The organism is Vicinamibacterales bacterium (genome assembly GCA_036504215.1).
In the GTDB taxonomy this organism is placed as follows: domain Bacteria; phylum Acidobacteriota; class Vicinamibacteria; order Vicinamibacterales; family Fen-181; genus FEN-299.
Genome location: DASXVO010000021.1, coordinates 173,015 through 230,685 on the forward strand (window position 1 = coordinate 173,015; position 57,671 = coordinate 230,685).

General features: G+C 67.2%; 35 protein-coding genes (2 of these 35 running past the window's edge). 17 read left to right on the forward strand and 18 right to left on the reverse strand.

Going from position 1 to position 57,671, the window contains the following annotated elements; all coding sequences use genetic code 11:
• Both VGK32_05420 and VGK32_05425 read left to right on the forward strand, forming a co-directional pair.
• A protein-coding gene (locus VGK32_05420) for a multicopper oxidase domain-containing protein (protein ID HEY3381187.1) crosses the window boundary here: on the forward strand, nt 1-1,672 show its 3' portion. The gene continues 539 nt to the left of window position 1, outside the view; only the last 1,672 of its 2,211 coding nucleotides appear in the window; the start codon falls outside the window, past its left edge; its stop codon occupies nt 1,670-1,672.
• Between the two features lie 130 nt (nt 1,673-1,802).
• Entirely contained in the window at nt 1,803-3,179 is a 1,377-nt protein-coding gene (locus tag VGK32_05425; protein ID HEY3381188.1) for an SCO family protein, read from the forward strand.
• A gap of 181 nt (nt 3,180-3,360) precedes the next feature.
• Here VGK32_05425 and VGK32_05430 read toward each other — a convergent pair whose 3' ends face one another.
• The 10 genes from VGK32_05430 to VGK32_05475 form a co-directional block, all read right to left on the reverse strand.
• Complete coding sequence (locus VGK32_05430; GenBank protein HEY3381189.1) at nt 3,361-5,577, reverse strand: cytochrome c peroxidase; 2,217 nt, start codon at nt 5,575-5,577, stop codon at nt 3,361-3,363.
• Between the two features lie 222 nt (nt 5,578-5,799).
• A complete protein-coding gene (locus tag VGK32_05435) occupies nt 5,800-8,313 on the reverse strand; it encodes a hypothetical protein (GenBank protein ID HEY3381190.1) in 2,514 nt (837 codons plus the stop codon).
• A 594-nt stretch (nt 8,314-8,907) separates the two neighbouring features.
• Nucleotides 8,908-11,442 carry a hypothetical protein gene (locus tag VGK32_05440; protein HEY3381191.1) on the reverse strand — a complete coding sequence of 845 codons (2,535 nt, stop codon included), beginning with the start codon at nt 11,440-11,442 and terminating at the stop codon, nt 8,908-8,910.
• Between the two features lie 468 nt (nt 11,443-11,910).
• Complete coding sequence (locus tag VGK32_05445) at nt 11,911-13,251, reverse strand: S8 family serine peptidase (GenBank protein ID HEY3381192.1); 1,341 nt, start codon at nt 13,249-13,251, stop codon at nt 11,911-11,913.
• Nucleotides 13,252-13,273: 22 nt separating this feature from the next.
• Nucleotides 13,274-13,957, reverse strand: a complete 684-nt coding sequence (locus VGK32_05450; GenBank protein HEY3381193.1) for a hypothetical protein — start codon at nt 13,955-13,957, stop codon at nt 13,274-13,276.
• Nucleotides 13,958-14,066: 109 nt separating this feature from the next.
• Entirely contained in the window at nt 14,067-16,916 is a 2,850-nt protein-coding gene (locus VGK32_05455) for a CHAT domain-containing tetratricopeptide repeat protein (protein HEY3381194.1), read from the reverse strand.
• On the reverse strand, nt 16,913-17,509 hold the full coding sequence (locus tag VGK32_05460; GenBank protein ID HEY3381195.1) for a sigma-70 family RNA polymerase sigma factor: 597 nt from the start codon (nt 17,507-17,509) through the stop codon (nt 16,913-16,915). Before VGK32_05460 ends, VGK32_05455 begins: the two co-directional genes overlap by 4 nt.
• 2 nt (nt 17,510-17,511) lie before the next feature.
• A complete protein-coding gene (locus VGK32_05465) occupies nt 17,512-19,287 on the reverse strand; it encodes an ABC transporter substrate-binding protein (protein ID HEY3381196.1) in 1,776 nt (591 codons plus the stop codon).
• Between the two features lies 1 nt (nt 19,288).
• Nucleotides 19,289-20,335 carry an ABC transporter permease gene (locus tag VGK32_05470; GenBank protein ID HEY3381197.1) on the reverse strand — a complete coding sequence of 349 codons (1,047 nt, stop codon included), beginning with the start codon at nt 20,333-20,335 and terminating at the stop codon, nt 19,289-19,291.
• A gap of 68 nt (nt 20,336-20,403) precedes the next feature.
• Nucleotides 20,404-21,405 carry an ABC transporter permease gene (locus VGK32_05475; protein HEY3381198.1) on the reverse strand — a complete coding sequence of 334 codons (1,002 nt, stop codon included), beginning with the start codon at nt 21,403-21,405 and terminating at the stop codon, nt 20,404-20,406.
• Between the two features lie 549 nt (nt 21,406-21,954).
• Here VGK32_05475 and VGK32_05480 point away from each other — a divergent pair.
• On the forward strand, nt 21,955-23,373 hold the full coding sequence (locus VGK32_05480; protein HEY3381199.1) for a sigma-54 dependent transcriptional regulator: 1,419 nt from the start codon (nt 21,955-21,957) through the stop codon (nt 23,371-23,373).
• A gap of 40 nt (nt 23,374-23,413) precedes the next feature.
• Here VGK32_05480 and VGK32_05485 read toward each other — a convergent pair whose 3' ends face one another.
• Genes VGK32_05485 through VGK32_05500 form a run of 4 tightly spaced genes read right to left on the reverse strand, consistent with a single transcriptional unit; the run spans nt 23,414 to nt 30,109 of the window.
• Nucleotides 23,414-26,473 (reverse strand): hypothetical protein, encoded by a 3,060-nt coding sequence (locus tag VGK32_05485; GenBank protein HEY3381200.1) that lies wholly within the window; start codon nt 26,471-26,473, stop codon nt 23,414-23,416.
• 23 nt (nt 26,474-26,496) lie between these two features.
• Nucleotides 26,497-28,152 (reverse strand): tetratricopeptide repeat protein, encoded by a 1,656-nt coding sequence (locus VGK32_05490; GenBank protein ID HEY3381201.1) that lies wholly within the window; start codon nt 28,150-28,152, stop codon nt 26,497-26,499.
• 10 nt (nt 28,153-28,162) lie between these two features.
• Nucleotides 28,163-29,311, reverse strand: a complete 1,149-nt coding sequence (locus tag VGK32_05495) for a VWA domain-containing protein (protein ID HEY3381202.1) — start codon at nt 29,309-29,311, stop codon at nt 28,163-28,165.
• A 24-nt stretch (nt 29,312-29,335) separates the two neighbouring features.
• Nucleotides 29,336-30,109, reverse strand: a complete 774-nt coding sequence (locus tag VGK32_05500; protein ID HEY3381203.1) for a hypothetical protein — start codon at nt 30,107-30,109, stop codon at nt 29,336-29,338.
• A 204-nt stretch (nt 30,110-30,313) separates the two neighbouring features.
• On the opposite strand from VGK32_05500, the gene VGK32_05505 reads away from it, so the two are divergent.
• From VGK32_05505 to VGK32_05540, 8 genes are all read left to right on the forward strand, one after another.
• Nucleotides 30,314-30,664 (forward strand): metalloregulator ArsR/SmtB family transcription factor, encoded by a 351-nt coding sequence (locus VGK32_05505; protein ID HEY3381204.1) that lies wholly within the window; start codon nt 30,314-30,316, stop codon nt 30,662-30,664.
• An 11-nt stretch (nt 30,665-30,675) separates the two neighbouring features.
• Complete coding sequence (locus tag VGK32_05510) at nt 30,676-31,569, forward strand: arsenite methyltransferase (protein ID HEY3381205.1); 894 nt, start codon at nt 30,676-30,678, stop codon at nt 31,567-31,569.
• A gap of 195 nt (nt 31,570-31,764) precedes the next feature.
• Nucleotides 31,765-32,400 carry an MEDS domain-containing protein gene (locus VGK32_05515; GenBank protein HEY3381206.1) on the forward strand — a complete coding sequence of 212 codons (636 nt, stop codon included), beginning with the start codon at nt 31,765-31,767 and terminating at the stop codon, nt 32,398-32,400.
• Nucleotides 32,375-34,054, forward strand: coding sequence for an ATP-binding protein (locus tag VGK32_05520; GenBank protein HEY3381207.1), 1,680 nt, complete (start codon nt 32,375-32,377; stop codon nt 34,052-34,054). Before VGK32_05515 ends, VGK32_05520 begins: the two co-directional genes overlap by 26 nt.
• A 142-nt stretch (nt 34,055-34,196) precedes the next feature.
• Nucleotides 34,197-35,771, forward strand: coding sequence for a TolC family protein (locus VGK32_05525; protein ID HEY3381208.1), 1,575 nt, complete (start codon nt 34,197-34,199; stop codon nt 35,769-35,771).
• Complete coding sequence (locus tag VGK32_05530; protein HEY3381209.1) at nt 35,768-36,748, forward strand: PhnD/SsuA/transferrin family substrate-binding protein; 981 nt, start codon at nt 35,768-35,770, stop codon at nt 36,746-36,748. The genes VGK32_05525 and VGK32_05530 overlap by 4 nt, the downstream gene beginning before the upstream one ends.
• Nucleotides 36,749-36,761: 13 nt before the next feature.
• Nucleotides 36,762-40,016: a response regulator gene (locus tag VGK32_05535; GenBank protein ID HEY3381210.1), complete on the forward strand. Its 3,255-nt coding sequence runs from the start codon at nt 36,762-36,764 to the stop codon at nt 40,014-40,016.
• Nucleotides 40,013-41,974, forward strand: a complete 1,962-nt coding sequence (locus VGK32_05540) for a response regulator (protein HEY3381211.1) — start codon at nt 40,013-40,015, stop codon at nt 41,972-41,974. Before VGK32_05535 ends, VGK32_05540 begins: the two co-directional genes overlap by 4 nt.
• 867 nt (nt 41,975-42,841) lie before the next feature.
• Here VGK32_05540 and VGK32_05545 read toward each other — a convergent pair.
• Both VGK32_05545 and VGK32_05550 read right to left on the reverse strand, forming a co-directional pair.
• Nucleotides 42,842-43,522 (reverse strand): response regulator transcription factor, encoded by a 681-nt coding sequence (locus tag VGK32_05545; protein HEY3381212.1) that lies wholly within the window; start codon nt 43,520-43,522, stop codon nt 42,842-42,844.
• On the reverse strand, nt 43,519-45,492 hold the full coding sequence (locus VGK32_05550) for a HAMP domain-containing sensor histidine kinase (protein ID HEY3381213.1): 1,974 nt from the start codon (nt 45,490-45,492) through the stop codon (nt 43,519-43,521). Before VGK32_05550 ends, VGK32_05545 begins: the two co-directional genes overlap by 4 nt.
• A 181-nt stretch (nt 45,493-45,673) precedes the next feature.
• Here VGK32_05550 and VGK32_05555 point away from each other — a divergent pair, with 181 nt between their 5' ends.
• Nucleotides 45,674-46,693, forward strand: a complete 1,020-nt coding sequence (locus tag VGK32_05555; GenBank protein ID HEY3381214.1) for a hypothetical protein — start codon at nt 45,674-45,676, stop codon at nt 46,691-46,693.
• Nucleotides 46,694-46,721: 28 nt separating this feature from the next.
• Complete coding sequence (locus VGK32_05560) at nt 46,722-49,361, forward strand: carboxypeptidase regulatory-like domain-containing protein (protein HEY3381215.1); 2,640 nt, start codon at nt 46,722-46,724, stop codon at nt 49,359-49,361.
• A gap of 14 nt (nt 49,362-49,375) precedes the next feature.
• On the opposite strand, the gene VGK32_05565 is transcribed toward VGK32_05560, so the two are convergent.
• The gene (locus VGK32_05565; GenBank protein ID HEY3381216.1) at nt 49,376-51,772 is read right to left on the reverse strand and encodes a winged helix-turn-helix domain-containing protein; all 2,397 of its coding nucleotides are present in this window, start codon (nt 51,770-51,772) and stop codon (nt 49,376-49,378) included.
• A gap of 572 nt (nt 51,773-52,344) precedes the next feature.
• Between VGK32_05565 and VGK32_05570 the strand changes: the two genes are divergently transcribed.
• From VGK32_05570 to VGK32_05580, 3 genes are all read left to right on the forward strand, one after another.
• A complete protein-coding gene (locus tag VGK32_05570; GenBank protein ID HEY3381217.1) occupies nt 52,345-53,757 on the forward strand; it encodes a hypothetical protein in 1,413 nt (470 codons plus the stop codon).
• Between the two features lie 64 nt (nt 53,758-53,821).
• Complete coding sequence (locus VGK32_05575; GenBank protein ID HEY3381218.1) at nt 53,822-54,055, forward strand: hypothetical protein; 234 nt, start codon at nt 53,822-53,824, stop codon at nt 54,053-54,055.
• Between the two features lie 58 nt (nt 54,056-54,113).
• Entirely contained in the window at nt 54,114-55,529 is a 1,416-nt protein-coding gene (locus VGK32_05580; GenBank protein ID HEY3381219.1) for a Gfo/Idh/MocA family oxidoreductase, read from the forward strand.
• Nucleotides 55,530-55,676: 147 nt separating this feature from the next.
• Here VGK32_05580 and VGK32_05585 read toward each other — a convergent pair whose 3' ends face one another.
• The gene (locus tag VGK32_05585) at nt 55,677-56,468 is read right to left on the reverse strand and encodes a DUF4097 family beta strand repeat-containing protein (protein HEY3381220.1); all 792 of its coding nucleotides are present in this window, start codon (nt 56,466-56,468) and stop codon (nt 55,677-55,679) included.
• Nucleotides 56,469-56,598: 130 nt separating this feature from the next.
• On the opposite strand from VGK32_05585, the gene VGK32_05590 reads away from it, so the two are divergent.
• Nucleotides 56,599-57,671, forward strand: the beginning of a protein-coding gene (locus VGK32_05590) for a winged helix-turn-helix domain-containing protein (protein ID HEY3381221.1). 1,309 nt of this gene lie beyond the right edge of the window; 1,073 of the gene's 2,382 nt are visible here — the first part of the coding sequence; it begins with the start codon at nt 56,599-56,601; its stop codon lies beyond the right edge, outside the window.

The window sequence follows — 57,671 nt, forward strand, 5'->3', positions numbered from 1 at the left end:
CGGCATGGCGGCGAATCAGTCGCTCCCGGTGAAATTCCACCCGAACTGGCCGACGCAGAACGAGAACTCGGTCTGGACCTTCAACGGCACGATTCCGCCGAAGCTCGTGCAAGGCCGCTACGCCGAGCCGATCCTCTTCCGCCACTACAACCGGCTGCCCGCCGATGTCACGAAGAACAACGGCTTCGGCCGACACACGATCTCGACCCACGAACACAACGGCCACCACGGAGCCGAGAACGACGGCTTCACCGGCGCCTACTTCTTCCCTGGCCAGTTCTACGACTACCACTGGCCGATCGTCCTGGCGGGCCACTTCAGCATGAACACCGCGGCCACCGATCGGATGGCCAGCACGCCCGACGGAAGCGGCGGGCTGATCCGGATCCCGGGCGACTGGCACGAGACGATGAGCACCCACTGGTTCCACGATCACATGTTCAGCTTCACCTCGCAGAACGTGTACAAGGGCAACGCGGCGATGTTCAACATCTACAGCGGCCTGGATCGCGGCAACGAGGCGATCGACGACGGCGTGAACCTGCGGCTTCCGAGCGGCACGGCGAAGGACTGGGGCAACCTGGACTACGACGTGAACCTCATGCTGGCCGACAAGGCGTTCGACCAGTCGGGACAGCTGTATTTCGACATCTTCAACTTCGACGGGTTCCTGGGCGATGTCATGACCGTGAACCTCGCCTATCGCCCGTACTTCGAGGTGGAACGCCGGAAGTACCGCTTCCGGATCCTGAATGCGAGCGTCTCGCGCTTCTTCAAGGTGGCGCTTGCCAACGCCTCCGGGACCGCGCAGCCGATCGTCCAGATCGCCAACGACGGCAACCTGCTGCCGTCGCCGGTCACGCTCACCTCGCTCGACGAGCAGGGCATTGCCGAGCGCTACGACATCGTCATCGACTTCTCGAAGTACAACATCGGGGACAAGCTCCACCTGGTGAACCTCTGCGAGCACCAGGACGGCAAGAAGCCGGCGAACGATCTGTCGATGTCAAATGCGCTTTCGGGTAAGTCGGCGGACCCGTGCGTCGGTCGGTTCCTGGAGTTCCGCATCGTGCGCAATCCCGCCAATCCCGACCTGAGCCGTGTTCCGAGCACGATGATTCCGAACCCGGATCTCTCGAGGATCCCCGTCGCGCGGGTGCGTAACTTCGTGTTTGGTGACGGGGCGTCGCAACCCAGCACCTCGGACCCGATCGCGGCGTTCATCGGCCCATGGGGCATTGCCACGGATGGCGGGAAGGTGTTGGCCGCGGACTACAACCGGATCTCCGCCGCTCCGCAGTACGGCACGCGTGAAATCTGGAACCTGATCAACGGCGGCGGTGGTTGGGACCACCCGATACACATCCACTTCGAGGAGGGTCAGATCCTGGCTCGCAACGGCAGCCTGAGCAACGTGCCGGCCTGGGAACGCGGTCGGAAGGACGTGTACAGGCTCCGCCCAAGTGGGAGCGTCACGCTCACCATGCAGTTCCGGGACTGGGGCGGCATGTACATGGAGCACTGCCACAATACCGTGCACGAGGACAACGCGATGCTGCTGCGCTGGGAGGTCGATCAGTACGGATCGACGACCCTGCAGCCGCTGCCGACGCCGTGTCCGACGCCGCAAGGTGTGTTCTGGGAATCACCGGAGGGCCTGCCCGCCAAGTAGGCGAATCCACGTGAGACCGCGGTCGAACCGGCGGGCTGGCAGCGGACAGTTCGCCGGTTTGCGTTTCACCGGCGCTCTTCGACGTTCGTGGATTCAGTACGCGGCGTAGCCGTCGCGAGGAGGTCCCACCATGCGGTCGATGTTCTGGTTGCGAATCGCCCCGGTGCTCGTGGTCGCGTGCGCCGTCGTGGCCGCGGTTGCGTTCGAATCCGTGCCTGCCGCCGCCGACAATTCCCATTGGGGCGCGAACTACTTCCCCAACGTCACGCTCACGACGCACGAGGGCCGGCAGGTGCACTTCTACGACGACCTCGTCAGGGGCAAGATCGTCGCGATCGATCTCATCTATACGACCTGCAAGTACGCGTGCCCGCTCGAGACCGCGCGGCTCGCGCAGGTGCAGACGCTGCTCGGCGATCGCATGGGGCGGGACGTGTTCTTCTACTCCATCACGATCGACCCGGACCATGACACGCCTCCAGTCCTGAAGGCCTACGCCGAGAAGTACCATGCCGGACCCGGCTGGCTGTTCCTCACGGGGAAGGCGTCGGACATCGAGCTGATCAGCAGGAAGCTCGGGCTGTACACCGAGCCTAATCCCGCCAACAAGGACGGTCACACGCCCAGCCTGCTCGTCGGCAACGAGACAACCGGCCAGTGGATGCGAAACTCCGCGCTCGACAATCCGAAGTTCCTGGCGAGGACGATTGGCGACTGGTTGAACAGCTGGAAGACGTCGAAGCCGGGCGTCAGCTACGCGGAGGCGCCGAAGCTGACGCTCGACAACGGCCAGTACGCCTTCTCCACCCACTGCGCGCCGTGCCACTCGATCGGCGGAGGAGTGAAGATCGGACCGGACCTCGCCGGCGTCACGGGCATTCGCGACCGCGCGTGGCTCTCGCGGTTCATCGTCGCGCCGGCCACGATGCTGGCCGAGCGCGACCCTCTCGCGGTGTCCCTGTACGAGAAGTACAAGCCGGTGCAGATGCCAAACCTGGATCTGAAACAGGAGGACGCGGCCGACATCCTGATGTACCTCGAGAAGCAGGGATCGGCGATCCGAGGTACTGCAGCTCAGGGCGCGATTGCCGCTGTGCCGCTTCCGGCGGGCACAGATCTCCAGCCCATCGTCGCCCCCTATCTTCACGTGCAACAGGAATTGAGCAGCGATGTGCTCGTCAGTGTCAGCGAGAACGCCCGGGTGATCGCGTCCGAGGCTGGGCGCTTCGGACCCGGCGGGGAGCCGATTCGACTGGCGGCCGAGAGCCTCGAGCACGCCGTCGATCTCGTTACCGCACGAGCGGCGTTCGGACACCTTGGCGACGCACTGATGACGTCAGCGCGAGCGTCGAACGTCCGTCTGGTTGGACCCGATGTGCGCGTCGCGTACTGCCCGATGGCGAAGAAGTACTGGCTGCAGATTGGCGAGGAGATCCGGAATCCGTTCTACGGCAAGTCGATGCTCGACTGCGGCCGCATTGTCGCGGAGTTGCCTGAGCTGCGCTAGCCTGTCGCGACTGTACGCGGAGCCCGCAGAGGACGCACAGCAGCAGCCACGTATCCGCCCGGTGAAGACGGCCCGGCTGCCGGACGGCAGCCGCACGGTGCCTGAGGAGACCGCAACCGCGGTCTCCCCTTTCTCACCTGTCACTTCTCGCTTCTTCTCTCGGCATCCCTTCGGGGACCTGCTACTGCAGGAACGGCTTGACCGGCGGCAGCCCCTTTGCCGATCGGCCGAGCGCGCCGACCACCGGCAGGAACAGATATTCGTCCTTCGCCTTGCCATCCGGACGCCTGGCGACCTTCACGTTGTCTCCGACGTGGCCGTTGGTGACCCTGAGCGACGGGTGGTCGAACGGCGCCGACTCGTTGACCACCCGCGAATCGGTGAGAGTCTTCAGGAACGCGACCAACGCTGCCCGATCCTCGACCGTCATGCCGATGAACTCGATGTCAGGATCGGCGTTGGACGGGTTGCTGGCGAATCCGCTGGTGTCAGCGAAGAAAGGACCCTGCCGGTCGCCGCCACGGTTGTAGAACGCGACGACCTGCTCGAGCGTGGCCTGCCCGCCATTGTGAAAGTACGGCCCCGTCAGTTCGACGTTCCGAAGCGTGGGGACCTTCACCGCACCGTCAATCGCGCTGCGAAACGTCGAATCCACCAACCCCGGCTCGACGAAGCTGTCGCACGCCACGGTAAAGGGGTCTGGCCCCACCCGGAACGAATTCGCCAGGTTCGAGCAGTCCAGCGTCGTCCCGGCGTTCGCAAGCGCGGCCTTGAACTCCATCGCGAGCGACAAGGAATTGCCGAACGGATCCTGCGCACCAATTCCGAGGTCGCGTGAGGTCGGCGTGACGCCGATGTTGTAGAAGCCTGAGTCGTAGAGCGCGATCGAGAAATCGCCCATCGTCATCCGCTCGACCAGGCCACCGATCTGCGCAAGGTCGAGCATGTGAGTTCCGGCACCTGTGAACTCCGGGCCTTTGTGGCAGCGGCTGCACCTGCCGTCCGGCGCAAACGCCCGCGTGGCGTCGATACCATCGCCCTCGAAGATGGCCAGGCCGTGGAGTTCCTGATCGGTCAGGCCGCACGGTGCCGTGACGGTTGTGATGCTCCCGGTCGTGGTTGTCGTGTTCGTGCACGCCGACAGGTCGAGCGGCGTAAAGGTCGCTTGGGCCGCGGCAATCGCCTGCCGGACCAGCGGGTTTTCGACGAAGTCATCCCACCGGGTGCGATCCGGGATCAGCGTCTTCTCGTATTCCTGGACCGCGAGGCCGAAGAACAGCGAGAAGTTCGCCTCCATCAGCGTATAGGTGGTGGTCGTCGGGTTCGCAGGATCTAGCGTCACGTTCTGCGCCGATTTCCAGAATGCCGGTTTGAACGCCAACTTGACGTAGTCTGCGTAGATCCTCACCAAACCCCGGCTCGAGGCGTGCCGGAACGGCCCGAGCACGCTGTCGGTCGCATCAACCGTCTGATTGACCAGCGGTCGCATCGGCAGCACCTTGTGACCGATCTCCGCGAAGTTGCGCCCGCCGCACGACATCTCGAAGTCGCTTCCGGGCGGCCCGACCGCCTGCGACGCCAGCGACGAGTTGGAGAGGTCCACTGGAACCATGGCCAGCGCGCCGTCGGCCTGCACCTTCCAGACGCCCGCCGACTGGTCCCGTCGCCCGAACGGGTTGACGCCGTTGAACCGGTTGTTGGCGCGGCCGTCCCAGAAGTTCCGGAAATTGAACGCGGCGCCGATGACGGTCGGTGTATTCCGCGGCTCGACCCGGCGGGTCTGGACGCCACCGACCATGAAGTTCGGATCGGCAACCGCGATGCAGCGGTCGAGCGGGCGACGCGGCCTGTCTGTCACGAAGTGGGTCGCGAACACACCTTGAGAGGACACGACGTCGCTGCTGTCGAAGGTCACCGTCGAATCGCGGAGATCGGGGTCGGACAGCCGGTGGAACGGAAAGTCCGCCGCCGTCAGGGTGTAGTTCGGTCCGCCTTTCGCGCCAGACCCGGTAGGGCTCGACGGGTTGAACTGTCCGGGTGGCACGCCCCGGAGGTCCGGGTCGAGTGAGTTCTTCACTCGGTTGTCGGCGCCCGCGTGGAAATGGCAACTGGCGCATGCGATGCGATCGCTGCCGATTGCTTCTTCCCAGAAGAACGCCTTGCCGAGGACGATCGCCGCCTGCTCGTTCGCGATGTAGTCCGCGAGGAAGTCACCACCGGTACCGCCGTCCCGAGGCTGCGCCACGTGGATCGCCCGCATCGAACCGAGGCCGCCATTCACGAGAGACGGAGGCGGACCGAGCTCGAATTGCCGGCCTGGCCCCTGCGCCCTGACGTGTGGGTTCGGCATGGACAGCACGATCGCAATGACGACGCCGAACACGACGGCCGAGAGCATCACGACGGTCCTGAGTACCCCGATTCGCAGGACTCCTGCTCGATGCCCGGGTATCCTCGACATTCTGGTCTGCATGGTGCTCTGCCCTGCCTTCCTGCCGGCCCTGAGCCGGGTCGAACGGTGCCAATCGCCAGCGCGCCGGGTTGAAGCCACCGATGATCCCGAACGCCTGCCAGCCGCCGCATCAACCGCGGTCGCGGCGGCGTTCAGGGATGATGCGCGTCATCGAAACGTCAAGATGGGCGACGTCGCCGTGCCGCCGAAGCTGGATGTGACCGTCACGGATGCCGGCGGGCTGAACCCGATTACGGTGATCGTCGGAACTCCGTTCACCATGAACCAGGCACTCGATGAAACCGTCTTCCCCGACGCGGCGTCGAAGAAGGACAGCGTGAGGATCGGTGATACCAGCGCACCGGTCTTCGCGTTGATCCTGATCGGAGCGCTCGTCGTCGCGGTCACGTCGAGACGCGACTTCGCGAACCGATAGACCACCGTCGTGATCGTCACGATGTCGGGCGGCGGATTGACGGTGACGCTGGTCGTCGCCGTCGCACTCCCGCCTGAGTTGGTGGCCGTCACCTGGAAGCCGAGCGAGATTGACGCGGCGCCCAGCGTCAGCACTGGTGCCTGGAACGTCGGAGCTCTCGAGGTCGCGCTCGACAAGGTGACCGACGGCGATCCCGACATCTGCGTCCACTTGTAGGTCACGCCGGGAGACGAACTGGTTGCGGTGAGCGTAACGGTCGCGCCCGCGGCCGCTGGATTAGGTGCCGAGGCGGCGGTGACGGTCGGTGCCGCCAACGGACTGACGGCCACCGACACAGAGGCCGTCGTCGTCCCTGCCACGTTGGTGACCGCGACGTTGAACGACAGCGTCGTCTGCTGCGTGACCGACGGCGCGACGAAGGTCACCACCGCCGGGTTCGCCGTCGGCGCGAGGGTGACGGGCGCGGTTCCATTCGGCGTTCCCGATTCGGACCAGGCAAAACTGAGCGCGGCCGGCGTGTTTGGATCGCTGCTGCCGCTGGCATCGAGCGTCACCACGTCGCCGGAGTTCGCCGCCGTCGGCGACGCAAACGCCGTCGCGACCGGCAACTGCACTTGCCCGCTGGGACCGCAGATCACGGGTGAAGGCGCCGGCGAGCCCGGCCACGGCGACAACTGGCCGACGATGCCGAGCGAGGTCGGGGGACTGGCCGGCACCGCGCCGAAGTAAGGCCCCGACCCGTTGGCGAGAAATGGGAAGTCCACCAGGTTCATCGGCACTGGAGGATTCCCCACGCCCAGGTTCTCCGGAAAGATGAACTGGAAGATCGGCGCGTTGTACTGGCCCGTCTCGAGCCCCATCCCGTTGATAATCTGGGTGACCTTCCTCGGCGCAAATCCGCGGCCGTCGCCCATCGTGGCGCGGAGGTTGCGGGCGGGTGGCAGGAACAACCCGCCGGTCGGCCGGAAACGCCAGCGACCTTTCACCGCGCCGGTCGGCGGACCGATGTCCACCGCCACACCGCTCACCCACAGACGATCGGTTGTGGCCCCGGTGCACGGGTCCACGTCGATCGCGTAGATGTTGACGGTCGAGCGGCCACTGGCGCCATAAGGATCGGTCGTGAACCCCTCGACCCGCGTGCGCAGCGTCGCCTCCTGCGGAAACCCGGACGTGTTGAGTCCACCGGTGCCCATCAACATCACGTCGATTCCCACGTAGACCGGCGAGGTGTTGGAGGTGGTGAAGAAGCCGAGGTTCGCGATGACCGTGTTCGCCGAAACGTACGTGTCGTTGGGGCCGAGCGGCGCCGAGGGACTGTTCGCACTGGGTGGATACGGCCCAACAGTCGGGAACCCGCTCACCGACGGGTCCGCGGCCAGCGTCCCCGAGTAGTTGACGTAGTCGCCAATTTCGAAGGGTGCCGGCAGTCGCGGGTCCGGCAGGACGCCAGGCGCCGGCGGCGGGTACGTCAGGATGCTCACGAACTGGTTGTTCACATCGCGCGGGCGGTTCCCCTGCGGACACGCCGCGTCGTCCGCCGCTGCCGGATCGGTGCGCGGGATGCACAGCGGAAAGCCGGTCTGCGCACGAACCGTCGGGTTGTCCTCGTCGATCGTGAATCGCCGGTCCGGTGAATCGCCCTTGCTGAACTTCGCGAGCGGGTCGTTGATCCGCACGCGCGCCCCGGAATTCCGATCGTTCAACGTCCCGCCGATCCGCAGCTCGCCCTTCGCGTAGTCGATGTAGTTGATGAAGCCCTGGCCCACGTTGAGCGACTGTTGCGCGAGAAAGATCAGGCCGGCGATGTACTGGTCGCCAACCCGGTTGCCCTGCACGCGGACCTCGTAGGTGGCGAGCGGCGGCGGGCTGTCGGTCAGCGCCAGGCCCGACTGGCCGTTGCGATTCGGGCCAAGCGGTATTCCGTACGGCGACGGTGCCAGCGCGAAGACCTCCTGCCAGGTGAGAGCACTCGCCGGCATCTGGAGGATCGTGTGCGTCGGAACCGTAACGACGTGGCCGTTGATCGTCATCGAACCGCCGGAGAAGACGTCGGCCGGGTTGTCCAGCGTCGCCTTCTGGATGAAGCCCACCATGTCGAACGGCGAGACGAGTTGCAGCGGCGGTTGCGGCGGCGGTGGGGCTTGACCGATCAGGCGTGTCGTCGTCACCAACGTGGCGGCGACGGTCACCGTGAGCCATGTCGCGCGAAGCAAGTGACGGGGCGGTCGCAGGCCAGACAGCATGTGCGGACTCCTTCATTCCCTCGCGCCTCGGCCACCGTGGCGCGACCTCAGCCGTTCGTCACACAGACCACCACCCGTGCGACCCGCTGCGAGAGTGCGCACAACAGCCGAGTCGGAAGGCGAGAGCCGCCCGGCGAACTGGCTCTTATCCAACGAGTCAGTACGCACCGGACGGCTCATCGATGAGCGTGTCGTCGGGAGCTGGAACACGCTGCTGTGGGGTGTGTGCCGGGGAAATTCGAGCACGATCCCTGCCCAGGATGACCGCGTCGATGAATTGTCGGTTGGATCAGGGATTACTGCCGATGGGAGAAGGTTTTAGAGCGGACGAGCGACATCCGGTGAAATTGGACGTGCCGCAGGCAGGGGTACGAAACGCGTAAGTCGTCTTTCGACTCGCGTTCGGGCACACACCCCCGGAGAAGAAGAGGCCTGCGGCACGTCGCGGAAGTCTTGCCGGCCTCACTTGTATAGGGACTCGCGGGGCGTGTTGAAATATAGGGGGGAGATTCTGCTGGAACGCCGGGAGAACGAAAGCGGTCGAAGAGCAGAACACCTGCTCTTCGACCGCCACGGACTCCGACGTCTATCGAGTTACTGACGAATGGTGGTCAGCGCCGACGTCGCCGTGCCGTTCAAGTTCGACTTGACGGTCAGCGACGCAATCGGGCATGGCGTCTGGTAGCCGGCGAGGTTTCCGCAAGCCGGCCGAGGCGCCCCAACCAACGTCAGGATGTAGCCACCGCCGCCGTTGTTCGTGAACGTGTTCCCGAGGGTCGACGGGTCGAATACCGAGCCCGACGTCGTCACGTAGGGCTGCAGTTTCAGCACGACGTTCGTGCTGATCACCGACGAATTGGCCGTGATGTCCAGTCTCTGCTTCGAGGTCCTGTACACGGCCGTCGTGATGTTGAGCGCATCAGGCCGCGGGTTGATCGTCACCGTCGTCGAGTCGACGGCGGAAGCCACATTGGCCGCGTTGGTTGCCTGGGTATTGAGCGTAATCACCGCTGACGTCACCTGGCCGAGCGGCAGGGCCGGTGCAGTGAAGGTCAGCGTTGCGCCGGTTCCTGGCGGGTTCGCGCCCTGCGTCACCGTCAGGTTGAGCAGCGCGGGGGCACCGCTCTGCGTGGCCGAGAAGATGAGCGGCAGCAGCGCCGGCACGTTCGGATCGCTCCCGCTGAGGGCGATGTTCCCGCTCGGGCTGCCCGCGAGCATGGAGATCGGTGCCAGGTGATTGACGGTCGGCGCCTGAGCCGCATTGACCGTCACCGATGACGCGGACGACGCGGTGCCGCACGCATTCGACACGGTCATCGTGACAGCGACCGGCGAGACCGCCCCAACCGCCGAGAAGGTCGGGTTCTGCGCCGAACTCGTCGCCAGGCCGCTATCGACGAAGGTCCCGCTGGACGCCGTCCAGGCGAACGTCAGGGGTGCGGTTCCGCTGCTCGATCCAGTCAGGAGCACCTGCCCACCGAAGGCTACGGTGTACGGGCCACCAGCGCTGGCGGTCGGCGCCGCGCAAAGCGGCGTCGGAGCCGTCGCACTCGGCCAGGGGTCGAGCGGTCCCTTGATCAGGGTGCCGGCGGCCGACGTGTAACCGCCTTTGGCCAGGAAGTCGATCGTGTTGAAGTTGTTCTCCACGATGGGCGAGCCCGGGATGTTCTCCGGGAAGATGTAGTCCAGGATGGGCGCGTGATACTGGCCGTACACGATCCCGTTGGCTGCAGTCGGTGACGCCGCGGTAATCGGCGCGACGAAGCCGGCGGGTGGCACATTCAACGGGCCAGCGTCGATGACCGCCCTCATCTCGCGCGTCGGCGGAATGAACACGCCGGATGGCGGAGGTGTGCACTTCTTGTCGGTGGCGAGCGTCGCCGTGCATGGCGGACGGAAGCGCCACCGGCCCTTCACGGCGCCGTTCGGCGGGCCGGGATCCACGCCAATCGTCCCCCAATCACGATCCGAGGTGCTCCCATCAACGGGACTCAGGTCGATTCCGTAGAGATGGACGTTGCGCGTCGGGTCCGTGCTCATCCCTTCGAACCGCGTGCGAATGACCGCCTCGCCGGCACCGAGCACGGTGAGACCGCCGGTGCCGATGAGCGTCACGTCCGTCCGGATGTACGCTGGATTGGTGCCGGGCCACGTGAAGACGGCGAGGTTGGCCACAATGGTGTGCGCCGCGATGTACGTGCCGGCGGCACCGTTCAGGGGCCAGGGTCCCGCGGTCGGCGTTGCCGTGTCGTTGACCAGCGTCCCGGCGTAGGTGATGTAGTCACCGACTTCGAACGGCACCTGGAAGTATGGGCTCGGCATGGCCGTATTGGCGGGAATCAGCGCTGGGGCGTTGGTCGTGAAGTTGGTGGTCCCCACGGGCCGCATGGCTTGCGGGCAGGCCGCATCGTCGAGGACGGCCGGATTCGTGCGCGGGAAGCACATGGGGTAGCCGGTCCCGGCGGAAATCGTCGGGTTGTCCGGATCCACGGTGAACCGCACGTCGGGCGATATCGAGCGCCCGTACCGGCCCACCGGATCGTTCAGGCGCACACGAGTGCCGCTGCACAGCACGCCGCCGGCAGCCGGGCTCGCGTCGGCCACGCAATTGGCGTCCGGGAACAAGCCACCGACGCGCATCTCACCCTTCGCGTAGTCGATGTAGTTGATGTACCCCTGGCCCGAATTCAGACCCTGCTGCGAGACGTAGATCAACCCGGCGATATAGCGATCCCCGTTGGCGTCGATGACGCGGTTGCCCACGACGTGCACCTCGTAGGTCGTCATCGGCTGCGGAATGTCGGCGATCGCCATGCCCGTCGCGACGCCGGTATACGGCGCCGGAGCATGGGCGAACACCTCCGCCCAGGTCAGGGCGTTCGCCGGGAAGATCACGATGGTCTCCGACGGGACGATGACCGCGTGGCCGTTGACTTTCAGCGTGCCGCCTGCATGCGCGCCAATTCCTGCGCCGGTTCCAGCTCCGCCGAGTGTCGCCTCTTGCAGAAAGCCCGTCAGGTCGAACTGCGTCGAGGTCGGAATTGGGAACTGCGCCCGCAGGGGGCCTGACACGTACGACAGGCCGAGTCCCAGGAGCACAGCGACGAGTGTTGCCCACTTGAATCTCATGGTCCTTCTCCTTCGCAAACAGACAACCCAACGCGGGATCCGCGTGGAGGGTCACTGAACCGTTCCCGCTGTGCGCCAGACGGGGTTCGTGGGCCACCGACGCCCTTGGATGGCGCTACGCCGTGTCGACGACGCCCCTCTCCGCGTTGCGGCCACATCTGCGGCGGCGGAGAGGAACTCACCCGCATGTTGTCGGAAGCCACACGCCCGTTGTGCAGACGGCGTGCCGCGGGCGTTGTCGGGGGTCGATCGCGGACGCGGCGAGGGAGACGAACGAGATCGCCGTGAATTCCGGCGAATATGTCGGGAATCTGGAAAGCCGCGGCGCGCGCGTGGCTGTCCCGGGGTGCGCCGCGCGACGAGATCGGAAAGCGCAATTACGAAGAACCGTCAGGAGCGGCGAAAGAGGGCAGGGGGAAACGGCGCCCGCGGGGACAAGGACCCGCGGACTCTGGGGTTGAGGTGAAGTCAGTTCAGCTCGTGAAACAGGTACACGAGCGCTCTGTGCAGATCCAGCCGCGCCTTGCCGAGCGAACTCGGAACGCTCGCGCCCTGCTCGAGCACCTTCAGGGCGTTTGCTTCGGTCAATCCGGGCCGCCACTGCTGCAGCAGCGCGGCCGCGCCGGAGACCAATGCGGTCGAAAACGACGTGCCCCACACCGCGGCGTAGTGGTTGCCGGGATAGGCGGTGATCAGCGCCTCGCCGGGCGCGCTGAGGTCCACCCTGCCGTAGTTGGAGAACACGCTCCGTTGATCCGCCAGGGTCGTCGAGGCGACCGCGATCACGCCGGGCCAGGAAGCGGGATAGGTTGTCATCTGGGATCCGCCGTTCCCGACGGCGGCGACGAGCAGCGTGCGCTGGCTGGCCGCGTAGGTGATGGCGTCCAGCAGCGACTGGGAGGGGCCAGCCAGTGTGAAGCTCATGTTGATGACCGTGGCACCGTGATCCACCGCGTAGTAGATGGCGCTGACGAGGTCCGACATGGACGCGTTCCCATCGGCCCGAAAGGCCTTCAACGGCATGATGCTCGCCGTCGGCGCCACCAGATGCACGAGTCCCGCGACCATCGTGCCGTGCCCGAACGCCGCGGGAAGCTGAGCCGCATTGAGCATGTTCGACGTGGCTTGCTCGAGGATGGCCGCGGTGGATTGATTGAGGATGGCCACGCTGTTCGGCGCCGCGCCGGACAGTTGCTCGAGGATCGCGGCAGTCGATTGGGCGAGGTCGGCGAAATCCGTGGGAACGCCGCCGACGTCGTTCACAAAGTCGTAACCGGGAACGACCACGTCCGCGAGGGCTGGATGGCCAGGGTCGATGCCGGTATCGATGATCGCGACCACACCTCCCCCAGTGGCCAGTTGTTGGGCATCTGCGAGGCGAATCACACCGGCCGCCGGCTGACTCACGTATCCGCCGGGCATCTGGCGGCCGAAGTACGCGACCGGCGCCTGGCGGCTGAACGCCTCGAGGATCGCGGCCGTGGACTGCGCCAAGGCCGGTCCGGCCGACGTTGATTCCGCCAGCGCCAGACTCGTGTCGGTCTCGATGCTGACAGTCAGCGGATCGGCCGCCACGAGAGCCCTCAGGGCGCTGTCCTCCGCGGCCGACTGCGTGTTGGCGAGAACGAGACAGACTTCTTCCGGGCCCTGCTGGTGAACCAGGCGAACATCGATCAGACCGTACCGTCGACACAGCGTGTCGGCGTCGGCCGTGGTCCGCGCGCGGAGAATGAACTGTCCGGCACTTGCCGCGGTGCTGGCAGCCAACAGCAGTACCAGCGCCATCCATGGCGGAACGAACCGTCTCATGATCATCTCCATTCCAACGGCCTCAATCCGTCAGCGGCCTTGGGCTGCGCGGGACCCGCTTCGCGGCTCGCTTCCGCGACATGATCGGAGCCATCAGCGGATTCAGCGCGATCTCGATCCGGCGGGCGCCTTCCTCGACCGGTATGTGCAGTCGCATGCGTCCCGCCGGGATGTACTCGAGGTGAAACTCTCCGTGTTCGTTGCTCGAGGTCGCGGTCAGCACCTCCCGGCCCGACGTCAGGACGATGGGACGGCGCGCGACCGAGAGGGCGACGTCTGCGGGGCAGAGCAACTGGCCCACGAGCGCGATCTCCGGCTGCCCGGGCCGCTGTTCGAGGCGCAGGTCGACGTACACGTCTCCGGCTTCGTAGAGCGCCTGCCGGCTCGTCCGCTCGCTTCCGCGAATGCCGGCCGGGAGCGGGCGCAGCAGGCTGTCTTGCACGAGCCGGGCCATGATCCGTGACAGTCCCCACACGCGCTCGGGCCGAAAGCCCACGAACACGGCGCGCGCACGGCGAATGACATCCACCGGCGGCTCGACCGTCTCGTCGGCCCTCAATTGCGCCATGAGCGCCGCGAGGCGGACGATCATCGCTCGACAGACCTCGCAGCCTGCCATCAGGTGCCCCTCGATGGCCCCCTGGCGGCCTGGACCGCCCAAGCCGCGGAGGTAGTCGATCCCATCCGTCAGGTCGTAGTGCTTCATCGACGCCTCACACGCCACGGCGCGGGAACCGCGCCTCCAGCTCTGACAGTGAGGGGTGGCGATCCGGCCTCCTGATATAGGCCTCCCACTTCATGACGTCTCGTCTCCCTCACGCGGCAGCGGCATCGCCGATGAGCACGAAGGGTGCCCAGAAATACGGATGTGGGTACTCCGCCCGAAGTGACTGCATCGCAGCGGTCAGCGCCTGCGCCTTGTCAGGATGCTCTCGCAGCCGAGCGTAGAACGAGCCCATGAACGCCGCGGTACTCCGGTCGTTCACATCCCACAACGTCACGAGCAATGCCCGCGCACCCGCGTACAGGAGTCCGCGGACCAGACCGATGAGCTCGTCGCCTCCCACCACCGCGCTCAAACCGGTCCCACAGCCGCTCAGCGTGACCAGCTCGGCCGACAGGTGGAGTTGGTACAGGTCGAGGAGGCTGATTTCGCCACTGCCGAGTCGGACGGCGGAGAGCAGTGGGTTGTCCTGACGAAAGAGCCCATGGGTCGCCAGGTGGATATGGCGGGCGCCGGGACCCTGCTCACGCAGATGGTCGAAGGTGGCTTCGCTCCCGACGAGCACCGTCGGATTCGGCAGCACCTTGCTGACGGCGGCCACTTCGTCGAGGATGTGCGGGGCGCCCGGATCGGGCACGCCGAGCACCAGCGAACGAGGCTCCGACGACGCCCGGCGGGTGCGACACAGATAGTAGACCGTCGCACTCGGCGCGTACGACACCGATACGCGGTCCAGCAGGAACTGGCGCCCGTCGAACAGCGCGTGGAACGGCAGGTAGTGCAGGAACCGGTGGGGCACGATGACCAGGTGCCGAGCGCCGTCGACGAGCGAGAGCAGTGGCTGGAGGAGCGCCGTGTGGCACTCGTGGAGATGGTCCAGCGTCGCGGACAGCAGCGCCGGCGCGAACCGGGAGGCGTACCGCTCGCCGAACGTGAACTTCGACAGCTGGAACTGAACGAGACGCAGCAGCGTTCGCATGCGGCCCGAGTCGCAGAGCGGCCGGACCTCAATCCGATCGCGCGTCACCACACAGCCGAGGATGCGTCCGCGGGCTTCGAAATACTCGACGAGCGCTGTGTCGGACGGGATGGTGGCCCGGATCGCGTCGAGCGGCACGGCCTGTCCACCACCGAGCGCGTTCAGCTCGGCGTCCGCTTGCCCGACTTCCGCCTGCGCGCGTGCGAGCCTTGCCTCGCAGTCGCGGGCGCGCTGCCGCATGTCCGCCACACCGCCCTCCCGGGTGCCCGGCGCACCTTCCGTTTCGCGGGCCTCGATCTTCCGGTACCACCAGATCAGTTCCCGACGCTGCGCGGCAATCGCACCGGACGACGATTCGGCGATTGGCCCCGTCGCCGACGGGTCGAACGCCATCAGGTCGACAAGGCTGCGCGATTTCGCCTGCTCGATGTAGCGGAAGGCTACGCGAGAGCGGAACACCTCCGGCTCGCGCTGAAGGGCGAGCGACACGAGCCCTTCGTAGACGGCGCGCTTGTCCTCGAGAAACGCAACCTTCAACGGCTCACTGGCCAGCTGGCTGCGCAGCGTCTCGAGGCCGGCGTGTGCCTGGCGGAATGCCGCGTATGCGGCCTCGCCATCTCCGAGAGCTTCGTGGATCTCACCGAGCGCGTAATAGCCTTCGGCAGAGAGCGCGGTGGCTTCTCCGCGTTCGGCGCGCGCGATGGCGTGCTCGACGGTCGAGCGGGCATCGACCAGGGCCCCGGTCCTGGCGGCAATCCGGCCGAGCAGCAGTTCACAGAGCACGGCCTTTCCAGGCGGTCCCTTGTCGTGGAAATAGGCGAGCGCCGAACGACACAAGCGCCGGGCCGCACGCAGGTCCTCCTCGCGCAGGAACACCATGGCGCGGTACAAGTCGGTGATCATCAGCCAGTGCCGGTTCCGCTCGCGGCCGAACACCTCACGCGCCCGCCCGAACAACGCGAGGGCCCGTCGACCTTCGCCGGCGCGCGACGCAGCGGCTCCCATGTTCACCAGCGCCTTCCCCATCTCGTACCGCATGTGCAACGCACGAAATGCGCGCCACGCACTGGTCGCCAGGCGCTCCCCCTCGTCGTTCAGGTTGAGTTCGAGATAGATCTCGGACTGGTCGAGATCGCAAAGAGCCTGATGATACGGGTCACCAACCCGCCGGCAGTATGCGCGGGTGCCGCGGTACAGCTCGATCGCACGGGCGTATTCGCCGCGCAAGTAGTGCAGGTAGGCGATGTTGTAGTCTGTTTCCGCCGCCACGCGTGGCATCCCGTGCTGCTCGCACCAGGTACGGGCCCTGCGGCACGCGTCGAGCGCCTGCGGGAAGTCGTTGAGGCTGATCAAGCACACGGCCATGTTGCGGAGGACGATCCCAACGTCCTCCGGCGTGCCGTGCTCGGTCAGCACACGGTGCGCCCGGCGATAGCACGCCAGCGCCTCGTTGAACCGGTCCTGTCTGTAGAGCACGTTGCCGACATTGGAATCGAGCCGCCCCAGCCGAAGCGTATCGTCGAGTGCGGTGAACACGCCTCGTGCTTCGGCCGCCCACGCGTGGGCACGTTCGTAATCGCCGAGATAGATCAGCGTCTGGAGGGCGCCGCTCAGGGTGATCGCGCGCTCCAGCGCCGCTTCCGGCGAGACGAGCCGGTCGAGGGCCGCCCGGTAATTCGCCAGCGCGGCCCGATGCCGGCCCCGCATCGAGAGGATGTGGCCAGCCGTGCGCTGGCTTCTCGCCTGTTCCGATGCGTCTCCCAGGCGTCTGGCCACCAACCGGGTGGCGCACACCAGGCGGTCCGCCCTGGCAAGGTTGACGCGTGCGGCGCGCATGGTCGCGGTGTGCAGCCGTCGGACGAGATCGCTGTCCGAGGCCCTGGGCGCGTGGGCGAGCAGCGTCCGGCGGACGTCGTGGGCGGCCGCCCGGCCCAGCGCACGCACGAGAGCGTCCGGGCTCATCGTTCGACCGCCTTCTTGAGTTTGTCGAGACATCGCCCGCGGATGAATCCGATCGACCCGGTCGCGAGCCCCAGGCTGGCCGCCACCTCGGCGTATGGCCGCGGCGGATCCTCGAAGAACAGCATGTGGACCATTGCCTGGCACCGGGGCGGAAGGCTGGCAATGGCCTCACGCAGGTCCTGGGCCCGATCGAGGGCCGACCGGTCGTCATCTGTCACCACGTGCGGGTCACCGATCATCGAGACATCGACATCCGATCGTTCCACCTGCTCGCGGCGCACCGACTGTTTCCGCCACCGCAGGGCCGCGTGCATCGTCACGGTGATCAGCCAACCGCGCAGCGCCGCCGCCTGACGCAGGCGGCCGAGCTCCGAATAGAGCTCCAGACAGACTGACTGGAAGATGTCCGCCGCGTCATCCGGGGTCGCATGGTAGCGGAGCGCGATCGAGTAGATGAGGCGCTTGTACTTGTCCACCAGGGCATGCCAGGCCCGCTCGTCACCCACCAGGCAGGCCCGGACCAGCGCGTCGTCCGCCCACGCGGGCGTCGGCTCGTCGTTCATCGCGATCGGCAGCCTCAGTCCGGCGCCCATGATCAGTGCGCGCCTCCACGCTGGTTGTTCTTCCAGTAGAGCTCCTCGACATTCGACAGCACGTAATGATCGAGGATCGCCGGACGGAAATTGCCCATGTCCTTCCTGGCGCCGACGAGGATGGAGGGACTCGCGATGGCAATGAGCGGCAACTCGTCCGCCACGATGTCCTGCACGCGGTCGTAGAGCCGCTTCCGCTCGATGGCGTCTGTCGTGACCGATTGACGCCGCATGAGATCGTCGATTTCCGCCTCCCACCTGGTTGCCGGCGTGCGCTGGCCAGGGTTCCACAGATGCGTCGGACCGTTCGACAGCCAGACGTTCATCTCGGCGGACGGATCCGCGTCGCCGCTCGCCAGCCCCAGCACGCATGCGTCGTAGTCGCGCGATTCGAGCACGCGGTTCAGCAGCGCACGGAATTCGAGTGTCACGACCGTCGCACGCATGCCGAGCTGCGACAGATCGTCCTGGACGATCGTGGCCATCTGCGTACGCGGCTGGTTGCCCGCGGCGACGAGAATCGTGAACTCGACGGGTGCGCCCTGCCCATCGTGCAGCCGGCCATCGGCACTCCACGTGAAACCGTCGCTTCGCAGGAGCTGCCGCGCGCGGTCGAGAGAACGTGGCGGCCGCGGAATCCCCTGGTCGATCCACCGCGCGTTCGCCGGCGTCACGTGAGTCCACAGCGGCGCGCCGTGCCCGCGGTAGACGAGCCGTACTACGGCGTCCCGGTCGATCGCCGCTGACACTGCCTGCCTGAAGGCGCGGCCACGAAACCACGCCTGCTTGCGTGCCACCGCCGGGAGACCGCGGCCCGCGAGGTCGTTCTGGTTGAAAAACAGGAAGTTGTACTCGAGGCCGGGCCCGAGATCGATCACCCGGTACCCGCCGTCCCGCTGGCCCGCCCGGAGCGACTCGTAGTCGTCGGCGGTGAGCCGCGTCACCAGGTCGGTCTCGGACGCCTGAAAGCGCAGCGCCTGCGCGCTCTCATCGGGCACCTGGATGAACGTGAGCCGCTGGAGATACGGCAGGGCCTGGCCACGGGCGTCCACCTTCCAGTAGTACGGATTCCGCTCGAGCACAATCCGTTCGCCGGGGACGTAGCGCGCCAGGCGGAAGGGACCGAGCCCCGCGATGGCCGACGGCGCGGTCGTCAGGTTCCATGCCTGAGAGAGCGTGCCCTCGGCGTATGCGCGTCCCAGCAGGTGCCGCGGCAGGATGGCCACGCTGTCGAACAGGCGTTCGCCGGCCGCCAGGGGGCTGGGAAGATCGACGGCCACGGTGAGCCCGTCGACCTTGCGGACGGTCATTGGTTTCCCGTCCGCCATGAGCAGTTCGCGCTGCGGCGAGTGCACGCGCTCATCCAGATAGACGCCAAAGCTGAAGATGACGTCGTCTGCATCGCAGGGGTGACCGTCGGAGAAACGAAGGCCGCGCCGAAGCGTCAGCGTGTAGTGACGACCGTCGGAGGTGACCGACCACGCCCGGGCGAGAGCGGGTTCGGTTCCAAGAGTCCCTCGGTTGATGTGGACGAGATCGGCCATCAGACGCCCGAGCACCTCGCGCGAAGGCGCGTCGATTGCCATCACCGGGTTGAATGTCTTCGGCTCGGCTCGCTGCGCGATGACCAGCTGGCCGCCGGGAATACCGGCGGACGCCGTGGTCGTCATCGGCTCTGCCATCCTGCCGCCGGGCGAACGCTCGAAGGCGCCCCCGCCCAACGCGCCGGTGGCCATCAGTATCGTCAGCAGACACACCGCGGAGTGTCGGCGCGTCATGTCAGCATGCCTCCGCCGTTGGGCGCGGGGCGCGGCCGAATCGCGGCATCTTCTCGATGTCCCGCGCCGCACGGTCGTACAGCGCGACCACCGCGACGATGGCGCCGAGCGGCGCGGCCAGCCACCAGTGGGACAGCACCAAGCCTGGAGGGATCATGCCTGCGGTCAACGTGCCCCAACTCGCCGTGGGCTCGGCAACACCGAGGCCCAGAAACGAGAGCGTGATCTCCGCGAGCACGTAGCGCGGGGCCAGCAACGCGGCCTGCGTCACTGCGACACCGATGGCCTGGGGCATCACGTGGCGCGCGAGCACGCGGAACGCCGTCGCGCCACAACTCCGGGCAGCGAGCACGTGGTCGCCGTCCCGCTCGGAGAGCACGACCGCACGAATCAGGCGCGCCGGTCGGGCCCAGCCAACCGCGCCGACGAGTCCCGCGGTGAGCAGAAACGTGCGAACGGGCGACAGGTCGAGCGGCAGAAGGCTGCGCAGCGCGAGCAGCAGGTAGAACCATGGCAGGGACAGGCAGGCGTCGGTCAGCCACATGAGGACGCCGTCCAACCACCCGCCGTGATAGCCGGCCACCGTGCCAATGACGATGCCGAGGCCGAGAGCGATTACCGTGGCCATCAGACCCGCATACAGCGTCGGCCGGGCCCCAATCACCAGACGGGACAGCAGGTCGCGCCCGTACCGATCCGTACCGAGCAGGAACAGACGCGCGGGCTCGTCCACGCCAAGCAGATGACGGTCCCAACCCACGAGACCTCCGAGTCGGTACGGCGCGCCTCTCGACCACAGCTGCAGCGGCATCGCCCTGCTCGGGTCCTCGCGCGGCGCACGGCTGGCCGGATCCATCCAAAACGGATAGACCAGCGGCCTCAGGTGCCAGCGACCGGCGGTGTCGACGAAGTGCAGCCGCGTCGGAGGCGCGAGCGCCAAGTCGCGGTGCTGACGGTCCGGCGCATCCGGCGCGAGCGGGTCCGCGAACAGCACCAGGGCGTGGAGCGCCAGCAGTGCCATCACGGCGTTGGGCGTCCGTATCCACATTGGCCCCATCCATGACTTCTCCAGCGCGTTCGTTCCGGCAAGCGGAAGGCCCGACGAACGTCCAGGTGTTACCGGTTCACGTATCGAGTTCGGAATGCGTGGTTCGGCATCCTGCCCAGCCGTGGGTCCACGAGCCGCGCAATCAGGTCCGACGCGGTGGTCGCCGTCCCGAGCATCACCATCGAGCAGACGCTCGCGCCGATCACCACGGGTATGTCCCGCGACCGGGTCGCCTCGACGAGCAGGGGGCCGAGGCCCGGCCAGCCCGTCACAACCTCAACCAGCAGCGACGCGCTGAAGAGTCCGGCTGCCGAGAGGCCGCCGAGCGAGATCAGCGGTGGCGCGGCCACCTTCAATGCCGATCGGAACAGCAGACGCCGGCGGGGGACGCCGCGCGCGCGTGCCGTGACGATGAACGGCGCTGCGAGAACTCCCACGACGCTGCTTCGCACATGGCGAACGAGCGTCGGCAGAAGACCGATCACGAGAACCAACGCCGGCAGCGCCAGGTGTGCCAATACATCGGCGGCCCACGCCGAGGCAGACGCGTCGTCGATCCGCGCCGACGCCAGTCCGCCAACCGGTGTGACACCGATCTGAATTGAAACCACGATGAACCCAAGGGCCAGAACCGGATCGGGGAGCGCGAGCGCGACGGCCAGGCACGAACCGATCGCGCGATCGAACCACGAACCCGCGCGCGCCGCCATCGCCACGCCGATTGGAATGGCGAGCAGCCATGCGAACGCCATGGCGACCAGGCCCAGCAGCAACGTTCTCCCGGCGCGGACCATCACGAGGGGCGCGACCGGAGTGTTGTATTCCAGCGAGATGCCGAGGTCACCACGCGCTGCCGACGCGATCCAGGAACCGACACGCATGAGGACTGGCCGATCGAGCCCGTGCCGCGCGCGGAGATCGCTCACGGCGCCCTGCGAGTAATGGGGTTCGAGGCGTAGCGGCTGATCGTAGCTGCCCGGCGCCCAGACGCTCGCGCCAACCGTGAGCAGCGCGATTGCCGCGATCAGCGTCGCAATATGAGCGAGGCGGTGAATCAGCAGGGAGATCATGGCTCACACGTGCAGAGGCACGTCCGCTGCCAGATAGGACGGGTGTCGTACAGTCCCCCGCAAGTGGCTGGTCCAGCGCGAGTTCGTTGATCGCGTGCACTTCCGCCGGTCCGCGTCACAGGGCGACCGAATTCCCGGCCGCGTAAGCCGTTTACGTAAAACGGTCAGTCGCCGCCGGTCGAATGCCCGGGCAGCGGGGCGCGTCACGCGCTGTGGCTTCGTCGAACGACGACTGCATTCCATACACGGCTGTCGGGTGGATGGACAACCACGCGGGTGTGCATCGGGACACCGCGCGGCGCCGCGGCGGCTCCAGCGCCCGGCAGGGCGCTGCGGTGCCGTGACAAATCCGGCGGATTCATGGAGATTCTGGTGTTCGCAGCCGTCGCTAACGGCGGCCGTTCAGCTCTGGTACAACCCGTGCAGGCTGGAGAGGCCGTTCCGCGGAGATCGAGCGACGCAGGCGCGCTCTGTCGAGACCCCATCTCACACCCAACGATCGTAGGTGTTCCGGCAGGTTTGCGAATCGGCGTACGGAGGCGAACTGACATGACTGCTCGCGGCTCAATTCTCGTCACCGACGATGAGGAGAAGATCGTCCGGGTATTGGGGAGCGCGCTACGCGAAGAAGGCCACGAGGTCGTCGAGACGACGAGCCCGCACGAGGCGAAACGGCTGCTCGCCACGCGCCCATTCGACCTGTTCGTCGTCGACAACGTGATGCCCGAGTTGTCGGGCATGGACCTGATTCGTGAGCTCATGGGCACATCCCCGGAGGTCGAGCGGCCGCACATTCTGCTCATGACCGGTCACGCGACCATTGACGGCGCGATCGAGGCGATGAAACTCGGCGCGCTGGACTACCTCCGCAAGCCGTTCGAGATCGATCACGTGATCGCCACGGCAGCTCGCGTGGTCGAGACGCGCCGCGCGCGCCTGGGCAACGCGACACCCCCGACCGATGACGGAGACCACGTCGAGTCGGGCGTCGTCGGACAGAGCCCCGCGATCCGCGAAGTGCTGCGGCAGGCGAAGGTGGTGGCGGCGTGCAACAGCACCGTGCTGCTCACCGGTGAGACCGGGACTGGAAAGGAACTGGTTGCGCGCGCCATTCACATGCACAGCCCGCGACGCGCGCGACCGTTCATCAAGGTCAATTGCGCCGCCATCCCGGACAATCTGCTCGAGTCCGAGTTGTTCGGCTACGTGCGGGGCGCATTCACCGGCGCGATGGGCAACCGCCGTGGCAAGTTTGCGCTGGCCGAGCGCGGCAGCATCTTCCTCGACGAGATCGGCACGCTCAGCCCGGTTCTCCAGCCGAAGATCCTGCGGGTCATCCAGGAGCGCGAGTTCGAGCCGCTCGGCGCCGAGCGCACCGAACGTGCGGACGTGCGGATCATCGCCGCCACCAATCGCGACCTCTCGACCATGGTTTCCGAGGGGCGGTTCCTCGAGGACCTCTACTACCGGTTGAACGTGATCCCGATTCACATCCCGCCGCTTCGCAACCGGCCGGAAGACATCCCGCTGCTGGTCGAGTACTTCGTCAGGAAGCACCAGAGGCAGGTGGGCAAGCACATCGAAGGCCTCGAACCATCGGCCATGTTGATGCTGCAGCGATACTCGTGGCCTGGCAATGTCCGGGAACTGGAGAACACCATCGAGCGGGCCGTCGTGCTCGCCTGCGGCACGGTGATCCGTCCGCAGTGCGTGGCCGTCGCCCGGGCCATGCCCCAGGAGTCGGTACCGCTCCCCTCGATGACGCTTCGCACCAACGTGGAGTGGGTGGAGCGGGAGACCGTGCGCCGGGCCGTCGAGGCGGCGCATGGCGTGAAGCGAGACGCTGCCGACCTGATCGGGATCAGCCAACGCGCCTTGAGCTACTACCTCGCCAAGCACAACCTCGAACCGGGGAACCGGCCCGCTTCTTCCACGCAGTCTGGCGGTTCTCAGGACGGACAGGCGTGACGAGAGACGTAAGGGTTCTTTCCTGTTTCGAAGGTTCGGACTACGGCAACCGGATCGCAGCGCCGTTGGCCACTGGCACCAGCGGCCCGATCGCGGTCAGCGCCGACACGTAGTCGAGGAACCGGTCATCCGGGAGCGCAGCCGCGGCCCTCGCGACGGCCCACCAGTCGTCCGGATGTGCCATGTCGGCCGACGTGATGGCATCCCAGACCGCGTACGCCGCGACGTCGGGCGAAAGAGCGGCTGGCAGTCCGAGGGCCGCAAGCGCCTCGGCGACACGCAGGTGGACATCGGCCAATTGCGTCGGCAGCACACCCGCGCCGCGCGGCCCCTGGACGTCCTCCCAGGCGTGGCCGTCGGGCAACCGGACCGACAGGCTCCCGTCGAGCGTCCTGGTTGCGACTCCCCACCCGTCCAGTTCCGCACGCGGCAAATCGGGCTCGCCGATCCGCAGCAGGTCGGTCAGCGAGAAGAGAGTGACGGCCCGCACCTGATCGGTACGGACCAGCCACAACGCGGCGCGGCACCGCCATTCGCTCAGCCCAACCGAGACAGCCCGTTGCCACAGGGCCGGCGGAGTTGTCAGGAGTTCCGCCGCACGGGTGCGTCCACGTCGGATCGCCGCAACGATCCCGTCACGGGTGGCATCGCTCAGTCGAAACGGGCTGAACGCGGTCACGGTCTCACCAAACGCCCTGACGTCCTGCGGATCGGGACGCGGCCGTGTCCCGGGATCCTGCACCGACAGTCGTCGCACCCAGGATTGCGAGTACACCGTGCGGAGTGCCAGCACCGAGCCCTGGATCACCCAGCTCTTGTCCGGCATGCGCACTTCCTCTGGGAGGTGCCATGCATCGAGCGCAGGTCCCGCCGTCGCGTCGAAGAGATGGCGACGCGACGGGTCTCCGCCCATCAGGATCGAATCGTCGGGATCGCCAATCGCCCCGGCGTAGGCGAACGACACCAGCGCATCGGCGAGCAGGACGTCGCTCATGGTCAACAGCCTCGTCGCCTTCTCGCCGCGCGTGCGCGCATCCGCGTGTGCGAGGCTCTGCCTGGCGTCGTCGAGGGTGGCCCGGAGCGCGGGTATGGGGTGACCGAACAGACCGTCGAACTCCAGGCGAAGACCGGGCGCGAGTGCGTTGAGCGTTGCGACCTGGCGTTGGATCTCGTCGGCGCCGGCGCGCGGATCGGCCAGCGCGACGGCCACATCCTGAAGCGTCAGGGCATCGTCGATACGCGTGCTCTTCTGGATGACCCGGATGCGTTCGAGACGGACGGCCGTCGCGGCGCCAAGATCGACACGGTATCGCTGGTCTTCCCAGCTGAGAACGATGGCCGGGGCCGCCGGCAACCCTTGCCCCGAGACCGCCCGCACGAGGCAAGCCTCAGCAGGAGTCTTGTCGCTGCACAACTGAGGCAGCAGGGTGGAGCGCATCCACCGACCCACTGCTCCGACCGCGAGCCCACCTGTCGCCGGATCGGACGCGGACGCTCCGGCTGGCCCGCGGGACGGCAGCGCGAACAGGGACATGGCGCTGGCGTGGGCGCGCGACTTCTCGAGGACGCCGGTCGTGACGGCTCGTTCGAGGATTGCCAGCACGCCTTGCACCTGTGCGGTGTCCACGACCGCTGCTCCTCTGTCGAAACCCGCCCACGAACGCGAGGCAAATCGGAGCGCGGTCGCGTAGTCAGCCGGGCGATCGAGGCCAATGCGTTCGAGCGTCAGCAGCAATCCGTTGTTTCGGGGAAATGACGTGACGGCTTCGCAGACGGCGGGCAGATCGGCCAGACCTGCTGTCGGGAACATGCGCTGAGCGAACGTCACGGCACCGAGCCATTCCGCGCGCCGCTCTGGCCGTTCGCGTTCGATCCGATCCACGAGCCAGGCCGCATCGATCGGTGCGGCGTTGACTCTGGCTGAGGCGCACGCCTGGGGTAGTCCGCCGAACACGGTCTCCCACAGCGAGCGCCACGACGGCCCGGCCATCCGGCCGGTATCATCCACCCGGATCTGGATGAGCACGGCCGCAGGGTTCACAGGATGCCGCACCACCTGCCATCCGTTGAGCGACTCGACGGACCGCGAGCGCGCGAAGCTGCCGTAGAGCGCGCGGGCCCGGTTGATCTGGTCGGCGTCAGCGCCCGTGCCCAGGGCGAACGCCTGTCGCGGGGTCTCCAGATGAGCGACGGTATCGTAGAAGAACGCCGCGCGCCCGCCGTCGCGGGCGAGCAGGTCGCGGATGAATCCGTCCACGTCGGTCGGCTCACGTCCGATGAGGGCCTGCCAGACGGGTGCGGCGTTGTCTCCACCGGGGACGACGAGGTGTTCGTTCCTGAGCCGGATCGATCGCCCCCATTCGGCGAACACGGCGGCGCTCTTGTCGGCCACGGCCGACAGGAGCGACGGGTGATTCCCGAAGAACGCAAGCGTCTCGTCATCGAGCGCCATGAGCCCGTGGTACATGAACGCAGCCCGTCGGTCGCCGAGAATCGCGGCCGCCAACTGCTCGGGTGGCACCGGGCGGTGCACGATCGCCGAGGCCCAGATCTCCGGCGACAGGGGAAGCGGAACCCTCTCACTGGGGATCTCCACGCGAACCGTCTCACCAGCGTTCAGCCGCTTGATCCAGTCGGCGAGCGGAACTCCGGCCCATTCGAGCGCCTGGCGCCGTCCCGCCGCATCGGGACCCGGCGCCGCCTGCAGGGATCCGCCGACGACCACCAGGCCGCTGGACGAGGCCCACGTGTGAACGACCTCGGCCACTGTTCCCGATGGCGTCAGCGCGACCCCATGTGGCGGCAGTGCCGCGGCGGCCGACTGCGCCAGAGCGACCGCATCGAGATAGGCCAGGGCTTGGAACGGCGGCTTGGCGCGGAGCACGTGCGCCACGCGCACGAACGCCAGCAGCGCGGTTGTGGGGTCGGAGGCCCCTGGCATGTCGGCTGCGCGGAACAGACCGGCCACGCCCCCCGGCACGAGGAGATCGGAAACGACTGAAGCGGTGCCCGGGGTTGCCGCGCCTGCGGTCAGCGCTCCAATCAGCACGAGCACCAGCGGGAGTGCGCCGAGAGCACACCACCAGGAAGAGCCTGCCATGTCACCTCGACGACTCACACCATTCACCTCTCCGCCCGCGCCTTCTTCTCGACAGCGATCACCCATTCGGCGACGAGCGACTGGCGTGAACCGCCGGACTCGACATACGCGTCGCGGTAGCGCCGAAGGCGCGCGAGCGAATCGCTCGCCCGTGCAGGGTCGCGTTGGGTGACGCGCTCGAATATCGCTTGCATGCCGACAAAGAGCAGATCGGTGTCGGCGGGTGGGCGCGCAATCCCGGCGTCGACGTATTCGAGGACGCGGTCGTAGTACCGGCCCTCCAGCGCTGCGACCGCCAGGCGCAGCCGAATTGGCCGATTGTCGGGCCACTTCGAGAGCGCCTCCTCGAGCGTGTCGAGGACGCGGTTTGTCTGCCCGAGTCGAGTCATCGCTTCTGCGAGTAGACGGTACACCACCGGATACTGATCGAGGCCGACCAGCGAGGTCTGCCACGCGTTGATCGCCTGAGGATCGCGCCCGCCCGCGGCGTAGCAGGCCCCGATGAAGAACGCGCCCACGAAGAACTCGGGGGATGCCCGCAGCGCCAGGCGGAAGTCCTCGGACGCCGGCTGCAATTGCTTCTGCGAGAACAGTGACAGGCCGTGCAGGAACGGCCCCGCCGGATCCTTCGGATCGCGTGCCGTGAGCATCGCAGCCGCCTCGACGAATCGTCCGGCCTTCGCCTGTTCGATGGCCGGCCGCACGTGTCCGGGCGCTCGCATCGCGAGGTCGTCGAGGAACGGTCCAAGCACGGCCGGGTCGAGCACTTCGTCGGGACGAAAGGCCGGAGCCGCCGCCGCTGCGCCGGATGCGGGCCCTGGCCGCGGCCCTGGCGACAGCGCGCCATCGGCCCGCTCGAGCGAGAACGGCGCGACCAGTTGCGCAGCCTCCCTGCCCCCGACCGAGACTCCAACCCTGGCCGTGTACTCACCTGCCGGCAGCAGGCGGGCGTCGAGCACCGCTTGCGCCAACCTGGAGTTCCCTGCTCCGAAGGCCAGCGGCATCGGCATCGATACAATGGCTGCGCCGGATCTGTCCTTCGCAATTTCGACGCCGATCGCGACGTCGGACGGAGGCTCGCCATCGAAGCCGATGGGCAGCGACGCGACCAACGTCCCGCCACGCACTCTTTGGTCGGTCGTCATCGCGATCGGCGCGTCGGCGCCAGCCGTCTCGCCGATCAAGACGTCGCCGAATCGACACGATGCCGCCGTCTGCAGCCTCGCCGCCACCTTCGCATCAGCCGTACCGACGCGGCTGTTCCGCAGCATCGCCAGTCGGAGCCGATACGCGCCAGGCGGGACGGTGACGACATCCGCGAACGCGAGCGTCCCTGAGGCGGTTTGGCGAAGTTCCAGGCGTCGCAGCGCGTGTGCGCGGCGCTGACCCCGCTCGTCATCGAGCGCGAAGGCCACGGATGCCAGTCTGGATCCGGTCGCCTGCGACGCGTCCAGTTCCGCGAGGATGAGCAGACGAACGGCCGCGGAATCGTCGGCAGGCAGCGTGAACGCCGCAATCCTGATTGGCACGTCTCGCGGCGGCATGCGGGACGTCAGCGCGGCATCCAACTCGGTGGTGTCGTCGACGAGGACGATCCGTGGCGGTTGCTGAGTGGCGGCTTGCGACTGCGGCGGCGGGACGGCCGACAAGCAGGCAATCCACAGGAACGGCAGCATCATGGCGAGACCCTCACGGTCGGCTGGGCATCCGACGGTAGCCCTGTCGGGCGCGGACGCTGTAGCGGCCGTCACCCACCTCGACGCGAATCTGGTGCCACCTGCCGTCTCGAGATGAGGACGGCGGCGCGTAGGTGAGGAGGTACTGACTCGACAGTTCGTCGACGATCGTGTCGAACGTCTCCTGCAGCTCCGCCATATCGCGCGGGAAGAAGGCGCGACCGCCGCTGTGCCCGGCCAGCCATTCGCAGAGACTCCTCAGACCCGGTGCATCCGTCGCTCGGCCTTGGCCGATCATGAACAGCACGGCGTCGCTCCCCTCGGCCCGGCGCTGCACGGCGTCGCGCGCCACACGGCTCGATGTGTCCTCGCCGTCGGAAAACACCACGAGCCCTCGTCGTCCCGCCTCGGTGCCGAGCAGATCGAACGATCGGATGAGGGTCTCGTGCAGGGCGGTCATCCCCCACGGCGCGAGGCGATCGACGGCTTTCAGGCGCGCGGCCAGGCCCGCGGTAGGACGTGAGAGTACGAAGAAGTTCTCGTTGAACGCCGCCAGGGTCACGCGATCGGTTGGCTTCAATGCCGACAGAAAGCGTTTCACGTTCGCCTTCACACCTTCGGCGGCGTCGGTCATGCTGCCGCTGACATCCACCGCCACCGCAAGCTCGAGCGGGATGTTCTCCGCGCCGAAATGACTGATCGGCTGCGCCACGTTGTCCTCGAATACGCGAAACCCCTCACGCGTGAGGCCCCGGACGAACCGGCCACCATCGAGCACCGTGACGGTGACATGGACCATGTCCACGTCCACGGCCTCGACGTATTCGCTGCCCTTCGAGCGAATGCTCGATGTCAGACGCAGGCCGCCCGACAGCGTCGCCACGACCCGGAACAGGTGCTCGCGGACCGAGGTCCCGGCGTTCCACTCGCACTGGAAGGGCGGTTCTTCAACCGTGCAGACTTGCCGGCCATCGACGAAGAAGGTCATCCGGCCGACGACCTGGGATGGAGGTTCCACCGCGGCGCGCACGATCACGCTGCCGCTGACGTACGTCCCCACCCCGGGCGCCAGGATGCGCAGAACCGGGGCGGGGGCCTGCCCGGCGCCGAGCGATGTCATCAATAGCGCGGTGACTGCCAGCGCTGCGAGAAGTGGCCTCATGACGGTTGAGTGGGCCGGCCTCGACTACCGGACGTCGGCGATCATCAGAAGGTAGAGCTTCTGATTCTTCTTTTGGAGATAGACGATCTGCAAGCCGTCCTGCGACCAGGCGGGCAGCGTGGCGTTGACCGTTCCGCCGACCGGGGCTTTGTGTCCCTCACGATCGAGCAACGCCAGACGCCCGTCCGCATCGACGTACGCGAGGACACCCATGGGCGCCGGAGCCCAGCCAAACCGGACGCCGGGCAGAGGTGCCTCGTTGACCCACTCGCCGACGACGTGGCCCTTCAAGCGCATCGTGATGACGTCGGACGTCGTGGTGTTGTTGGAAGCCATGATGGCTGTAGCCTGGGACATGCTTTCTCCCCCGGCTCCACCCGCCGCGGCCGATCCCATCCCCGCCAGTTCGCCGCCCGACGATGTGTTGGTGAGCTTGGCGTTCGTCTTTCGCTGTTCCACGTCGATCTTCAGGGCCGGATCCCCGGGGGCGACGACGGCAGACTTCCAGACCCAGTAGGTGGCGGCCCACTCGGGCGTCCCATCGGTCTGACCGATGGAGAGGGTGGGCGACGTGGAGATCTGGTAGTGCCGGACCTTGTCCTTTCCCTGCGCCACACGCAGGTAGATCGCGCCGTCGCTGCGCCAGGCCAGGCCGATTGGATCGCCCTGAGCTTTCGTCGTATCGAGTTCGGCGAGAATTCTCGGCGCGCTCACTGTGAGGAGCCGCACGTCGGCCACCGCCGACTTCTGAGCAGTGGATGCCTGGCTGAACAGGATGGCGAGTGCGATGGCGAGCATGTTGGTCCTCGGACCCCGGCTCGAAGCCGGTCGTGACAGGGCGCCGCGAGTGTGCCACATCGAGGGACGCCCGGCAAATCGAAATGTCACCACGAACCGCGATCGACCCGCAGCCGCCGAGCGCCCCCCCCACTGCGTGCGGGCCGGCGCAGGACGCCCGAAAGGGACTTGACTCTATAATTCGATTGTTGTAGAAATATAGATATGACAAGCACCGACGTCGATCAGATTGCCCGATACGCCGACATGATGTCGGCCATGGGAACCGAGCCGCGCCTGCGAATCATGCGGCTGCTGCTCTCCGCCCATCCCGTCGGGATGGTGGTCGGTGAAATCCAGGACGAGCTGGCCATCGCCGGCTCGACGCTGTCGCATCACCTCGACAAGTTGAAGAACGAGGATCTGGTCCGCGTGCAGCGCGAGGGCACGTTCCTCAGGTATTCGGCCAACGCGGACGCGCTGAAGGAACTGCTCGCGTTCCTCTATGCCGAGTGCTGCTCCCGGAACAAGGCGGTCGCCCCGGAGTCGATTACCCGGCTCTGCAAGCGGTGCTGACGGACGGCGTCGTGAACCACGCGCGGAAGAACACGGTCACATTCGGGAAGGAGCGTTACATGTCGGACATCAAGGATGTTGTGAAGGAGCGATACGGAAAAGCGGCCCTCCGCGTGACGGCCGGCCAGGGCGACGCGAGCTGCGGCTGTGGTTCCAGTTGCTGCTCGTCCGTGCCGGGCGCGGTTGACCCGATCACGGTGAACCTCTACGACCAGAAGCAGACCGAGGGCCTCCCGGCCGAGGCGGTGCTGGCGTCGCTTGGCTGCGGTAATCCTACCGCGCTCGCCAGGCTGAATCCCGGCGAGGTCGTGCTCGACCTTGGCTCCGGCGGCGGGATCGACGTGCTGCTCTCCGCCAAGAGGGTCGGATCGGCCGGCAAGGCCTACGGCCTCGACATGACCGACGAAATGCTCGCGCTCGCTCGCGAGAACCAGAAGAAGGCGGGCATCGACAACGTCGAGTTCCTGAAAGGCGAAATCGAGAACATCCCGCTGCCGGACAACAGCGTGGACGTCATCATCTCGAACTGTGTCATCAACCTGTCGGCCGACAAGGATCGCGTGCTGGCCGAGGCGTTCCGCGTGCTGAGGCCAGGCGGCCGCGTCGCGGTCTCCGACATCGTCGTGCGCGGCGAGATCCCGGCGGAGATTCGCCGGGACGTCGAACTGTGGGTCGGATGCCTGTCCGGCGCCCTGGACGAATCCGACTACGTCGCCCGGCTGACGCGGGCCGGATTCGAGGACGTCTCGATCGAACCCACCCGCGTCTACAAGGTGGGCGACGCCAGGGAGTTCCTGTCCGGCCACGGGTTCGACGTGGACGCGCTCGCTCCGTTGGTGGACGGCCGTTTCTTCAGTGGCTTCATCCGCGGGCGAAAGCCGGCAGAGGTTCCGAAGCCCGCGTAGCGGCGTGCGGCCCCACGCATCCCGAGACGAGGACGTGAAGCGGAGGACGTTGCAGGCGGCAGAACGGGTATCCTGCTCGAAGGCTGCCCGTTCCACGCCATCTTCTAGACAATTCCCGCAACTATGGTATTGTCGTCTGCAACCCCACGACAGGCCGGTGAAGAGGGTCGGCCTGCAGCTTCCACCGAGGTGCACATGCCGCGCTCGCAACGCGATGTCTCGCTTGGTGTCACCGATGAGCGGTTCCCGGAAGGACTCCACCTCTGTCACATCTTCAACGATGATGAGGAGCGGGGGCGAACGATCGCGCGCTACTTCCAGCAGGGACTGAAGGAGGGCGAGCGGGCGCTGTGCCTCATGGACTCGATTTCGCCCGTCGAGGTCCGCGCCCACCTCGCAGAACTCGGCATCGACGTGTCCGCGCTCGACCGCCAGTTCTCGATCGCGGACTCCCAGCAGATGTACTGCCCGACCGGCACCTTCTTTCCCGATCAACTGCTCGACAACTTCGGCGCCTTCTGTCGCCAGGCGCACGACGAGGGGTTCTCGGGAACGCGGATCAGCGGCGACATGGGTTGGGCGCTTCGGACCGGGACGCGAGTCGAGGAACTGCTGGTCTACGAAGCCAAGGTGAAGACCTACCTGGAGACCTGTCCGGCAACGGCAGTCTGCGAGTACGACGCGCGCAAGTTCGACGGGTCGGTCATCCTCGACGTCCTGAGTGTGCACCCGGCCATGATCGTTCGCGGCCAGATCGTCAAGAACCCGTACTACGTCGAACCAGCCGACTACCTGGCACGGTATCGTGCGAGACACACGCCTTCCGCCTGATCTGGGCGCCGACGCGGAGATTCTGGGCCGGCTGCTCCTCGTGCAGACCACGCTGCACGTGATGCCGAAGCTGGACGGCATGGGCGAGTTCCTGTGCCAGGGTCTCTGTGACGTTCCGGGTGTTCGTGGGGCCGCCGTCTGCATCGGCGGGCGAATGGTCGGCCGCTCTGAAACGGTGCCGGAGTGTGAGCATCTTGCGAGCGCCGGTTCCTGCGATGCGCTCGTCGGGCAGACCTCGGACTCACCCTGTCGATCGTGTCCTCTCGCCGGACTTCCGGGCGTTATCCGCCTGCCATTCACCACCATCATTGCGTCGTACGGCTGGCTCGTGGTCTTCATCGATGATGCCGGCCGGTTCGCTCCGTACGCGCCTCACGTGCAGAACCTGGTCAGCCTTTTCGCGACGATCGTCGAGAATCGGCACCAGCACGGACAACTTGTCGAAGGGCGCCGCCTTCTCGAGCAGAAGGTCCAGGAGCGTACGCTGGAGCTGATCCGCGTGAACGAGGACCTCGCGCAATCGAGGAAACTCGAGAGCATCGGACGCCTCGCCGGCGGGATCGCTCACGATTTCAACAACCTTCTCACGGCGATCCTCGGCTACACGGAACTCGCCGAGGATCTCGCCCCGTCCGCCGCCACCGCCGACTGCCTGCGGGAGATTCGTGGCGCCGGCGAGCGGGCCGCCGCCCTCACGAGGCAGCTCCTCGCCTTCGCCCGACGGCAGGTGGTTGCCCCCAAGCCGGTGTCGCCCAATGCGCTGATCGACGACCTCGCCGCCATGCTCCGTCGCCTGATCGGGGAGCACATCCAACTGGTCGTCCGCCTCGACCCGTGCGGCTGGCGCGTGCTTCTGGATCCGGGCCAGTTCAGCCAGTTGCTCACCAACCTCGCCGTCAATGCCCGTGACGCGATGCCACGCGGAGGCAGCCTGACGGTGCAAACGGAGGGCGTGTCCCTCGACGAGGAGGGTGCGCGCCGGCTCGGGCTCTCGGAGGCGGGGGACTATCTCGTGATGACGGTGGCGGACACCGGCAGCGGCATGGCCGATGAGGTCAAGGTCCGGGCGTTCGAACCGTTCTTCACGACCAAGGCCGTGGGCCACGGCACCGGCCTCGGCCTCTCGACCTGCTACGGCATTGTCAAGCAGAACGGGGGACACATTCGGCTGGAGAGCGAGCCCGGCCAGGGCACGGTGTTCACGATCTACCTCCCTCGCACGGGGGACGAGGACCGGCCTGTGGTCGAGTGCCGCCCGCAGGACGACCGACTGCGCGGACACGAGACGGTGCTGGTCGCCGAGGACGAGAGCGCCATTCGAAGGCTGGCTGCCGCGACGCTCCGCGCGCACGGATACCACGTGCTCGAGGCGGCGAACGGGCAGGAGGCGCTCGACGTTCTCGCGAGCCACCGCGGGCACGTGGACGTGCTCATCACCGACGTCGTGATGCCCGAGATGGGAGCGCAGGAACTGGTCGCACGACTGCAGACGCTCGGCCATCAGCCGCTCGTCCTCTTTGTCTCCGGCTACCCGGATGCCGGTGGCGGAGACACCCATGGATCCGGAGCGGCCTTCCTCGCGAAGCCATTCGTGCCGATGGCACTTCTTCGCAAGGTGCGCGACCTGCTCGCCCGCCCGCCGCAATCCTCCTGATCGGCGCGGAGGATCGCGGGGATTCTCGAGCTCAACCCGGCCGGCCCGTGCGCCGATTACCGGATGGAGGACCGCGGGGGGTGTACAGGCAGCACCCTCCCGTTGGAGCGGGGTGGGGGGGGCTGTGTCCGGAGCTGCACCAATGATGTGTCGTATTCGCTCTCGGATCGTGGCCGGGCCAACGGCCTCTTGCTCAGCCCTGGCCCTGTGGGTGCTCCTCTTCGCCCCTGGCGTGGCGATCGCCCAACCGGCTGGCGTGGCGCGGCCCGCGGCGGCCGGCGTGGGCTCGGTCCCGGAGATGTCGCTCGAAGAATGCCTGCGCGTGGCCTTCGAGAGGAATCGGCAGCGGCCGGCTTCTCGCGACTCGATTGCAGTGGCCGAAGCACAGCATCGGCAGGCGCTGGCAGCGTACTGGCCGCAGGTGACCTTCAGCGGCGGGTTTCAGCGGCTCGACCGGGCGCCGAACTTCGTATTCCCGCCGAGCGCCTTCTACCTGCCCGCCCAGTCGGTCACGATCCCCGGGGGTACGGCGCTCGTCACGGTGCCGCCGGGCGTCTTCGGCCCGGCCCCCGTGAACCTGCCGGTCAGCGTGCCCGCGCAGACGATCAACACGCCGGCTCAGGCCTACCCGGTGCCCGCGCAGGACGTCAAGTTGATGGACGAGGACTCGTGGCTCGCCAACGTCGGCGCGAAATGGCTGCTCGTCGATGGTGGGCTGCGCAAGGGCTATCGGCAGCAGGCCGGGGCCGCGGTGGACATCGCCAAGGAGGACGCGCGGCTGACGGATCTCGAGATTCGCGACACCGTGACACGCTTCTACTACGGAGCGGTGCTCGCGCGCCTGCTTCGCCAACTCGGCGAGGATACGCTCGCGCGTCTGGAGGCCACGCTCGGCATGACCGAAGCGGTCTACAAGGAGGGCGCCGGAACCGTCACGAAAGCGGACTACCTCGACAACAAGATGATGGTCGAGACGGTCCGATCGATGGTGGCAATCCTCGAAAAGAACCACCTCATGAGCCAGGCGGCCCTCGCGAACGCGATCGGGAAGCCTTGGAACGAGAGCGTCGCGCCGTCGGACCGCGCTCTGCCGCCACCCCCGCCTGCCGTTGATCTCGACGACGCGGTCGGCACGGCATTCCGCTTCAATCCGGATTGGGAGAAGCTCGAGGCGGCCTTGCGGGCGGCCGAGGGCGGCTTGACGACGGCCAAGAGCGGATTCATGCCCAAGCTCGCCCTGACCGGTACCCTCCGCCGATGGTGGAACGACTACAGCTACGGACTCGCCACGGACCAGAACCGGACGGGGTGGACGCTCGGCGCGGGCGTCGAAATCCCGCTGTTCGACGGGTTCCTCACAAAGAACAAGGTGGCCGAGGCGAGGGCGCAGATTCACCGGCTCGAGCAGCAGCAGTTCCTCCTGAAGGATGGTCTCGGCCTGCAGGTCAAGGACATCGTGCTCGGCCTGTCAGCCGCCTCGAAGGGCGCCCGCGCAACCTACGACGCCATGACGGCGGCATCGGAGAACCGCGAGCTCAATCTGCGCGCCTACCAGAACCAGTTGGTCGAGACCGACAAGGTCATCCGCGCGCAGTTGGCCGAGGCGATGACCTCGGCGCAGTACTACATGACGCTGTTCACCTGCGTGGACCTGCAGTCGAGGCTCCAGTTGCTGGTCGGTTCGGCCGTCCAGACCCAGATCGGACAGGCACGATGAGCACGACGCGGGCTCGGACGCGTCTCGTCGTCGAGTGTGCGGCCGTCGTCCTCGCGTGTGCGTGCGTGCTGTCGGCCAACGTTCGCGAACAGGACCGCGGCCCGCTCACGGATCGGCCGACGACATCCTTCCTCCGGGTCGGCTTCGTCGATGCCGTGTTCGGCGAGGTCAACCACAACGACGCGCGGGCAGCCCTCAAGGCGTGGTCTCAGCGGGTCATCGCGGCGGCCGGGCTCGCCTTCGAGGGCGATGTCAAGCTGTTCGGCGACTCGGCCGCGCTCAAGGCGGCCGTGGATGCGGGCGCGATCGACATCATCGTCATCGAGACTGCCGAATACCTGCGCGTATTCACGCAGACCTCACGGCGGGACTGGATCCTGGCCGCCGAACGTCGAGGAACGCCGTTCGAGAGCTTCGTCCTGCTCACCAGAGTGGACAGCGGCATCCGACAGTTCAAGGACCTGCGGGGACGCGACGTGCTGGTCGTGGGGAACGCCCTCGGGGGCCTCGTCGGTTCGTGGCTCGATGTGTTGACCGGGAAGGAAGGCGACCGGATCGCCGCCGAGTTCTTCGGCGTCATCAACAAGAGGACGCAGGTGTCGAAGGCGGTGCTGCCGGTGTTCTTCCGGCAGGCGGCGGCGTGTGTCGTCACGCGCGCGGCGTACCAGACCATGTGCGAGCTGAACCCGCAGTTGGGACATCAACTCCGCATCGTCGCGGAGTCGGCGCCGGTCGTGACGGGAATCGCCTGCCTGGTCCGCCACTATGACCCGAAGGTGCAGGACAGGATCGAGCAGGCTGTGCTCAACCTCAATGTCTCGCCGGGTGGCCAGCAGGTGATGACGCTGTTCCAATTCGACAAGCTGGTGCGCCAGCCGCCGACGTGCCTGGATAGTGCCCGCAGCCTGCTGGAAGAGCAGTCTCGGCAGTACGTCCGCCTGAAACGCGCCGCGCCCGGCGCCGGCGTTGCGAAGTAGGAACCGAACGGCAATGCAGAGCCCGACCCCGCCGCCTCGACGACGCCGTCTCGGCATTCTCGCACGCACGGCATTGGTGTCGTGGCTCGGGACACTCGTCAGCCTCGTGCTGTTCATCGCCGTCATCATCCCGGCCGAGAAGGCTGTCTTCCTGCGCAACCTGGAATCGAAGGCAACCGGCATCTCGGCCTCGCTCCAGAGCATTGCCGCCAGCTCCGCGGTGTCCGAGGACTTCACGACGGTCGTCGACTATTGCACGACCGTGTTGAGGCACGACCCGTCGATACGGTACCTGGTCCTGACCCGAAGGGGCGACGGCTTCTCGCTCGTGCACCGGCAATCGGATTGGCACGAGGATCGGCTCGACGGGATCTGGCGGCCGACTGGCAACGAGTCAACCGGCGTGATTCGCGCGGTCCCGACCGTCGACGGACAGGTCTACCACTACACCACGCCGTTCGCCTACTCTGGCATCGCGTGGGGGTGGATCCACATCGGCCTCTCGCTCGACGCGTACGACGACAGCGTGGCCGCGCTGTACCGGCGGACGGCACTGGCCGCGCTGTTCTGCGTTCTCGTCGCCCTCGTTGCGTCGTACGTCTACGCGCGGCAGCTCACCAATCCGATCCTGAGCCTGCAGGACGCGGTGCAGCAGGTGGCCAGGGGAGACCTCTCGGTCGCGGTCTCGTCAACCTCGCGTGACGAGGTCGGGGATCTGGCCCGGAGCTTCCACCAGATGACGCAGTCCCTCGTCGCGCGCGATCGCGTGCTGCACAGCGTGCGTTTCGCCGCCGAGCAGTTTCTGGCGGCCGACAACTGGCGCGACGCGGCGGACAGCGTGCTGGAGAGCGTCGGCTCCGCGCTTGGCGTCGATCGCTTGACGCTGTTCGAGATTCTCGACGACGACCAGCACAACCAGGTCGCGGCCTGGCGCGTGAGCTGGGCCAGACCCGGGATGCCGGAGTCGCCCTCCGCCGGCGCAACCGTTCCGTTGCGGGCTCTGCAACTGGACACCGGTGAGACGGCGCACGGCGCGACCACGTGCCATGCCGCGCCCGGGCCGATCGGGAGTGGAGACAGCCCGGACGTGCTGGCGATGCTCGGGGCCCGCTCACTGCTGCCGGTACCGGTGATGGTCGGCGGTCGGTGCTGGGGCGCCCTGACGATTGTCGACGCCCAGCGCGAGCGCACGTGGTCCGACACGGAGGTCAGCCTGCTGCGCGCGACCGCGGATACGCTCGGGTCGGCTATCGAACGCCAGCGGGCGCGCGAGGCCCTCGTGATCACCAGGGATGCGGCCGAGTCAGCCAGCCGGGCCAAGTCGCAGTTCCTGGCGAACATGAGCCACGAAATTCGTACGCCGATCAACGGTGTGATGGGCATGCTGCACCTGCTCCAGCGCACCACCATGACGCCCCGCCAGGAACGCTACGCCGCCAACGCCCTGAGTTCGGCGCAGGCGCTGCTGTCGGTGGTCGGCGAGGTGCTCGATTTCTCCAAGATCGAGGCGGGCCGGCTGGAACTGGAGGCAGCGGTCTTCTCAGTTCCCGAGGTGATGGATCGGGCCGTCCGGATTTTCGCCGGCAAAGCGGACGAGAAGAGCCTCGAGCTGGCGTACCTGGTTGACGACGACGTGCCGGCCGACGTCATTGGTGATGCCGACCGCCTGTCGCAGATCCTCATCAATCTGGTCGGCAACGCCATGAAGTTCACGAGCCGCGGCGAGGTCGTCGCGCGGGTCCGCGCGGACACACTGACCGCCGACGCCGTCCGACTCCGGTTCGAGGTGCGCGATACCGGGTGCGGTGTTCCACCCGAGCAGCAGGCGATCATCTTCGACTCGTTCTCCCAGGGCGACGCATCGATGACGCGCGCCCACGGTGGCACAGGCCTCGGCCTGACCATCTCGCGTGAGCTGTGCCGGCTCATGGACGGTGAGATCGGCGTCCAGAGCGAGGTGGGGCGGGGATCCACGTTCTGGTTCACCGCGACCTTCAGGCCGGCCGCCAGTTCGGTGAGCAGGCGCCAACTCGTCCAGCCGGTCGGGCTGCCCATCTTGATCGTGGACGACAGCGCGCCGTCGCGCGAAACCGTACGCGAGTGCGTGGTCTCATGGAAGGGGCGCCCAGAGGAGGCCGCAAACGCGCCCGAAGCGCTCGTGCGGCTCCGAACCGCGGCCGCGGGCGGACAGCCGTTCAGAGTCGTCGTGATCGACTGGCAAATGCCCGGCCAGGACGGGCTCGCGCTCGCAAGGACCATCAGGGCTGAGCCGGAACTGGGCAACCCCGGCCTGATTCTACTCAGCAGCTTCTCGCGACTGGCCGACCACGAGGACGCCGCCGCGGACCTGTTCTCGGGATTTCTCGCCAAACCAATACGCCGCTCGGATCTCTACAACGCCATCGTGCGGGCCGCGAACCACCAGCCCGCAGCGCTTCACACGACGCGGCCGGCGATTCGGCAAGCCCGGGTGGTGGCGGCCGGATCGCGCGCGGCCACGGTCATCCTCGCCGAGGACAACGAGGTCAACCAGGAGTTCGCCGCGGAGGTGTTGGCCGAACTCGGCTACCAGTGCATCCGGGTGCGGAACGGGCGTGACGCGCTCGAGGCGGCACAGCGTGACGGTGCCGACATCGTCCTGATGGACTGCCAGATGCCTGAGATGGACGGCTATGAAGCGTCGCGCCAGATCCGCGCGTGGGAGGCGTCCACCGGGCGGCCACGCATGCCGATCGTGGCGCTCACGGCCCACGCCATGTCTGGCGACCGTGACCGGTGTCTGCAGGCCGGGATGGACGACTACCTCTCGAAGCCGCTCGAGCCCGAGCGTCTTGCGGACGCCGTGAGCAAATGGGTGGTGCGGCCCGCGCAGCTTGCGCCGACGGTCGCTCCGACCGCCCTGCCCGGGATCGACGACGAGGAACTGCTGCGCCGCTGCATGAACAAGCGGCCACTGGCCGATCGGCTGGTGCGGAAGTTCGCCGAACAGGCGGCCGGGGATCTACGAGAACTCGCGGCGGGCATCATGGACGGCGACGCCGACAGTCTGCGCGCAACGTCTCACCGACTGAAGGGGGCCGCCGCCAATGTCGCCGCCGCGGAAATCCGGACGCTGGCCGCGCGCGTCGAAGACCTGGCGCGCCGGCACGATCTCGCCGGGATCGCGCCGCTCTATCAGGATCTGGTCGACCGGGTCGGCGTCCTGGCCAGCGTGTTCGCAGAAGTCGGCTTCGAACCCGTCGTCATCTCGCACGAGGAACGCTCATGAACAGCGGTCGCCCCAACACGAATTCCAGCCGGGTCTGGCTGATCGACGACGATGAGACGGTGCTGTTGCTGGGTGAGGAGATCCTGCGAGCCGAGGGCTTCGACGTCAGAGTCTTCTCCGCCGCTGAGCCCGCCTGGGCCGCCACCGCGTCGGGCCTTCCAGACCTCGTCATTCTCGACGTCCTGATGCCGGGAATCGGGGGGTTCGAATTCTGCGCCCGCCTGCGCCGGGTACCCGGTACCGAAGATGTGCCGGTCCTCATGATGACCTCGCTCGACGACGCCGAGTCGATCAACCGGGCGTTCGAAGCCGGTGCCACCGCGTTCGCGACCAAGCCGCTCAACTGGATCAACGAAGCCCACCACGTGCGGTACATGCTCCGCGCCGCAAAGGTCGCGCGAGACCTTCGGAAGGAGGAGGCCGAGAACCGGCGGGCGCGGGACACCTGGGAGAAGACGTTCAACGCGATCCGCGACGTCGTCACGGTCCTCGATCCCACGCTGCACATCGTCCAGGCCAATGCTGCGGCCGTCGGGTTGTTCGGTGGCCCGGCCGAGGCGATTGGCGGCGCGTCGTTGCAGGGTCTCTTCCCAGGGCCCGCTGGCGAGCAAGCGGAGGCTCCGGCCAGGGAAACGCTCGCGACCGGTCGAAGCGCGACCGTTGAACTGACCTGCGGCCGGTTGGAGCGCATCTGGCGGGTGGAGACGGCGCCCGTGACCGGAGACGGGGGATCGATCGTACAGGTCGTCCACGTGGCGCGGGACCTGACCAACGAACGGCGCCTGGAATCGGCGGTCCGCCAGCAGCAAAAACTGGAGGCGGTCGGGAAGCTGGCGGGCGGAATGGCCCACGACCTCAACAACCTGTTGCACATTGTCCTCGGGCACGCCGACCTCATCGAGGCCGATCTCGCGCCCGGCCGCCAGATCCCGAGCCTGACTCAGATTCGCGAAGCCGCGGGTCGCGGCAGCGCGCTCATCGGGCAACTGCTGACGTTCAGTCGTCACGGTGCGGCGAAATGCCACAAGGAACCGACCGACGCGAACAAGGCAGTGGCCAGCGTTCACCGGATGCTGGAGCGTCTCTTGCCCGTCGGCGTGTGGGTCGAGACCTTCCTGGCGTCGGCACCCACCATCGTGGATGCCGACCCCGGACAATTGCAGCAGGCGATCGTGAATCTCGTGATCAACGCGTCACAGGCGATGCCGGACGGCGGCCGGCTGACCATCCGGGTCGGTACCCGCCACGTGGGTCCCGACGAACCGCCGGTGGCGCCGGGCGCGCCGTCGGGCGACCTCGTGTCGATCGCAGTGGCCGACACCGGGCACGGCATGAACCGCGAGACCATGGAGCAGATGTACGAGCCGTTCTTCACGACCAGGGAGGCCGGCTCCGGCCCGGGGCTCGGACTGTCCGTTGTCTACGGCATCATGCGGAGTCATGGGGGCGGGATCGCCTGCACGAGCGAGCCTGGCAAGGGCACCGTATTCACGTTGTACCTGCCAGCCGCGAAACCGGCACGGGCGGTCACCCCGGCGGCCGAGCGCCGGCCGTCAGCGCCGCAGGTGGGCGTCTCCAGGACGATCCTGGTCGTCGACGATGAGCCGGCGATACGCAACTTCCTGCAACACGCGCTGACGCGAATCGGGTTCTCGGTCGTGACGGCGGCGGATGGCGAGTCAGGGCTTCAGATCTACGGCGAAGCGCCCACGCCCCCGGACCTCGTGATTCTCGACTTGGGGATGCCTGGCATAGGCGGCTGGGAGTGCCTGAAACGTCTGCGCGAGGCGCACCCGACGGCAACGGTCCTCGTTGCGACCGGATTCGGCGGAGATGATGTCACCGAGCGGGCCCTCGCGCTCGGTGCGTGTGGCGTGGCATTCAAGCCGTACGCCGTGGCCGAACTTCGCCGGACCATCGGCGAGATCCTCGCTCGCGGGGACTCGACAGCAGACTGAGCCCGAACACCGAGCGGCAATGGAAGCGCCAGGACCGGGCGGCGACGTCGCGTCGGGGCTCCTACCGGCAAATACCAGACGATCGCGCTGTCGGGCCGATGTCTCCTTGCTGGAGGTCGCCGTGCTGGTTCACGTCCTGTTCGCCATACTGCTCTGCCCGCCACACCTGCTCGCCTCGCCCGCCCAGGAACTGCCCCGAGGCACCATCGTCGACAAGGTGATCTGTCGAGGGAACGCCAGCCAGAGTTACGCGCTCTACCTCCCATCCGGCTATTCGACCGATCGGCAGTGGCCAATCCTCTACGCGTTCGACGCTGGCGCCAGGGGTCGGCTGCCCGTCGAGCGGTTCAGGGGCGCCGCAGAGACATACGGCTTCATCGTGGTGGGTTCGAACAACTCGCACAATGGCCCGCTCACCATCGCCCAGGATGCGATCAACGCCATGCTGGCCGATACGCGTGCCCGTTTCTCGCTGGATCACCAGCGTGTGTACGTCACTGGTTTCTCCGGGGGCGCGCGCGTGGCGGTGATGGCCGGGTTGGCGATGAAGGGACAGGTGGCTGGGGTCATTGGATTCGGGGCCGGATTCCCGGCGGGCGTCGCGCCGTCCGCCTCGGTGCCGTTCGCGTATTTCACGGCGGCCGGCACCGATGACTTCAACTACCCGGAACTGAAGGAACTGGACCAGGTGTTCGGGAAGCTTGGGCTCCTGCATCGGTTCGAGCTGTTCGAGGGCGGCCACGATTGGCCGCCAGAAGCAGTCTGTGCCCGAGCGGTCGAGTGGATGGTGACTCGGACCTGGAGTCACTGCGAGGAGAGGCCGCATTTCGCCAGATCCTCGACGTCATCGGGAAACGACAGTGAGCGCTACCCGGCGAATCTGTACCCGAGCCCGTGGATCGTGAGGATGAACTGCGGGTGCCGAGGGCTGGCCTCGATCTTCTGCCGCAGCCACGCCACGTGGACGTCGACCGTGCGCGTGGAGGGCATCGAGTGATACCCCCAGACATCGTTCAGCAGTTGGTCGCGGCTCAACGTCTCGCCGCGATGCTCGATGAAGTATTTCAACAGCAGGAACTCTCGCGCGGACACGTCGACCACGGCGCCAGCGCGCGTCACTTCGGCCTTGCGTGTGTCCACGACGACGTCGCCGAAACGCAGGTGCCCCGCATCTGACGTCGACGGCGTCGTCCGGCGCAGCTGCACCTCGATTCGCGCCAGCAGTTCCATCATGTCGAACGGCTTGGTCAGATAGTCGTCGGCCCCGAGCTTGAGCCCCAGCACTTTGTCGACGACCTGGCCGCGCGCCGTCAGCATGATCACCGGCGTGGCGATGCCCCGTTGGCGCAGGTCGCGGCAGACGTCGAAGCCGCTCATGCCGGGCAGCATCACGTCGAGGAGGATGACGTCCCACGCCTCGCGCTCGGCGAGGGCCAGGCCGGCGCGGCCATCCATGGCCGACGTGACATCGTAACCTTCGGCGCGGAGACGGTCGGTCAGCGTGAGGACGAGTCCTGGTTCGTCCTCGACCAGAAGGATCCGTTTCACGGCTGACTCCCCGCGACGGCGTCTGCCGGCGCTGACCGAGCGGGCAGGCTGATCACGAACGTGGCCCCCTCGCCGGGCGACGACCTGACGGTCACCCGGCCGCCGTGAGCCTCGACAATCCGCTTCACCAGGCTGAGGCCCAGACCGTTACCGTGGATCTGCTGCGCGATCGCGTGCCTGCCCCGCCGGAATGGCTCGAACACGTGCGACAGATCCGCCACGTCGATGCCACGGCCGCGGTCGCTCACGCTCACCTGCACCTCGCGGCCTCCGTCCCCAGGGCCTGACGAGACCTTCACCCCGATCCATCGGCCATCGACACCATGTTTCGCCGCGTTCGTGATGAGGTTGGCCACCGCGCGACCGATGGCGGCTTCGTCTCCCATCACCGCCGGCACCTCCTCGTCGGGTTCGCCGAGGTCGACCTCGAGCGCGCATCCGGCTGCCTCACAGGACGGCCGGCACGACGCCGCGACATCCTCGACGAGCGCAGCGATATCGACCTCCCGTGGCGACCGGACGCGCCGCTGTCCCTCCAAACCGGCGTAATCGAGCACCTGTTCGACCATGTCGGTCAGCCGCCGGCCTTCGCCCTCGATGAGATCGCCATAGCGCTTCGCCTGCGCCGGATCGGCAACCACCCCCGCCGAGAGGTTCTGTGCCGCCGATCGGATCACCGCGAGCGGCGTTCGCAGTTCATGCGATACCGTCGCCACGAAGTCCATCTGACGCGCGGCCAGTTGCCCCGCCCGCCGGGCATTGATCATCACCAGCGCGACACCGGCCGCTAGGACCGCCAGGATGCCGAAACTCAGCCAGAGGTTTCGCCGTCGCGCCTGGGACACGGCCGCGTCCAGGGATCCCGAACCGTGCTGGAGCACCAGGCGCCATCCCCCGCGGGGCGGCAGGACGCGGGCACGGACGGCCGATGGGGAGCCGTCGCGCCCGCTCACGGACCTCGCGTCCATCAGCAGCGAGAACCGTGTGACCGCGCCGTCCCCCGGGCCTTTCGGCGCTCTGGCCTCAGCTGAGATCATCTGGCCAGGCGGTGTCGTTCCGGCCTCGATCCGCAGGGCCTCGGCCATCAAGTCCGCGCGCAGCGTGAAGATCGGCATCGCCACATCCGCACGCTCGGCCGCGACGGCGGCGCCGTTCGGAAAACCTCGCTGGAAGATTCGCGCTCCCGAACCGGTCGTCACGGCAAGCCGGTATCCGTCTGACCCTTCGCGCGGGAAGTAGCGGTCCGCCAGCGCCGGCAGGACGACGTTCGCGAGGTACTCTCGATCGAGATCGACGACGAGGGACGAACGCATCATCTCGACAAGGCGGCGCCTGTTGGGGTCGGCCTCCGAGCGGACGACCGCCTCACCCCTGATGCTTCCCGTCACGTTCGCAAATGGGCGCGCGAGCGGAATCACGAGCGCCGGGGCATCGGCCACGACCGGCATCAGTGAGATCGCGATGATTTGCACCTTGCCGTTGCGCAACGCAGACGCCGCGGGCGCCGGGAGCACCGGTTCGGGCGTCGTCGTGGCCGCGAGGACCCGGCGGACCGGTTCGAGGTGCGGGGGCCAGGCCTCCGACTGCCCTGGCTCGAATGCCTTCGCCTCCGAGTTGTATCGCCGCAGCGATACCTGCCCGTCCGCGGGCACGGCCAGGAACACACCGCGCACCATCCTCGGATAGCGGGCCGTGTTGCGCCAGCCGTCCAGGGCGGCGGCGACCCCGTGTTCGTCCTTCTCTGCCAGACCGGCGCACGAGGTCTGCATGGCCAGGTAGAGGCGTGTGATCTCGCGGTCGAAGTCGTCGGCCAACTCCCGCGCCCGCTGCGTCAGCGAGCGACTGAGTTGATCGCGTTCGGCCTCGGACACCTTCCCGAGCCAGCGGTACTGCAGCGCGGCCAGGAGACCGACCAGTCCGACGAGCAGCGCCGGCAGCAGGATTCCGACCGGGAGGCGTCGCCTCAGCATGGCCGAAGTGTACTACGCGGATACTCCGGAAGGACCCCGGCCGGCCGCCGATCTCACACCTCTTTACGTACTTAACGATCTCTTAACGAGGGCTTAACCACCTCGCGGCGCCAAAACGCCAGAATGGCTCGTCCAAGGATGGTGAAGAGCGGCGGACAGGATCCTGATGGAGGCAGATGGCATGAATTCCATGGTGAAGGTCGCAGCGATCGCGGTCATCGCGGCAGAGACGCTCGTCGCGGGCCAGGGCAAGGACGCCGCTCGAGTGCTGTCGGAGGTGCGCAAGGCCTTGGGCGGCGAGAAACTCGCCGCGGTCAAGACGCTGTCGGCTGAAGGGCGCTCGCTACGAACCGGCCCGGATGGCAACACGCGCGAGAGCGAGTTCGAGCTGTCGATGGATCTGCCCGACAGGTACCTCATGCGCATGGCCATGGTGGCGATGGGCAACATGAGCATCTACCGGATGTCCGGGTTCAACGGCGGTCAGCCGATCGACGAAATCGACCGTCCACCGAACCTCGCTGGCGGCAACGTCGTGATTCGTTTCGCCGGGCCGGGCGGGTCGTCGATCGATCCGGAGAAGGCAACACCGGAACAGAAGGCGGAACTGGACCGGATGCGGCTGCTCCAGAACAAGCGCGAGTTCGCGCGCCTGACGCTCGGCATGTTCGCCACGTCGCTCTCTTCGTTCCCGCTCGAATTCACCTACGCCGGCGAGGCCGAGTCGGCAGACGGCAAAGCCGACGTCCTCGACATCAAGGGCGACGGCGACTTCAAGGCCCGCCTCTTCGTCGATCAGCAGACGCACCTGCCGCTGATGATCAGCTGGATGGACAAGGAACCTGTCTCGATCACGATGGGGCCGCGCGGGACGGTGCCCGCCGGGGCCGGCGGGCCGGTTGCGGTCGGCGGCGGCGGCACGGTCGTGCAGCGTTTCGACGGCGCCGGTGGCGCGCCCTCGTCGCCGGAGGAAAGGGAGAAACTGCTGAAGGAACTCGAAGCGAAGCGCAAGGAGGCGGAGGCCAACCGGCGCACGGTCGAGTACCGGCTCTACTACGCCGACTACCAGTCCACGGGCGGCGTGAAGCTGCCCCACAAGTTCCAGCGGTCGATCGACGGCAAGACCACCGAGGAGATGATCTTCGACACGCTGAAGGTCAACCCGAAGATCGATGCCAAGAGATTTCAGGTTTCCAAGTAGCCCCGTGATTCCAGCCAAGGAGTGGCCCGTGTCTCGTTCGTCGTTCCTCGCGATGGTGTGCGCACTTGTCGCGGTGCTCGGGGCCTCCCCGTCTGCCGACGGCCAGACGCGCCGGGGTCGGCTGATCGTTGCCGTGGCCGATCAGACGAACGCCATGATCCCCCGGGCCACCGTCACCGTGATGCGGCAGGACGGATCCGCCGCGGATCCCGCATTCGCGCCGGTCATGACCGGCGCCGAGGGTGTGGCGGTCATCGAAGGGCTCCCCGATGGCCGCTATACCCTTCAGGTGGAATTCTCTGGCTTCGCCACCGCGATTGTGCGGGACATCCGCGTTCGCGGCGGCGATACGCGCCGCCGTGTCACACTGCAGATCGGCAAGCTCGACGAAGCCGTGACCGTCAGCCGCGACCGACAGTCCTCCTCGCTCGATCCCAGAGGCAGCGCCTTCAGCAGCGTGCTGACGCGTGAACAGATCGACGCCCTTCCCGACGACCCTGACGAGATGGAAGCCGCACTGAAGGCGATGGCGCCCCCGGGTTCGACCATCCGCGTGGACGGCTTCAGCGGAGGCAAGCTGCCGCCCAAGTCGCAGATTCGTTCCATCCGCCTGCCGCGCCTCGACATGTTCGCGGCGCAGAATCACGGCGGGATGACGGGCATGATGTTCATCGACATCATGACGATGCCCGGCAACGGTCCGTTGCGGGGCAACGTGGACTTCAACTTCCTCGACGACGCGCTGAACGCGCGCAACGCGTTCACGCCGAACAAGCCGCAGGAACAGATGCGTCAGTTCGGCTGGGGTCTGTCGGGCACCATCAGGCCCAACAAGACGTCGTTCTCGATCAACGGCGGCGCCGGTTCGCAGTACTCGTCGCCGAACCTGCTCGCGGTGTTGCCGGATGGATCGACCACGACCGCGACGTTGAGGCAGCCGCGGGACAGCTACAACGTCACGGCCAGGATCGACCACGCGATCACCAAGGACCACGCCCTCCGCGCCAGCTTCGATCGCGACGCCAGCACGTCGGGGAACCTGGGCGTGGGCGGCTACAACCTGTTCGACCGGGCATACGACACGGACGTCTCGACCAGCACGTTCCGCTTCTCCGAGAACGGGCCGATCGGACGACGCCTGTTCGTCGACTCGCGCCTCCAGTTGCGGTGGACCGACACCGAAAGCCGTTCTGCCGTGGAATCGCCGACGATCAGGGTTCAGGACGCCTTCACGGCGGGCGGAGCGCAACTGCGCGGCGGCCGACGCGGGTTCGAGTTCGAACTTGCCTCCGATCTCGACTACGTCAAGGGTGCCCACTCCTGGCGCACGGGCATCCTCCTCGAAGGCGGCCGCTTCAGGTCCGACGACACGACGAACTACCTGGGCACCTACACGTTCGCCAGCATGGCCGACTATCTGGCAGGTCGGGCGTCGAACTTCACGCGGCGGGTCGGCGAGCCGAACATCCAGTACTCGACGATCCAGGCCGGCGTGTACCTGCAGGACGACTGGCGCATCACGCGAGGCCTGCTGCTCTCACCAGGCATGCGGTTCGGCGCGCAGCAGCACGTGGACGACCGATGGAACGCCTCGCCGCGGATGTCGGCGGCGTGGTCACCCCGGCGTAACGGCACGTTCACGGTCCGCGGGAGCTACGGGTACTTCTACGACTGGATCCCGAGCGACCTCTACAAACAGACCTTGTTGATCGATGGGGTCCGCCAGCGCGAGATCAACGTCTTCAGGCCGTCGTTTCCCGATCCGGGGGACGCCGGCGTGGCTCTGCCCACCAATCGGTACCTGTGGTCGAACGATCTCGACCTTCCGACGGCGCATCGCCTGACCGTCGGCGCCGAGCAGACCGTGAGCAAGAACGGGCGCCTGAACTTCAGCTACTCGCGGGGCTGGGGACGCGGCCTGCTGCGTGGTCGAAACCTGAATGCCCCAATCGGCGGCGTACGTCCCGACCAGCATCTCGCGAACACCGTGGAACTCGTGACCGACGCCGAATCGCGCTCGCAGTCCTTCGGGGTGTTCTACAGTTTCGTGCGCCCCGACTGGCGGCGCACCTTCCTGATGATGAACTACAACTGGAGCCGGAACGAGACGAACACGTCCGGGGCCTTCGCGATCCCGGCCGGTGGCGACAGCCTCGCTTCGGAGTGGGGACCGTCGGGTGGCGACATCCGGCACCGTGTCGGAACGTCGTTCAGTTCCTCGCCCTTCAGGAACGTGACGGTGGGACTGAACCTGCGCGGCCAGTCCGGCATGCCCTACAACGTGACGACGGGGCGCGACGACAACGCGGACGGTCTCTTCAACGATCGCCCGGCTGGCACGGCCCGCAACTCGGCGCGGGGCGCGTGGCAGTGGGACCTCGGCGGCCGGGCGTCCTATGCCATTGGCTTCGGCAAGCCGAGGCCGACCGGCGGCGACCAGGGTGGGGTGAGGATTGCGATGGGCGGCGGAGGCGGCCTGGCGCCCGCCTTCGGCGGCGGCGCGGCGGGCAAGCGGTACCGCGTGGAGTTCTACGCGGCGGTCCAGAACCTGCTCAACCGCGCGAACTACACCGCCTACAGCTTCGTCATGACATCGCCCTTCTTCGGACGTGCAATTGCCGCCTCGCAGCCGCGCAAGCTGCAGGTGGGCGTCAGGTTCGCGTTCTAGCGGAGCAGCCGATCTCATCGTCGGGCGAGGGCCGCGCGCTCCCGCCGGGCCACCGCCAGGAGCGGCGCATCCGGATCGGCGTCCTTCCACGATTCAAGAAAGGCATCGTACGCGGCCAGGCTTCGGACCGTGTCGCCAGATTCCCGCACGGCCCGCGCAAGCCCCAGCCGCGCGAACGCCACCCACGGTGTCGCAGGTGCAACGGCACGGAGGCGGATCACCTCTTCGAAAGCACCAGCCGCGTCCTTCGACCGTCGCGCCGAGAACTCGACGAGTCCGCGCGCTCCCAGCGGAACGAGACCAAACTCGCCCCCCCGCTCGAACCGAGCCACCGGTTGCAGGATTCGGCTGGCCATGTCCCCGTGCCCCAGGGAAGACTCGACGAGCGCCTGGGCCACCTGAAGCCAGACCAGCAACTCGGTCTGATCGGGCGCCGCCTGTCGGGACACGTCGTCGAGGATGGCACTGGCACGAGCCGAATCGCCCACCAGGGCCAACGCGCTCGCCGAAGACAGCAGCGTGGCAGTCCCGGCGTCGGCGGCGAGGGCCGCGTCCACGGCGATCCGCGCCGCGCGGGCGTCTCCAACGAGCGCCTCGGCTTCAGCCTGGTAGGTTCGGATGTCAGCAACACGTTTCGCGGGCCCGATCTCGCCGGCCTTTGCGAGCGTTTCCGGCCACAGGCGCCGGGCCTCACGCAAGCGCCCGCCAGCCATGGCCGCCGACGCGCGGAGCCGCAGCGAGAGCAGCGCCGTCAGCGGATCGCCGGACGCCCACCGGATCTCCTGCTCGAGGGCGGCTCGATCTCCATCGAACAGAGCCAGGTTCAACAGGTGACGATGGATGAACCGATCACCGATGCCGCGGCTCATGGCCTCGGCAATCGCCTGTCGTGCCTCGGCCATTCGGCCAGAGCCCAGACACGCCTCGACGAGGTTGGAATAGGCCAGCGAGCTGTACCGGGCAAGGCGAACCGCCTCGCGCGCCTCGATCAGGGCCGCATCGTACTGACCCATCGTGTCCGAGTAGATCGATGCAAGGTTGGTCGGCGGAACGGGTGAGCCCGGGTACACCTCCTTCCAGGCCTGGTAGACCTCCAGGGCCTTCAGCGGATTCCCTGCAACGAGGCGGTAGTAGTGTCCTTCGATATAGAACCGCTCGGGTTGGCTCACCCGATCCCGGAGTTCATAGGCCCGGCGAAGGGCGGGAACCGCTTCTTCGTTCAGGCCGAAATTGCGGGCGGCCGCGCCGCGCCGGGCCCAGGCGAGCGCAAAGGCCGGGTCGAGCTCGGTTGCCTGCCGATAGAGCGCGATCGCATCGCCGAGACGCGCATGGTCGCGGTGATCGTCGCCCAGGGTGAGCGCCCTGAGCGCCTCGAGCGACGGCGTCGTGGCCCGGACGAGGGGGACGTCGTGCCGCTGCAGTGAGCCGCGTGATTCTCCGAGCTTTCGCCGGATCTGCGTTGCCCCTCGATCGAGCGCTCCGAGCACCTGTTCTTTGCGATCGACCTCTTCGAGCGCCCGACCCAGCGCCTCGCCGGAGTCGCACGCGATCGCCTCGACGCCCACCGCGTAACGGGATCCGACCGGTGCGATCGAGCCGGCCAGCAGCACGGTGGCCCCTTCGCGCCGGCACACGTCCAGCGCCAGCGGCCCGACGACCCGGTCGTCCGGCGCCCGGCCCATCCGGACGAGGGCGGCGCGTGCGGCCTCCTGGGGCAGCAGGCGAACGAACGGGGCCTGCTCCAGATTCACCGCGAGAGCGAGGCGCAACGTGTCATCGAAGACGCGGTCGCGGGTAGTGTTGTGCACGTCCGCGAGCAGGACCGTGTCCTTGTCCGTCAACACCCGTGCCGGTATGCGGGGCATCAGGGCGACGGCCACCAGGCCGATGACCACGGCAGCCAGCACCACACCCATCGACACGCGCACTCGCCAGGCTGAACGCCGTACCGTGCCGGCTGTTGCCGGCGTTGCGGCGGGCTGCGACGCGCTCGCCTCCGGGTGGTCCGGTCCAGACCCGATCGGCTCACACTGGTCCGGCGCGGCGTCCGCCCGCGCCGCCCTCTCCAGCCACACGACCGGCGCGATGACTCGGTAGCCGCGCTTGAGGATGGTCTCGATGATGCGTGGCTGCTGGGCGTCGTCCTGGAGGACCTGGCGCAGTTCGGCGACGCACCTCGACAGGCCTGATTCGGCGATGAACTGTCCCTGCCAGACCTCGTTCAGGATTTCGTCCCTGAGCACGATGGCGCCCGGGCGTTTCGCCAGACAGATCAGCAGGTCGACCAACTGCGGGCGCAGTTTCTCGACGGTGTCGCCTCGGAAGACCCGGCACTCCCTCGGGTCAACCAGCCAGTCGCCAACAGTGAAGGAGCCGACGTGGGCGGTGGGCCGTGAGGTCGAAGAGTTCATAGGGCCTCAGCCAAGCCTATCCTATACCTCTGCCGCTTACGACACCGGGAACAGCCCGGGCAGGTCCGGCGAACAAACGTGTTTCGAGGCCCGAACGAGCACCGATGTAGCAGCCTCTGGCCCGGCCCGACGCTGGATGGCGACAACATTCCGTGTCCCATCAGGACCGACTGCCTGGTGACCTGCGACGCGACGAACCTCTACGTGGCCGTTCGCGCTTTCGACCCCCGGCCCGCCGAAATCCGCGCATACCTCGTGCAGCTCGAGGCCGTCTTCCACCTCAACGTCCGTACCGTCGTCCGGGCGATCCTGCAGTACACTGACATCTCACGCGATCCGACGCTCCATACGTACGCCGTCGAGGCGCGCACGCGCCGGTTGTTCTCCCAATTCTCTTCTCGTACAAGCTCAATCCCCAGGCCGTGCTGTTCCTCGGGTATTCCGACAACGCGATTGGCATCCAGGGAGTGGATCTTCGCCAGCAGGATCGGACAGTGTTCGTGAAGGTGGGTTACGCGTGGGCACTGTAGCGAGGCTCGCAGGCTCCCCGTCCACACAGGATGATCACGACCATGAACAGCGCGCATCTGCTTCTCGTCCTGTGCTGCATCGGGCTGCCGGCACTCCGCGCACACCACGCGGCTGCGCCGCCCACGGGAGGACAAGCGTCCGAAGGCGACGTCTTCGCGATCCTGCGTACCATCGACCAGGCTGACACGCGGCAGGCATGGCCTGGATTTCGTCTGTCGGACTGGCCCCTCGCCGTGTTCGACGGGAAGCAGACGTTCCTCCTCCGTCATCCCAGCCCGCCGGTCGAGTTCACGCCGCTCGTCGGCCGGCCCGGCGTCTTCGTGGCCGCGGGCCGGTACCCGGCCGTGGTCGGCAACTCGACGGTGTACATCGGGGGCGTGCGCACTGCCACGGTCATCGCAACTCCAGGCCCGGCTCCAGACTCCACGTTGCTCGCGTACGTCGAGGAGGTGTTTCACGTCTTCTGGCTGCGCCGCCACACCAACTTCCGCCCGAATGAGATGGCGCGCTACGCCTACCCGGTCAAGGACGACCGGAATCTCCGTCGCGTGCTGGGTGAAGACGAGGCCCTCTCGCGTGCGCTCGAGGCGGCCAGCGCGCGGCAGGCGGCCGCGTGGGTCGCGCTGGCGCTGCAGCTCCGTCACGAGCGGAACGCCTGGCTGACCGACGACGACCGGGCGTTCGAGACCGGACTCGAGATGATGGAAGGGACGGCGAACTGCGTCGCGCGGGTCGTCGTGGGCGAGAAGCCAGGGGCCACCGCGGCTCGCCTTCGCACCGAACGACCCGCGGATCAGATCCGCTGGCGGTACTACGATTCGGGCGCTGCCGTCTGTCTGCTGCTCGAACGGCTCCAGCCAGACTGGAAAGATCGCATCGACGCCGAGCCGGATCAGACCACGGTCGGTCTGCTCGAGGCAGCCGCCACACGATCAGGCGCACGGCCGGCAGCATTCTCGGCGGCCGAGTTGTCGCGCTTCGAGGTTCACGCCGCGACGGCCATCGCGGAACTGTCCGCCCGCCAGGGCCGTTTGCGTGAGGAAATCCAGGGCCGTGCCGGACCCCGCATCGTCGTTGAGATCGCGAGCGGCGTCGAGCCGTTGCGCGTCACGAGGTTCGATCCGATCAACCTGCTCGTCCTCGACGCGGGCGAGGTGGCTCATCCCCGCTACCTCACACTCTCCGGCGCGGACGGCGTGATCGAGGTGACCAATCCCGGCTACGAACGCGGCTCGTTCGCCGGCACGGTCGTGCTGACGCGGCCGGCGGGCCGTCATCCGCTCGGCGAGGGAATCCGGATGGCTTCGATCGTGGGGCTGCGAACGGCGCCAACGGTCGAGCGTCGTGAGGGCCGACTCACCCTCGAGACCGAGGGCGTGCGCATCACGCTTCGCGACGCGGAGGTGCGCACCGAGGGTGAGACGCTTCGCATCGTCGTGTCTCCTCGACGGTGAGAGGGCCGGCCGCCGGCCGAGGGAGCCGTTGGCTGCGCGAACATGTTCCCAAACGAGACGGACCTTGGGAGCGTGGTACTCGCAGAAGGCCGCCAAGCCGGTCGTTGGCTTCCTGGGGCCGAACGCGCTCAAGGGACTTCGGGTCGAGATCGACTACGCCAAAGGCGCGGTCTCAGCCGCGACGCTGGGGACCGTCGTCGATGCGCTTGGTGGGAAACCTGGCGACGTGCGGGTGCTGGTCCTCGACCGTCAGGGCAAACGAATTCGAGTCGAAGCCCGCGTGCACCGCTTCATGTAGTGTCGCGGATTTTTGAGCGGAGGCGGTGCTGCAGCCCGTTTGCGGTAGCATGATGGCGATGGATAGAAGAAGACGAACCTCGCCTGTCGATTCGCCCGCCGGCGGAATCGACCGCCGCCAATTCATGTCGACGTCGATCGCCGCGGGCGCGGCCCTGCTGCTGGGAGCCGACCGGGCGTGGGGCCAGACCTCGCCGCCGGCGCACGTCGTACCGTCGGACAGGCCGCTCAACCTTGCATGCATCGGCATCGGCAACCGCGGCAACGACATGGTCAAGGCGTTCGCCAAGACGGGGATGGCGAACTTCACGGCCTTCTGCGATGTGGACGTCGATGGTCCCCACACGGAGGAGACCCGGCGCCTCTATCCCTCGGTGCCGCGCTTCCGCGACTTCCGAGCAATGTTCGACAGGATGGGCGCGTCGGTCGACGCCGTCGTGATCGCCACGCCGGATCATTCGCACTTCCCGCTGGCCATGCACGCGATGCGGCTCGGCAAGCACGTCTACCTGGAGAAGCCTCTCGCGCACACGTTCCAGGAAGTGGATCTCCTGATCGCGGCGGCCGCGAAGGCCGGCGTGGTCACCCAGATGGGCAACCAGGGCCACTCCGGCAACAACTACTTCCAGTTCCGGGCGTGGACCCAGGCGGGCGTCATCAAGGACGTGACGAAGATCGTCATGTTCCAGAACTCGGAGCGGCGGTGGCACGGGTGGAAGGTGGACGGATTCCCGTCGGGCGAGGCGCTGCCTCCGGGGATGGACTGGGATGCCTGGCACGCCGCGCGCCCCACCCATCCATTCAGCAGGCGGTTGCACCCGCAGAACTGGCGCGGGTGGTTCGCCTACGGGAATGGCGCGCTCGGTGACTGGGGCCCGCACATCCTCGACACGGCCCACCAGTTCCTCGATCTGGGGCTGCCGCACACCATCGAGGCCGTCAGGCGCGACGAGTCGAGCGAGTTCATCTTCCCGCAGGCGTCCACCCTCCGCTTCGATTTCGCGGCCAGGCCCACGATGCCGCCGGTCGAGGTGTTCTGGTACGACGGCTTGAGCAATCGGCCGCCGCTGCCGGCAGAACTCGGACCCGGCGCCACTCTGACGCAGGTCAGCGGCAAGTTCATCTACAGCAGGGATCTCGTGTTCAAGGGCGGCACGCACGGAGATACGCTGCGCATCATCCCGGACGACCGCATGCGTGAGATGGCTGCGTCGATTCCGAAGGTCGTCGGCACGTTCTCGAACCACGAGGCGAACTTCGTTCTCGCGTGCCAGGGCAAAGAGGAGAGCCGTTCGCCGTTCAAGATTGGCGGACCGCTGACGCAGGTGTTCCTCCTCGGCGTGATCGCGCAGCGTCTGGGGGGGCAGTTGACCTTCGATTCATTGCGCCGGGAATTCCGGGACAATCCGGCCGCCAACGCGCTGCTCGCCGGACCGCCGCCACGGGCGGGCTGGGAGGAGTACTACCGGAGCTGAGACGCCGCGGCACGGGCGGGACGCCGCGGCACGGGCGGGACGCCCGTGCTACTCATTCAACCGTGCTGTACACGCCTGTACTCGCGTGAAAACCGAGCGTGTCCAGGGGCAGCAGGTCGCCGACCTTTCGCTGCTTCTAACCGCCTCTCAGTACCGCTCCAGGCGGATTGAGCCGTTGCCGGTGTGCAGGTTCACCGACCCACCACCGCCGTTGAGCGTCCCTCGAACGTGTGATCGGTTCACGGAACCGGAAATGGCGACCGGCAGGTCGAGCGTCATGTGGCCGTCACCCGTGCGGGCATCGACGTCGGCCTTGAAGTCCCCTGGAAGACGCAGGGTCACGGATCCGTCTCCCGTCCTGACGCTCCACGCGGCCGCGACGGTGGAACCAGCCTTCGCGGCAGCCTCCACGGAACCGTCACCCGTGTGGAGGTCCAGCGCGTCGAACCGCCCCTCGACGGTGATGTGGCCGTCGCCGGTCGAAGCGACGAGGCGCCCGTCCAACCCCTTGGCATCGATGCCGCCGTCCCCGGTGTGGAGACGGACATCACCCTTCGCACCCGCAACGCTCACTCCGCCGTCGCCGGTGTGCAGGTCGAGATTCGCCTCGCGAGGAACCTTCAAGGTGACGGTCACCGAGTGCCGGCCGGTGTGGATGCCCCAGTTCATGGGCGGGAACTTGAGTTCAATTGAAATCCGGTTGCCGGATTGGCTCTCGATCAACTGGAAGTCCTTGTTGATCTCGTAACCGACCGTGTCGATGCGCGCCTCGACGCGAGCCTCGTCCCAGACGTCGACCCGGACATCGCCGTCGCCTGTCGAGGTCATGAGATCCAGCCTGCCGGAGACAGGATAGGTCTTCGACCACTGGTCGGCGGCGGCGGGAAGGGCCAACCCTGACACCAGCGCGATCGTCGCGACAATCACACAAAGACGCATCACACACCCCCTCCTGGCAACACCGACGCCATCCCTCCAAGAGACGGCGTGGAGCGTGGAAAGGTTCGCTGCGTCGATTCGTGACCACGCGGAGGCAACGAGGGTATAGTAGGCTTCGCTCATACGCACCATGCCATCGGATACTCCCCTCAACGTCCCCCGCCTGCACCCCTTCACGCTGGGTGATTGGCTCGTCGAACCCAAGGCCTGTCGCGTCTCCAGAGGCGACATCGTCGTCAAGCTGCGTCCGCAACTCGCCGACCTGCTGCTCTGCCTCGCGCGACATGCCGGCGAGATTGCGCTCAAAGACGAGATCCTGGCCGAGGTGTGGCCCGGGCAGTACATCGCCGAGTCGGGCCTGTCGCGATGCGTCGCCGAGTTGCGTCAGATCCTGCAGGACGACGCGCAGCAGCCGCGCTTCATCGAGACATTTCCCAAGCGCGGCTACCGGTTGATCGCGCCCGTGGTCTGGTTGGATCGGGAGCCGCAGGAGGGTGCGGCACCGAAGGAGGCTCCACCAGGGCCGGATCCGGCGGCGCGCACGCCGGACATTGGGACGCCGCCGCCGGAGGTCGAAGAACCCGACGGCAAGGCGCGGCGGACGGTCGGCCGGCGTTGGATCCTGCTGGCGATCGTGCTGGTGCTGCTGGCGGCGGCCATCATCGCGATCGCCGTGCTGGCACATACGCCCGCCAGCGTGCTGACCGAACGCGATCCGGTGTTGCTCGCCTTCGAGAACCGGACGGGCGACGCCGTGTTCGACGAGACAATCCCGCTGGCGCTGTCGATCCAGCTGGAACAGTCTCCCTATCTGGGCCTGCTGTCGCCCGAGCGCGTCCACGAAGTGCTGCGCATGATGAAGCGGCCGCCGGAGACGCTGCTGACGCGCGAAGTCGGCTTGGAGGTCTGCGAGCGGGTAGGTGGACGGGCGCTCATCGTCACGTCGATCAGCCGGCTGGGCCCGCAGTACGTCATCGGTCTCGAGGCGGTCGCCTGCGGCACCAGCGCCGTGCTCGCCAGGCAACAGGCGACGACCGTGCGCAAACAAGACGTGCTCGGTGCGCTGCAGCGCGCGGCCGGCCAAATCCGCCTCGCCGTTGGAGAGTCGCCCGCGTCTCTCGAGCGCTACAACGTGCCGATCGTCGAGGCCACGACCGCTTCGCTGGAGGCGCTCCGGGCGGTGCGCCGGGGCGACATGGCGAA

Bases quoted from the DNA above. Each gene is read 5' to 3' on its own strand.
- VGK32_05425 (HEY3381188.1), top strand. From the start codon at position 1,803: ATGCGGTCGATGTTCTGGTTGCGAATCGCCCCGGTGCTCGTGGTCGCG.
- VGK32_05430 (HEY3381189.1), bottom strand. From the start codon at position 5,577: ATGCTCTCGGCCGTCGTGTTCGGCGTCGTCATTGCGATCGTGCTGTCC.
- VGK32_05435 (HEY3381190.1), bottom strand. From the start codon at position 8,313: ATGCTGTCTGGCCTGCGACCGCCCCGTCACTTGCTTCGCGCGACATGG.
- VGK32_05440 (HEY3381191.1), bottom strand. From the start codon at position 11,442: ATGAGATTCAAGTGGGCAACACTCGTCGCTGTGCTCCTGGGACTCGGC.
- VGK32_05445 (HEY3381192.1), bottom strand. From the start codon at position 13,251: ATGAGACGGTTCGTTCCGCCATGGATGGCGCTGGTACTGCTGTTGGCT.
- VGK32_05450 (HEY3381193.1), bottom strand. From the start codon at position 13,957: ATGAAGCACTACGACCTGACGGATGGGATCGACTACCTCCGCGGCTTG.
- VGK32_05455 (HEY3381194.1), bottom strand. From the start codon at position 16,916: ATGAGCCCGGACGCTCTCGTGCGTGCGCTGGGCCGGGCGGCCGCCCAC.
- VGK32_05460 (HEY3381195.1), bottom strand. From the start codon at position 17,509: ATGGGCGCCGGACTGAGGCTGCCGATCGCGATGAACGACGAGCCGACG.
- VGK32_05465 (HEY3381196.1), bottom strand. From the start codon at position 19,287: ATGACGCGCCGACACTCCGCGGTGTGTCTGCTGACGATACTGATGGCC.
- VGK32_05470 (HEY3381197.1), bottom strand. From the start codon at position 20,335: ATGTGGATACGGACGCCCAACGCCGTGATGGCACTGCTGGCGCTCCAC.
- VGK32_05475 (HEY3381198.1), bottom strand. From the start codon at position 21,405: ATGATCTCCCTGCTGATTCACCGCCTCGCTCATATTGCGACGCTGATC.
- VGK32_05480 (HEY3381199.1), top strand. From the start codon at position 21,955: ATGACTGCTCGCGGCTCAATTCTCGTCACCGACGATGAGGAGAAGATC.
- VGK32_05485 (HEY3381200.1), bottom strand. From the start codon at position 26,473: ATGGCAGGCTCTTCCTGGTGGTGTGCTCTCGGCGCACTCCCGCTGGTG.
- VGK32_05490 (HEY3381201.1), bottom strand. From the start codon at position 28,152: ATGATGCTGCCGTTCCTGTGGATTGCCTGCTTGTCGGCCGTCCCGCCG.
- VGK32_05495 (HEY3381202.1), bottom strand. From the start codon at position 29,311: ATGAGGCCACTTCTCGCAGCGCTGGCAGTCACCGCGCTATTGATGACA.
- VGK32_05500 (HEY3381203.1), bottom strand. From the start codon at position 30,109: ATGCTCGCCATCGCACTCGCCATCCTGTTCAGCCAGGCATCCACTGCT.
- VGK32_05505 (HEY3381204.1), top strand. From the start codon at position 30,314: ATGACAAGCACCGACGTCGATCAGATTGCCCGATACGCCGACATGATG.
- VGK32_05515 (HEY3381206.1), top strand. From the start codon at position 31,765: ATGCCGCGCTCGCAACGCGATGTCTCGCTTGGTGTCACCGATGAGCGG.
- VGK32_05525 (HEY3381208.1), top strand. From the start codon at position 34,197: ATGATGTGTCGTATTCGCTCTCGGATCGTGGCCGGGCCAACGGCCTCT.
- VGK32_05530 (HEY3381209.1), top strand. From the start codon at position 35,768: ATGAGCACGACGCGGGCTCGGACGCGTCTCGTCGTCGAGTGTGCGGCC.
- VGK32_05535 (HEY3381210.1), top strand. From the start codon at position 36,762: ATGCAGAGCCCGACCCCGCCGCCTCGACGACGCCGTCTCGGCATTCTC.
- VGK32_05540 (HEY3381211.1), top strand. From the start codon at position 40,013: ATGAACAGCGGTCGCCCCAACACGAATTCCAGCCGGGTCTGGCTGATC.
- VGK32_05550 (HEY3381213.1), bottom strand. From the start codon at position 45,492: ATGCTGAGGCGACGCCTCCCGGTCGGAATCCTGCTGCCGGCGCTGCTC.
- VGK32_05555 (HEY3381214.1), top strand. From the start codon at position 45,674: ATGAATTCCATGGTGAAGGTCGCAGCGATCGCGGTCATCGCGGCAGAG.
- VGK32_05565 (HEY3381216.1), bottom strand. From the start codon at position 51,772: ATGAACTCTTCGACCTCACGGCCCACCGCCCACGTCGGCTCCTTCACT.
- VGK32_05570 (HEY3381217.1), top strand. From the start codon at position 52,345: ATGAACAGCGCGCATCTGCTTCTCGTCCTGTGCTGCATCGGGCTGCCG.
- VGK32_05580 (HEY3381219.1), top strand. From the start codon at position 54,114: ATGGATAGAAGAAGACGAACCTCGCCTGTCGATTCGCCCGCCGGCGGA.
- VGK32_05585 (HEY3381220.1), bottom strand. From the start codon at position 56,468: ATGCGTCTTTGTGTGATTGTCGCGACGATCGCGCTGGTGTCAGGGTTG.